The 55,834-nt window shown below is 62.9% G+C and carries 54 protein-coding genes, 1 tRNA gene and 1 pseudogene (2 of these 56 running past the window's edge); 38 read left to right on the top strand and 18 right to left on the bottom strand.

The window, feature by feature from the left end:
* A protein-coding gene (locus tag NKJ15_RS10990) for an ATP-binding protein (RefSeq protein ID WP_352683909.1) crosses the window boundary here: on the top strand, window positions 1-533 show its end. Its footprint begins 877 nt before the window's first position; only the last 533 of its 1,410 coding nucleotides appear in the window; the start codon falls outside the window, past its left edge; the stop codon is at window positions 531-533.
* A 237-nt stretch (window positions 534-770) separates the two neighbouring features.
* Here the strand turns inward: NKJ15_RS10990 and choV are convergent, their stop codons facing one another.
* The 3 genes from choV to NKJ15_RS10975 all read right to left on the bottom strand — a co-directional run bounded on the left by choV (window position 771) and on the right by NKJ15_RS10975 (window position 3,857).
* The gene (choV, locus tag NKJ15_RS10985; RefSeq protein ID WP_352815255.1) at window positions 771-1,952 is read right to left on the bottom strand and encodes a choline ABC transporter ATP-binding protein; all 1,182 of its coding nucleotides are present in this window, start codon (window positions 1,950-1,952) and stop codon (window positions 771-773) included.
* A complete protein-coding gene (gene choW / locus NKJ15_RS10980) occupies window positions 1,949-2,803 on the bottom strand; it encodes a choline ABC transporter permease subunit (protein ID WP_254819158.1) in 855 nt (284 codons plus the stop codon). Before choW ends, choV begins: the two co-directional genes overlap by 4 nt.
* A gap of 118 nt (window positions 2,804-2,921) precedes the next feature.
* Entirely contained in the window at window positions 2,922-3,857 is a 936-nt protein-coding gene (locus tag NKJ15_RS10975) for a choline ABC transporter substrate-binding protein (RefSeq protein WP_292660734.1), read from the bottom strand.
* A 237-nt stretch (window positions 3,858-4,094) separates the two neighbouring features.
* Here NKJ15_RS10975 and NKJ15_RS10970 point away from each other — a divergent pair, with 237 nt between their 5' ends.
* The 8 genes from NKJ15_RS10970 to NKJ15_RS10935 all read left to right on the top strand — a co-directional run bounded on the left by NKJ15_RS10970 (window position 4,095) and on the right by NKJ15_RS10935 (window position 14,258).
* Complete coding sequence (locus tag NKJ15_RS10970) at window positions 4,095-4,706, top strand: thymidine kinase (protein ID WP_352815253.1); 612 nt, start codon at window positions 4,095-4,097, stop codon at window positions 4,704-4,706.
* 127 nt (window positions 4,707-4,833) lie between these two features.
* A complete protein-coding gene (locus tag NKJ15_RS10965; RefSeq protein ID WP_352815251.1) occupies window positions 4,834-5,214 on the top strand; it encodes a c-type cytochrome in 381 nt (126 codons plus the stop codon).
* A gap of 215 nt (window positions 5,215-5,429) precedes the next feature.
* Window positions 5,430-6,518, top strand: coding sequence for a hypothetical protein (locus NKJ15_RS10960; protein ID WP_352450536.1), 1,089 nt, complete (start codon window positions 5,430-5,432; stop codon window positions 6,516-6,518).
* Between the two features lie 35 nt (window positions 6,519-6,553).
* The gene (locus NKJ15_RS10955; RefSeq protein WP_352469715.1) at window positions 6,554-7,699 is read left to right on the top strand and encodes a hypothetical protein; all 1,146 of its coding nucleotides are present in this window, start codon (window positions 6,554-6,556) and stop codon (window positions 7,697-7,699) included.
* A gap of 24 nt (window positions 7,700-7,723) precedes the next feature.
* On the top strand, window positions 7,724-9,634 hold the full coding sequence (locus tag NKJ15_RS10950; RefSeq protein WP_352815248.1) for an AAA family ATPase: 1,911 nt from the start codon (window positions 7,724-7,726) through the stop codon (window positions 9,632-9,634).
* A 198-nt stretch (window positions 9,635-9,832) separates the two neighbouring features.
* Window positions 9,833-11,131, top strand: a complete 1,299-nt coding sequence (locus tag NKJ15_RS10945; RefSeq protein WP_352815246.1) for a DUF6638 family protein — start codon at window positions 9,833-9,835, stop codon at window positions 11,129-11,131.
* A 15-nt stretch (window positions 11,132-11,146) separates the two neighbouring features.
* Entirely contained in the window at window positions 11,147-12,271 is a 1,125-nt protein-coding gene (locus NKJ15_RS10940) for a DUF2333 family protein (protein ID WP_023679513.1), read from the top strand.
* A gap of 307 nt (window positions 12,272-12,578) precedes the next feature.
* Window positions 12,579-14,258, top strand: coding sequence for a formate--tetrahydrofolate ligase (locus tag NKJ15_RS10935; RefSeq protein WP_352815244.1), 1,680 nt, complete (start codon window positions 12,579-12,581; stop codon window positions 14,256-14,258).
* A gap of 78 nt (window positions 14,259-14,336) precedes the next feature.
* On the opposite strand, the gene NKJ15_RS10930 is transcribed toward NKJ15_RS10935, so the two are convergent.
* Window positions 14,337-14,984, bottom strand: coding sequence for a cysteine hydrolase family protein (locus tag NKJ15_RS10930; RefSeq protein WP_352540986.1), 648 nt, complete (start codon window positions 14,982-14,984; stop codon window positions 14,337-14,339).
* Between the two features lie 128 nt (window positions 14,985-15,112).
* Between NKJ15_RS10930 and NKJ15_RS10925 the strand changes: the two genes are divergently transcribed.
* The 3 genes from NKJ15_RS10925 (at window position 15,113) to NKJ15_RS10915 (ending at window position 17,273) form a co-directional block, all read left to right on the top strand.
* Complete coding sequence (locus NKJ15_RS10925; protein ID WP_352815242.1) at window positions 15,113-16,102, top strand: helix-turn-helix domain-containing protein; 990 nt, start codon at window positions 15,113-15,115, stop codon at window positions 16,100-16,102.
* A 185-nt stretch (window positions 16,103-16,287) separates the two neighbouring features.
* Window positions 16,288-16,767: a type II RES/Xre toxin-antitoxin system antitoxin gene (gene parS / locus NKJ15_RS10920; protein WP_352683966.1), complete on the top strand. Its 480-nt coding sequence runs from the start codon at window positions 16,288-16,290 to the stop codon at window positions 16,765-16,767.
* A complete protein-coding gene (locus NKJ15_RS10915) occupies window positions 16,764-17,273 on the top strand; it encodes an RES family NAD+ phosphorylase (protein WP_352683895.1) in 510 nt (169 codons plus the stop codon). Before parS ends, NKJ15_RS10915 begins: the two co-directional genes overlap by 4 nt.
* 58 nt (window positions 17,274-17,331) lie before the next feature.
* On the opposite strand, the gene NKJ15_RS10910 is transcribed toward NKJ15_RS10915, so the two are convergent.
* Window positions 17,332-17,889: a sugar O-acetyltransferase gene (locus NKJ15_RS10910; protein WP_352450544.1), complete on the bottom strand. Its 558-nt coding sequence runs from the start codon at window positions 17,887-17,889 to the stop codon at window positions 17,332-17,334.
* A gap of 148 nt (window positions 17,890-18,037) precedes the next feature.
* On the opposite strand from NKJ15_RS10910, the gene NKJ15_RS10905 reads away from it, so the two are divergent.
* From NKJ15_RS10905 to NKJ15_RS10885, 5 genes are all read left to right on the top strand, one after another.
* The gene (locus NKJ15_RS10905; protein ID WP_352450545.1) at window positions 18,038-18,499 is read left to right on the top strand and encodes a DUF4126 domain-containing protein; all 462 of its coding nucleotides are present in this window, start codon (window positions 18,038-18,040) and stop codon (window positions 18,497-18,499) included.
* A complete protein-coding gene (locus tag NKJ15_RS10900; protein ID WP_352815239.1) occupies window positions 18,496-19,872 on the top strand; it encodes an FAD-containing oxidoreductase in 1,377 nt (458 codons plus the stop codon). The genes NKJ15_RS10905 and NKJ15_RS10900 overlap by 4 nt, the downstream gene beginning before the upstream one ends.
* Before the next feature lie 101 nt (window positions 19,873-19,973).
* Complete coding sequence (locus tag NKJ15_RS10895) at window positions 19,974-21,023, top strand: M14 family metallopeptidase (protein WP_352815237.1); 1,050 nt, start codon at window positions 19,974-19,976, stop codon at window positions 21,021-21,023.
* Window positions 21,024-21,459: 436 nt separating this feature from the next.
* Window positions 21,460-23,649 (top strand): anthranilate synthase, encoded by a 2,190-nt coding sequence (locus tag NKJ15_RS10890; protein ID WP_352540981.1) that lies wholly within the window; start codon window positions 21,460-21,462, stop codon window positions 23,647-23,649.
* A gap of 32 nt (window positions 23,650-23,681) precedes the next feature.
* On the top strand, window positions 23,682-24,611 hold the full coding sequence (locus NKJ15_RS10885) for a cation diffusion facilitator family transporter (RefSeq protein WP_502906655.1): 930 nt from the start codon (window positions 23,682-23,684) through the stop codon (window positions 24,609-24,611).
* Window positions 24,612-24,697: 86 nt separating this feature from the next.
* On the opposite strand, the gene NKJ15_RS10880 is transcribed toward NKJ15_RS10885, so the two are convergent.
* Entirely contained in the window at window positions 24,698-25,786 is a 1,089-nt protein-coding gene (locus NKJ15_RS10880; RefSeq protein ID WP_352815235.1) for a hypothetical protein, read from the bottom strand.
* 100 nt (window positions 25,787-25,886) lie between these two features.
* Between NKJ15_RS10880 and NKJ15_RS10875 the strand changes: the two genes are divergently transcribed.
* From NKJ15_RS10875 to NKJ15_RS10845, 7 genes are all read left to right on the top strand, one after another.
* Window positions 25,887-26,339, top strand: coding sequence for a DsrE family protein (locus NKJ15_RS10875; protein WP_352450551.1), 453 nt, complete (start codon window positions 25,887-25,889; stop codon window positions 26,337-26,339).
* 171 nt (window positions 26,340-26,510) lie between these two features.
* On the top strand, window positions 26,511-27,308 hold the full coding sequence (locus NKJ15_RS10870) for an SDR family NAD(P)-dependent oxidoreductase (protein ID WP_352478045.1): 798 nt from the start codon (window positions 26,511-26,513) through the stop codon (window positions 27,306-27,308).
* Window positions 27,309-27,357: 49 nt separating this feature from the next.
* A complete protein-coding gene (locus NKJ15_RS10865; RefSeq protein WP_352683881.1) occupies window positions 27,358-27,663 on the top strand; it encodes a putative quinol monooxygenase in 306 nt (101 codons plus the stop codon).
* A 128-nt stretch (window positions 27,664-27,791) separates the two neighbouring features.
* Entirely contained in the window at window positions 27,792-28,880 is a 1,089-nt protein-coding gene (locus NKJ15_RS10860) for an AbrB family transcriptional regulator (protein WP_352815233.1), read from the top strand.
* A 182-nt stretch (window positions 28,881-29,062) separates the two neighbouring features.
* Window positions 29,063-29,677, top strand: coding sequence for a TonB-dependent receptor plug domain-containing protein (locus NKJ15_RS10855; protein WP_352815231.1), 615 nt, complete (start codon window positions 29,063-29,065; stop codon window positions 29,675-29,677).
* Complete coding sequence (locus tag NKJ15_RS10850; RefSeq protein WP_352815229.1) at window positions 29,674-31,149, top strand: TonB-dependent receptor domain-containing protein; 1,476 nt, start codon at window positions 29,674-29,676, stop codon at window positions 31,147-31,149. The genes NKJ15_RS10855 and NKJ15_RS10850 overlap by 4 nt, the downstream gene beginning before the upstream one ends.
* Window positions 31,149-32,363, top strand: a complete 1,215-nt coding sequence (locus NKJ15_RS10845) for an MFS transporter (protein WP_352815227.1) — start codon at window positions 31,149-31,151, stop codon at window positions 32,361-32,363. Before NKJ15_RS10850 ends, NKJ15_RS10845 begins: the two co-directional genes overlap by 1 nt.
* Before the next feature lie 257 nt (window positions 32,364-32,620).
* On the opposite strand, the gene NKJ15_RS10840 is transcribed toward NKJ15_RS10845, so the two are convergent.
* Window positions 32,621-33,697, bottom strand: a complete 1,077-nt coding sequence (locus tag NKJ15_RS10840; RefSeq protein WP_352815225.1) for a siderophore-interacting protein — start codon at window positions 33,695-33,697, stop codon at window positions 32,621-32,623.
* A gap of 203 nt (window positions 33,698-33,900) precedes the next feature.
* Window positions 33,901-33,986: transfer RNA gene (locus NKJ15_RS10835), tRNA-OTHER, on the bottom strand.
* Between the two features lie 79 nt (window positions 33,987-34,065).
* On the opposite strand from NKJ15_RS10835, the pseudogene NKJ15_RS10830 reads away from it, so the two are divergent.
* Window positions 34,066-34,183, top strand: a pseudogene (locus tag NKJ15_RS10830) (IS5/IS1182 family transposase); the annotation flags it as partial.
* 33 nt (window positions 34,184-34,216) lie between these two features.
* Here the strand turns inward: NKJ15_RS10830 and NKJ15_RS10825 are convergent.
* Both NKJ15_RS10825 and NKJ15_RS10820 read right to left on the bottom strand, forming a co-directional pair.
* Window positions 34,217-34,993, bottom strand: a complete 777-nt coding sequence (locus NKJ15_RS10825; protein ID WP_352620494.1) for an esterase family protein — start codon at window positions 34,991-34,993, stop codon at window positions 34,217-34,219.
* 4 nt (window positions 34,994-34,997) lie between these two features.
* Window positions 34,998-36,164 carry an ATP-grasp domain-containing protein gene (locus tag NKJ15_RS10820; protein WP_352540972.1) on the bottom strand — a complete coding sequence of 389 codons (1,167 nt, stop codon included), beginning with the start codon at window positions 36,162-36,164 and terminating at the stop codon, window positions 34,998-35,000.
* A 677-nt stretch (window positions 36,165-36,841) separates the two neighbouring features.
* Here NKJ15_RS10820 and leuA point away from each other — a divergent pair.
* From leuA to NKJ15_RS10800, 4 genes are all read left to right on the top strand, one after another.
* On the top strand, window positions 36,842-38,578 hold the full coding sequence (leuA, locus tag NKJ15_RS10815; protein WP_352815222.1) for a 2-isopropylmalate synthase: 1,737 nt from the start codon (window positions 36,842-36,844) through the stop codon (window positions 38,576-38,578).
* Between the two features lie 142 nt (window positions 38,579-38,720).
* A complete protein-coding gene (locus tag NKJ15_RS10810) occupies window positions 38,721-40,508 on the top strand; it encodes a tetratricopeptide repeat protein (protein WP_352815220.1) in 1,788 nt (595 codons plus the stop codon).
* Window positions 40,509-40,735: 227 nt separating this feature from the next.
* Window positions 40,736-41,539 (top strand): alpha/beta fold hydrolase, encoded by an 804-nt coding sequence (locus NKJ15_RS10805; protein ID WP_352815218.1) that lies wholly within the window; start codon window positions 40,736-40,738, stop codon window positions 41,537-41,539.
* A 134-nt stretch (window positions 41,540-41,673) separates the two neighbouring features.
* The gene (locus NKJ15_RS10800) at window positions 41,674-42,291 is read left to right on the top strand and encodes a hypothetical protein (protein ID WP_352772490.1); all 618 of its coding nucleotides are present in this window, start codon (window positions 41,674-41,676) and stop codon (window positions 42,289-42,291) included.
* Between the two features lie 75 nt (window positions 42,292-42,366).
* Here NKJ15_RS10800 and NKJ15_RS10795 read toward each other — a convergent pair whose 3' ends face one another.
* Complete coding sequence (locus tag NKJ15_RS10795; protein ID WP_352815282.1) at window positions 42,367-43,299, bottom strand: metallophosphoesterase family protein; 933 nt, start codon at window positions 43,297-43,299, stop codon at window positions 42,367-42,369.
* Between the two features lie 53 nt (window positions 43,300-43,352).
* On the opposite strand from NKJ15_RS10795, the gene NKJ15_RS10790 reads away from it, so the two are divergent.
* Window positions 43,353-43,850 (top strand): NUDIX domain-containing protein, encoded by a 498-nt coding sequence (locus NKJ15_RS10790; RefSeq protein ID WP_352815216.1) that lies wholly within the window; start codon window positions 43,353-43,355, stop codon window positions 43,848-43,850.
* 306 nt (window positions 43,851-44,156) lie between these two features.
* Here NKJ15_RS10790 and NKJ15_RS10785 read toward each other — a convergent pair whose 3' ends face one another.
* Both NKJ15_RS10785 and NKJ15_RS10780 read right to left on the bottom strand, forming a co-directional pair.
* Window positions 44,157-44,306 carry a hypothetical protein gene (locus NKJ15_RS10785; RefSeq protein WP_352469691.1) on the bottom strand — a complete coding sequence of 50 codons (150 nt, stop codon included), beginning with the start codon at window positions 44,304-44,306 and terminating at the stop codon, window positions 44,157-44,159.
* Window positions 44,307-44,425: 119 nt separating this feature from the next.
* A complete protein-coding gene (locus NKJ15_RS10780) occupies window positions 44,426-45,415 on the bottom strand; it encodes a glutathione S-transferase family protein (RefSeq protein WP_352815214.1) in 990 nt (329 codons plus the stop codon).
* Between the two features lie 281 nt (window positions 45,416-45,696).
* Between NKJ15_RS10780 and NKJ15_RS10775 the strand changes: the two genes are divergently transcribed.
* The 4 genes from NKJ15_RS10775 to NKJ15_RS10760 all read left to right on the top strand — a co-directional run bounded on the left by NKJ15_RS10775 (window position 45,697) and on the right by NKJ15_RS10760 (window position 48,366).
* The gene (locus NKJ15_RS10775) at window positions 45,697-46,251 is read left to right on the top strand and encodes a GNAT family N-acetyltransferase (RefSeq protein ID WP_352815212.1); all 555 of its coding nucleotides are present in this window, start codon (window positions 45,697-45,699) and stop codon (window positions 46,249-46,251) included.
* Between the two features lie 63 nt (window positions 46,252-46,314).
* Window positions 46,315-47,076, top strand: a complete 762-nt coding sequence (locus tag NKJ15_RS10770; RefSeq protein WP_352815210.1) for a 3-hydroxyacyl-CoA dehydrogenase — start codon at window positions 46,315-46,317, stop codon at window positions 47,074-47,076.
* Window positions 47,077-47,092: 16 nt separating this feature from the next.
* Window positions 47,093-47,854, top strand: coding sequence for a HugZ family pyridoxamine 5'-phosphate oxidase (locus tag NKJ15_RS10765; protein WP_352815208.1), 762 nt, complete (start codon window positions 47,093-47,095; stop codon window positions 47,852-47,854).
* Window positions 47,855-48,027: 173 nt separating this feature from the next.
* Window positions 48,028-48,366 (top strand): ArsR/SmtB family transcription factor, encoded by a 339-nt coding sequence (locus tag NKJ15_RS10760; protein WP_023679553.1) that lies wholly within the window; start codon window positions 48,028-48,030, stop codon window positions 48,364-48,366.
* Between the two features lie 72 nt (window positions 48,367-48,438).
* On the opposite strand, the gene NKJ15_RS10755 is transcribed toward NKJ15_RS10760, so the two are convergent.
* Entirely contained in the window at window positions 48,439-49,443 is a 1,005-nt protein-coding gene (locus NKJ15_RS10755; RefSeq protein ID WP_352815206.1) for a L,D-transpeptidase, read from the bottom strand.
* A gap of 312 nt (window positions 49,444-49,755) precedes the next feature.
* Here NKJ15_RS10755 and NKJ15_RS10750 point away from each other — a divergent pair, with 312 nt between their 5' ends.
* Complete coding sequence (locus NKJ15_RS10750; protein WP_352502237.1) at window positions 49,756-50,553, top strand: TrmH family RNA methyltransferase; 798 nt, start codon at window positions 49,756-49,758, stop codon at window positions 50,551-50,553.
* Window positions 50,554-50,590: 37 nt separating this feature from the next.
* Here NKJ15_RS10750 and NKJ15_RS10745 read toward each other — a convergent pair whose 3' ends face one another.
* Together NKJ15_RS10745 and NKJ15_RS10740 are read right to left on the bottom strand one after the other, a co-directional pair.
* A complete protein-coding gene (locus NKJ15_RS10745) occupies window positions 50,591-51,754 on the bottom strand; it encodes a coiled-coil domain-containing protein (protein WP_352469685.1) in 1,164 nt (387 codons plus the stop codon).
* Window positions 51,755-51,901: 147 nt separating this feature from the next.
* A complete protein-coding gene (locus NKJ15_RS10740) occupies window positions 51,902-52,483 on the bottom strand; it encodes a DUF1134 domain-containing protein (protein ID WP_023679557.1) in 582 nt (193 codons plus the stop codon).
* Between the two features lie 340 nt (window positions 52,484-52,823).
* On the opposite strand from NKJ15_RS10740, the gene chpT reads away from it, so the two are divergent.
* Both chpT and NKJ15_RS10730 read left to right on the top strand, forming a co-directional pair.
* Window positions 52,824-53,453, top strand: a complete 630-nt coding sequence (chpT, locus tag NKJ15_RS10735; protein WP_352452917.1) for a histidine phosphotransferase ChpT — start codon at window positions 52,824-52,826, stop codon at window positions 53,451-53,453.
* Window positions 53,454-53,693: 240 nt separating this feature from the next.
* Complete coding sequence (locus NKJ15_RS10730; RefSeq protein WP_352452918.1) at window positions 53,694-54,062, top strand: response regulator; 369 nt, start codon at window positions 53,694-53,696, stop codon at window positions 54,060-54,062.
* A 105-nt stretch (window positions 54,063-54,167) separates the two neighbouring features.
* On the opposite strand, the gene ctrA is transcribed toward NKJ15_RS10730, so the two are convergent.
* The gene (gene ctrA, locus NKJ15_RS10725; protein WP_006203583.1) at window positions 54,168-54,863 is read right to left on the bottom strand and encodes a response regulator transcription factor CtrA; all 696 of its coding nucleotides are present in this window, start codon (window positions 54,861-54,863) and stop codon (window positions 54,168-54,170) included.
* Window positions 54,864-55,313: 450 nt separating this feature from the next.
* Between ctrA and NKJ15_RS10720 the strand changes: the two genes are divergently transcribed.
* Entirely contained in the window at window positions 55,314-55,691 is a 378-nt protein-coding gene (locus NKJ15_RS10720; protein WP_023719275.1) for a flagellar export protein FliJ, read from the top strand.
* 62 nt (window positions 55,692-55,753) lie between these two features.
* On the opposite strand, the gene NKJ15_RS10715 is transcribed toward NKJ15_RS10720, so the two are convergent.
* Window positions 55,754-55,834 carry the end of a winged helix-turn-helix transcriptional regulator gene (locus NKJ15_RS10715; protein ID WP_352469683.1) on the bottom strand. 315 nt of this gene lie beyond the right edge of the window, so only the last 81 of its 396 coding nucleotides appear in the window; the start codon falls outside the window, past its right edge — the gene reads right to left on this strand; it ends in the stop codon at window positions 55,754-55,756.

Genomic DNA, 55,834 nt, shown 5'->3' with positions numbered 1-55,834 from the left:
CCGTGCGCGCCGCACTGGCGCACGACCTCGCCGACATCGAAGGCATTGCCAGCTCGGTTATCGACTTCGCCACTTTCGAGGTGACCGAGGAGAAGAGCGAGAGGATCGATTTCTGGTCGCTGGTAGAATCGATCGCCGACGGCTTCGACGAGGTCTCCTTCGACAATGAGGACGCGCGCTCGCGCGGCCTGATCTGCGTCGCGCAGCCGGTCGCGCTACGGCGCTGTGTCACCAACCTCGTCCAGAACGCGGTGAACTATGGCAAGAGGGCGCATCTCAGCCTGCGTCAATCAGGCAAGACAATCACGCTGGCGATCCATGACGAGGGTCCGGGCATCCCGCAAGCCGAGCTCGACGCCGTGTTCGGCTCGTTCGTGCGCCTGGAACAGTCGCGCAACCGTCAGACCGGCGGCCTCGGCCTCGGCTTGACCATCGCCCGCAACATCGCCCGTAGCGCCGGCGGCGAAGTCAGCCTGTCCAACCATCCCGATGGCGGCCTGATGACGGAGCTGCGCCTGCCGCTGGCGGTTTAGCTTGCGTATCGGGCTAAGCCGGCGTTCCTTCGCGCCCCCCTCTGTTCTGCTGGACACCTCCTCCACAGGTGGGGAGATTGGCCGTCATCGCCGATTTCGCCAATTACAAACGTTGGGATGTGAGAGCCGTCCGCGAAGCCGCCGATCTCCCCCCAAGTGGGAGAGATGTCCGACAGGACAGAGGGGGGCGCGACAGAACTCGGCGTTTGGTCTTGGTTCTCTCCCCAAGGAGAAAAACTATCTTCGCAGCACCGCGCTCAACACATCCCTGACGCCGATGGCGCCGACGAAGCGCGACTGCTCGTCGAATAGCGCGACGGGTGCGGTCTGCGAGCGATGCATGGCCAGCATCACGGTCTTCAGCGAGGTGCCGGGATTGGCCCAGAATACCTGAGCCGTCTCCTCCGGCTGGGCTTCGACATCGGCGCAGGACACCCAGACCGCCGGCTTGCCGTCGCGCTCGGCGGCCGCCACGAGCCCATGCTCGTCGATCTTGAAACGCGTCGTCCTGCGCCGGTCGAGCCACACCCAGCCGTTCTCGCCATGTTCGAGGTCGCGGCGGTCGCGCATGACGTTCCACGCGGTCAGCACCGAGAGCGGGTTCACATTGGCGATGAAGTCGCGGACATAGTCGTTGGCGGGCCGCAGCACGATGTCTTCCGGCGCGCCTGTTTGCACGATGCGCCCGCCTTCCATGATGGTGATATGGGTGCCGATCTTCAGCGCCTCCTCGAGGTCGTGGCTGACGAAGATGATGGTCTTCTTCAGCTCGGCCTGGAGCTGCAGCAGCTCGTCCTGCAGCTTGGTCCGGATCAGCGGATCGAGCGCCGAGAACGGCTCGTCCATGAGCAGGATCGGCGCCTCGGTGGCAAAGGCGCGCGCCAGGCCGACGCGCTGCTGCATGCCGCCGGAAAGCTCATGCGCGTATTTCTTCGACCACTGGTCGAGATGAACCAGCTTCAGTTGCTTGTTCACCCGCTCCTTGCGCTCGGCTTCGGGTACGCCGGCGAGCTCGAGGCCAAGGCCGACATTCTCCTCCACCGTGCGCCACGGCAGCAGCCCGAACTGCTGGAACACCATCGCCACCTGCTTTTGCCGCAGCCGCCGAAGCGTCGCCTCGTCGCAGGTGACGACGTCGACCGTACCGTCGCCGTCCTTGACCAGCACCTGGCCGCGCGAGACGACGTTCAGCCGGTTGACGGCTCTGAGCAGCGTCGATTTGCCGGAGCCGGAAAGCCCCATCAGCACCGAGATCTCACCCTCATGCACGGTGAGGCTGGCGCCGGCGCAGCCCAGCACGTTGCCGGTCTGTTCGAGGATCTCGGCGCGGGTGGCGCCGCTGTCGATCAGCGCCAGCGAGCCTGCCTGGTCGGCGCCGAAGACGATGTCGACATTCCTGAAATCGACGGCGACGGTCATTTCTTGCCTCCCACGCCGATGCGCGTCATCCGGTCGAGCACGATGGCGAGCACGACGATGGCGAGCCCTGCCTCAAGCCCGAGGTCGATCCTGCGCGAACCGAGCGCCCGGTTGATTTCCGTACCGAGGCCGCCAGCGCCGATCAGGGCGGCGAACACCACCATCGACAGCGACAGCATGATCGACTGGGTCAGCCCAGCCATGATGGTCGGCAGCGCTGAAGGCAGCTCGACCTTCCACAGCAGCTGGCGCTTGGTGGCGCCGAATGCCTCGCCCGCCTCGACGATCGATTTCGGCACCGAGGTGACGCCGAGATGGGTGAGCCGAACCGAGGTCGGGATGACGAAGATGATGGTGACGATCAGGCCGGGCGCGTTGCCGAGGCCGAACAGGGTCAGCACCGGGATCAGGTAGACGAAGGTCGGCAATGTCTGCATCAGGTCGAGCACCGGCAGCATGACGCGATACACCTTCGGCTTGTGCGCGGCCCAGATGCCGAGCGGCACGCCGATGGCCATCGACACGGCGGCGGCGGCGACCACCAGCACCAGCGTCTCCACCGTCTGCTTCCACAGGTTCTGGTTGAGGATGAACAGCAATCCGATGAATACCGCCAAAGCCAGGCCTTTCGAGCGCTGCAGGAAATAGGCGAGCAGAGCGATCAGCGCGATCAGCAGAACCGGCGGCAGCAACAGCAGCCCGTCGACGATGCCGTCGAGCAGGAAGTTGAGGCTGTTGGAAAAGGCCCTGAAGATGGTGTCGAAATTGTCGGTGAGAAAGCCGAAAAACGCCTTCCCCCATGCCCCGATGGGAATCTTGTAACTGACCAGGAATTTGGAGATCGGATCCATCTAGCCCCTCTTCTGCCGGCGCCGTCCTTCGCCGGACGGTCATCTTGTCACAGGATATGAAAAAGGGCAGCCATTTCTACCGTGGCTGCCCTTTGTCTCGTCATGCCAGATGGTCGGGTCAGCTTCCGAGCGCCGTTTTCACCGCAGCCGCCGCATCGCCGCCGTCGAAGGTGGTGACGCCGGCGATCCAGGGAGCGACCGCGTCCGGGTGCTTCTTCAGCCAGTCGGTCGCGACCGTATTGGCATCGCCGCCCTTCAGGATCGCGTCCATCATCTCGCCTTCCATGTCGAGGTTGAACTTCAGATTGGCGATGAACTTGCCGGCGTTCGGGCATTCGCTCATGTAGCCCTTGCGTACGTTGGTATGCACGGTGGCAGCACCAAAGCCGCTATCTCCCATCCCCTCGAGATAGGTGATCTTCATGGCGCCCATCACCGGATGCGGCGTCCAGCCGAGGAAGGCGATCCATTCATTGTTCTTCATCGACTGCTCGGCCTGGGTGAGCATGCCGGCCTCGGAAGATTCGACCAGTTCGAAGCCTTCAAGATTGGTCTTCGGATCCTTGATCATGTCGAGGATGATGCGGTTGCCGTCATTGCCGGCCTCGATGCCGTAGATCTTGCCGTCGAACTTGTCCTTGAACTTGCCGAGATCGGTCAGCGTCTTGACACCGGCATCGGCGACATAGGTCGGAACGACGATGCCGTAGCCGGCACCGCTGAGATTTTCGCTGACGGTCTCGACCGAGCCTTCGGCGGCATAGTCCTTGATGTCGTTGGTCATCGACGGCATCCAGTTTCCGAGGAACACGTCGAGGTCTTTGTTCTTCAGCGACGCATAGGTCACCGGCACCGAAAGCTGGATCACCTGCGGCTCGTAGCCGAGCGCCGTGAGCAGCACCGAAGCGACGCCGGTGGTCGCCTGGATGTCGGTCCAGCCGACATCGGACAGCCGCACCGTCTTGCAGCTTTCCGGATCGCCGGCGAAGGCCCCAGTCGTGGATAGAAAAGCCGCCAGGCCGAGGCCGGCGACGAATGAACTCATACGCGACATGAAAATTCTCCCATTTCAGTTCTCGGTGAAGCGACGCGACGGTTTTATCTCCGCCTTTGTTCCGTCAGCCAAACATCATTCTGCTGCGGTTTCAAGCACTAAGGCAATCACGAACAACGGCGCAGGCTGGCCGATCAGCGACACGCCCGCCGCTTTCCGGATGGAAGTCGTCTTTTCCCGGTGGAATGTAGGCGCTCCCCCTCCCCGCTTTGTTGCAACTCGGCTTAAAAGGACGGCATGGCCAAGCTGTACTTCCATTATGCGACGATGAATGCCGGCAAGACGACGATGCTGTTGCAGGCCTCGTACAATTACCGCGAGCGCGGCATGACGACGATGCTGTTCATCGCCGGCCACTACCGCAAGGGCGATACCGGGCTGATCTCGGCGCGCATCGGCCTGGAGACGGAAGCCGAGATGTTCCGCGACGGCGACGACCTGTTCGCCCGGGTCGCCGAGCATCACGACCACGCCACGGTCCATTGCGTCTTCATCGATGAGGCGCAGTTCCTCGAAGAGGAGCAAGTCTGGCAACTCGCCCGCATCGCCGACCGGCTGAACATCCCGGTCATGTGCTACGGCCTGCGCACCGATTTCCAGGGCAAGCTGTTTTCCGGATCGCGCACCCTGCTGGCAATCGCCGACGACCTGCGCGAGGTGCGCACCATCTGCCGTTGCGGCCGCAAGGCGACGATGGTGGTGCGCCTCGGCGCCGACGGCAAGGTGGCGAAACAGGGCGAACAGGTGGCGATCGGCAAGGATGTCTATGTCTCGCTCTGCCGCCGCCATTGGGAAGAGGAAATGGGCCGCGCCGTGCCCGACGATTTCATCGGCTTCACCAGAACCTGACCAGCGCTATTGCCTTCATCCGACCTCCCGGCCGACATTCGTTCGCCAATCGCGCCATCGTGCGGCGCTTGTTTAAGGCCTGCTTGCTATTTCAGAACCTCACAGCCAGAGCCGTCGGGGAGTTCCCATGCTTCGAGCCATCTCATCTGCAACTGCTTTCCTCATCGCCGGCGCTCTTGACGCGCATGCCGACGGCGATGCCGCTCTCGGCAAGAAAGTCTTCAACAGATGCATGGCCTGTCATGAGGCCACGAGCGACCACGACAAGGTCGGCCCGCATCTGCTGGGTGTCGTCGGCCGCACCGCCGGCACCGCGGACAGTTATCTCAGCCGCTACTCGCAGGGGATGAAGGCCGCCGGCCTGGTCTGGGACGAAGCAAACCTCGCCGAATACCTGCGCGCGCCGCGGCAGAAGGTCCCCGGCAACAAAATGGCCTTCTCCGGCCTGACCAGCGACGACGACATCGCCAATGTCATCGCCTACCTCAAGGCCGATCCCAAGCCCTGAGCGTCGCTCCCGACCTAAAGTCCAGCCGCGGTTGAAGCGGTGTCTGATTGGACGGCAGTTACACCGTAATCATTGCCTGACTATCCTGCGGTCGGCCTCCTGAAATTCTTTTGTTTTCCTGTAATCCCATGTCTTCCGTCTTTCATTCGCCAAACCCGGCACATATATTCGCGGCGGTTTGCGAAACGAAACCGATGCCGAAGCGGGAGGCCCCAATGGCGACATTGCAGAATTTCGACGCCGAGATTGCCAAGACCAAGCAGGTCGTTGAGGACATGCGCACCAAGATCGAGCAGTCCGGTACTGTGCTCGACACGCTCGCCACCGCCGACAAGAAGATCGGCGACGCCAATTTCGACATCGAGAATGCCCGCATCGAGGACGTGCTGAAGCAGCAGAAGGTGATGGAAGGCAATATCGCCGACCTGATTATCGGCCTCGAGGACGCCACCAACGTCTTCGGCGCCGAATTCGAGAGCATGAAGAACTACACCGGCTGGGAAAATTTCGTCGGTGTCTTCTCCAGCCAGCGCAAGCAGCGCCTGCGCACCGACCGCGTCCGCAACATGTCGCTGGCCGGCAATCTGCAGGAGCTGCTGGCGAAATCCGACACCATCGTCGGCATCCTCAAGGCGCAGAAGCAGGTTCTCGACACGCGCTACAAGACCTCCGAGGCCAGCCTGTCGCAGGTGATCGAGCGCCGCAAGACCACCATGTCCAATCTCGAGACCGTGCAGAAGCGCATCGAAGAACTCAACCCGATGCTGCTCGACATCGAGAACAAGATCGCCGCCTCGACCAGCCAGAAGGAGCGCACCCAGCTGGAAGGCGAACGCTCGAAACTAGCCACGGAATACAACGAGAAGCAGGCCAAGGAGCAGGAATTGCTGGCCGAAAGCCAGACGCTGGAGCGCTACACCTCGATGTTCCAGACCTTCGTCGATTCCCTCAACAACCAAATCGCGGCGCAATCGACTCTGATCAACAAGCTGACCATCGATACCGAGCAGCGCATCGTTCTCTACAAGGCGCTGGAAGATTCGCTGAAGACCGCCGCCCAACAGGATGTCGCCCACAAGATCAACACGCTGGGCAGCCAGGTCGACAACACCGCCGAAGAGACCATGGCCGGCATTGGTGCCGCCTCGCAAAAGCACATCGGCGATCTGCTTGAAATGCACGAGAAAAACATGGTCGCCACCGCCGACATCCAGCGCCGCAAGAAGCTCGCCGACGATGCCTTCGCCCGCCGCTTCGACGATGTGATGAAGAAGCACAATTCGGCAAATTACGTGCAGTCGTAATTGCTGCACGTGCACTGCTCCCAAGGGCTGGCAGCATGACCCCCGAAAACGAAGCTGCGGCGCGTTATTTCTCGGCGATCGCGGCGGCACTTGGCGGCCTCGAAGTGTTCATGCGCGACGATCGCTCGCCGCTCTACCGGCACGGCATCGTCGCCAAGGTCGTCGCCGAATATATTGCGCGGCTCGACAAGTCGTTCTCGTGCTGGCGCAACCGGCTGGGCTTCACCGAGACGTTCCGCATCTCGCGCGCCGAAAGCGGTTTCCCGGTCTTCCAGAACCTGCTCGAACTGGAAAACGACCGGCTCCAGGCCGATGCGCGACTCGCCGTCATCCCTTCGGCCAGCGAACTGCGCGAGGAAATGGCCGACTTCATCCTGCGCCACAAGGAATTTCCCGAAGCGCTGCAGAAGTCGATGGCCGAGCGGCTTTACCTCGAGGACGTCAAGAGCGAGACCACCTTCGGCCCGTTCACGCTGGCCCAGACGGTCAAGGTGTCGGTCAATCCGAAGACGCTGCGGCCCTATTATCTGGTCCACTGGGCGTGCTTCGACGGCAGCGCCAACCTGCCGCTTGTCTATATGGTGACGGTTGAGGATTCCTCGGACGACATGATCCGGCAGCTTGTCGACTCCAGCGGCAAACTTAATGAGAGGGTCGACATTCCGCTGCCGGTCGACGGCTTGCTCAATCCCGAGCTTGCCCACCGTTTCGACGATTTCACCGAGAAGAATTCCGCCTACGCGCTGTCGCCGGCGACCATCGCGGTCAACCTCGACAAGGATTTCGAGCCGCTGCATCCCAAGCAACTGCGTCGCGTCGTGCTCGGCCCGTTCTATTCTGCAGGGATTACCGACAACAATTCGACGGTGAGCGAAGTGCTGGCCAAGGTGCGCAAGCCGGAAAACGCCTGGCTGCTGACCTGGACCATCCAGGAGGTCTTTTCCAAGGCCGAAAAGCCAGGCCGCAAGGGGCTGTTTTCGAGCGAAAAGACGACGCAGGAATTCTTCATCAATACCGACGATCTCGAGGCCGCGCGGCAAGGCGTGTCGAGCTATGAGAACCATGCGCTGATTCCGCACGAGGCCTATCAGGCGCTCTATGCCGCCGGCGAGGCGCAGAAGATCTTTTCGGGCTACAAGGTCCACATCCTGTCCAAAGGGCAGGTCATCAGCGACGTCTGATCGTCAAATCGCGGAGCATCCTCCATGGACACCGGCCTGACCACCATCCCGGAAGCGGCAATTGAAAAGCACCGTGCCACTGCGCAAAGTTTCATCACTCGCATCGTCGTGCTGGAGGACCCATCGCGCGAGTCCGGCACCGCGCTTGCCGGCACCAACCGCCGCTTCGTCTCTACCGTCTCGGTCGGCTCGGTGCGCCGCACGCGCGAGGTCGAGCTCTCCAAAACCGTCGCCGCCGTCCATTCCGACGACCAGTTGCTGACCATCCCGCAGCACACGCTGTTGTTTCGCGCCCGGCGCGGCACAGCGATAGCGCTGGCCATATCGGATGTCTTCGCCGAGGGCTCGGACCTCGAAAGTCTGCAGGCGAAAAACGCCCGCTCGCCGCTCGAAGGCGATGAAGCTGCCACCTTCAAGAAGCTGCTGTCGGCCTCTGCCTACATCTCCGCCTTCAGCCTTGCCTCCTATTTGTTCCAGCTGATCGACAGCGACGGCGAGGCGCCGAACGACACGCCCGAGCCGGACTTTCTGTTCGACACGCCCCAGGATGCGGTGAAGTCGATCGTGGCCGGGCTCGACAGGGCGATAGCAGGTTCGAAGGACGATGCCGACCTGATGACCCGCGCCCGCGCCTTTGCCCGCGTCGCCATCGACGGGCTGCTGGCGCGAAAGGGCCGCTTCGACGGCATCGGTCCGTTCGAGAACGCGCATATCCGCATCGACGTCGACGATTTTACCCTTGACGGCTTCGACGTCGCGCCGGGTAAGCGGGCAAAGCCGCTGGTGATGACCTTCAAAAAACCGGAAGAGGTCGTCGGCAACCACATCGCCAAATACCAGTCAGTCAAGCTTGCCAAGATGCTGATGGCCTACGACTTCGAGCGCGAGCTGAACCCGTTCGTCGAGCTCGGCGGCTTCCTGTTCACCTTTATCGGCGATGGCGCTCCCGGCACCGGCAAGACAACCTTGATCCAGATGATCGCCGGTCTTCTTAATGGTTATTGCCAGGTCGCCGGCTATCCCTTCGCCTACGAGAATTTCGGCGTCGACCAGATCTCCTCCTACCAGGGCAAGTCGGGCCAGTACTGCCGCCAGTTCATCAACAATGTGCTGAACCCGCGCGTCATCGGCTTTGGCACCATCGACGATATCGACCAGGTGGCGGCACGCCGGTCCGACGACCGCGCCTCGGCCGGCCAGCAGGAAATCACCGGCGTCCTGATGGACGCCTTTGGAGGTGCGGCGACCGTGGTGCGCGGCAACTGCTCGTTCGGCATGTTCTCCAACTATCCCGAAAACGTCGACGACGCGCTACGCCAGCGCGCCGGCGCGCGCTGGCTGGTCGATGGCCCGCAGAGCCGCGACGACTACATCGACATCTTCGTTCTGCTCGCCGGCAAGAACCACAAGATCCCGCTCGGCGACCACAAGCTCTATGCGGCGCAAGAGATCCAGCGCGCGGTGATGGAGGCCTATGAGGAACATGAAAAGCCGCAGGAAGACGGGCTGATGAAGGTCTATGAGCGCTACATGAAGGAAAACGGCGCGCCGAAGACGATGGCTGACATCGGCACCTATCTGCACTTGATCAAGGATGCCGAGCCGCGCTTTACCGGCCGCGCCATCAAGAACGTTACCGATGCCATCAAGATGCGCGCCATGGACATCGAATTGCCGGACGAGTGGTTCGAAAAGCCGGAAGCCTTCATGCACAAGGGTTACGACGACAAGAAAGCGATGATCGAGGAGCTGCGCGGGCCATTCTCGATGGACATGGTCATGCAGGAGATCAACCGCTATGCGGATTCCGAATTCCGCTATTCCGACAAGTCCGATGATGCGGCGGTGACCAAGATGATCCGCGACACCCGTCTGCGGGAGCGTGCCGTCCGCGAGATCGAGGGGTTGAAGAAAAAGGGGCTGTGGAATGCGTGAGATGCGCCGACGCCACCTTCTCCCCTTGTGGGAGAAGGTGGCGTCGAAGGCGACGGATGAGGGGTATTCGTCAAGCTGGAACACCCCTCATCCGACCGAGCTTCGCTCGGCCACCTTCTCCCACAAGGGGAGAAGGAGCGTTCGCGCCCCTCATCCGCCCTTCGGGCACCGTCTCCCCGTGAACGCGGAGAAGGAATAATGGCCAAGAAACCCGATCTGTTGCGCGACAACGAGCTGATCTACGGCCGGCTGCTGACGATCGACGAGCCGCACCTGATCCAGCGCTACAACAAGGCGATGGTCGCGTTCGGCTTGAAGCCGACCAAGCTGAAAAGCTTCGAGATCGACCGCACTGGCTTCTCGCCGCAGGTCGCCGAGGAATGCGGCGACTACAGCTACCTCGATCCGAACGAGGTCAACCGCCGCTTCATTATCCTGACGCCGTCGCAGATCGACCTGCCGGTGGTGCACACGGCGTTCTCCAACACCTCGCTGCTGATGTACGAGTTCATGTCCAAGAACCAGCGCGCCATCGATGCGCTGACGATCAAGGACGTCATCTACGGCGAGATCGAGGATTCGGTCCCCAAGGTCGACGACATCGAGGACCTGCTGTCGATCAATCAGGTCGAGTTCAAGGTGTTGTCGGCCGAGGATGTGCTCGGCAAGGCCGCCGAACTCGGCAAGCTGGTCGACCGGCTGAAGCAGGAGCCGGATGCCTGGCGCGACAACGCCATGCTGGCCCACATGGTCGAGCTGGCGAAGATCTGCGGCGACATCCGCGAGAATGCGCTGGTGCCGGACCAGGTGATCTTCCGTCACAATGCCTATTGGACCAGCCATTTCGGCGGGCTCTATGTGTTCGTCGATCCCGACGTGACGACGGTGATCAGCGACCCGGCAGCGCCCGGTTTCCGCCGCTCGCGGCCGTGGCAGGTGAGTTACCTTTCGATCCACGATGCCGACAAGGTGTTCAAGTTCCTCGCCTCGACCGGCCGCATCGAGCTGCCGCGCGCCTCATGGATCGAAACCTCCGGTTATCTCGAGCATCGCGCCGAAATGGTGGTGCGCGCGCTGATCCGCGACGCCGATCCCGACCGCAATCTGACCGACGTCGACAAGGTCTGGCTGCAGACCTGGATCCACGGCCATACCGATCTGATCACCAGGGACGGCAATTTTCCCTTCCTCAACGCCGCCAAGCGCGAGATCGCCCAGCTCGGCCATCTCAAGATCGAGGACGTGTTCCCGCAGCAGCGCTTCCTGGTCATCCGCGCCAAGCCGGACCATCCCGACGCCTGGCTGACCAACCAGCTGATCTCGGACTTCGTGCCGCAGGACTTCGTTTCGCGTTACGTCTTCAACAAGCCGGGCTTCTACAGGGACTATGACGGCTTCAGCGACGCCTGGCGATCGCATGTTGTGGACGTTCTGAAAACCACATATCTCAAGGACAAGGTGGCGTTTCGCACACGCCTCTACGGCTTGACTGACTGAGGGGGTGACATCGCCATGCTTGATCCGATCGTGAATTTCTTCACCCGGATTTTCCAGTGGATTGGCCGCGGCATCGGCCTGCTCATCGGCGCGATCCTGTGGCCGTTCCTGTGGGCGGGGCGCTGGTACACGCAACGCGGCTGGATCCTGAAGGCGGTGCTCGGCCTGGCTGTGCTCGTGCTGATCGGCCTCTATGTCAACTTCTTCTACGCCACCCAGTGGTGGAACAATTTCGACCCGAATTACGTCGACAAATACACGTTCGAAAAACGCAACAGCTCCGCCGGTGAACAGGTTTCCGCCGGCGCCGGCACCGACACGGCCAAGACCTGCGGAAATTCAGCCATTGCCCAGGTCGCTGCCGATCTGACCGACTTCAACGTCAACCAGAATGCCTGGGTGTCGTCGATGATCCTCTACAAGCTCGGCCTGTTCGGCATCGACTGGGACCACACGCCGTTCATGGACAACAAGGCTTCGTTCCAGCGCGGCATCAACCAGGCGGTGCGGCGTACTGCGACCGAGCTTGCCGATAATCTCGGCCGCGTCCGCACCACCTCGCAGATCGACGCCGACCTGCAGGATGCCCGCGGCAATCTGCAGTTCGACGAGGAAACCTGGTATTTCGGCTTGAACCCGTTCGGCCCCAAGACGCCGACGCCGAGCTACTATCGCGACGCGGTGCGCAAGCTGCGTTCCTTCAACGCCCGCCTCGCAGCCTGCCAGGCGACGTTCGATGCCCGCGCCGACAATCTCAAGCAGTATATCGACCGCATTTCGTCCGATATCGGTTCGACCTCGGCGATCCTCAAGGAGCGTGCCGAAAACCACAATAATGGCTGGTTCGACACACGCGCCGACGACCGCTTCTGGTTCGCCTATGGCCAGCTCTATGCCTATTACGGGCTGATGAAGGGCGCACAGGCCGACTTCGAGGACGTCATCAAGGAAAAGCACCTGCAGAACCTGTGGGATACGATGGACGCGCAGTTCGTCTCGGCACTGCGCATCCAGCCCTTCATCATCGCCAATGGCCGCGAGGACGGCTGGCTGTTGCCGACACATCTGACGACGATGGGTTTTTACATACTCAGGGTGCGCTCGAACATGGTCGAGATCAGCAACGTGCTGACGCAGTAGCGGATCGTCCCGCACAGCCGGCGCTGGTGAATTTGCGCCGTTGCTTCTGTCGCTTTTCGCGTATTACGCGGCTGTTTTGAGACGGCGGAACCGCGCCTGCTCTGGCTTCTATACGGCGCGGCAACCGGCGCGAAAAGAACCTGTAGCAGGGCAGCCGGCCGCAGAGGCATTTTCTTCGCAGGAAACATAGTTGCATGAAAGTTGACGCCGCGGCAGCGACAGGGGTAGAACATGCCCGCGCCTGCAATGCCGGGCTATTCTTGCGACCACACTAGTCAAATCCGTCCAATTCAGAGGGAAGTCGTCCATGGCCGAAGTGAAGTCCGACATCGAGATCGCGCGCGGCGCCAGGAAGAAGCAGATCCAGGAGATCGGCCAGAAGATCGGCATTCCGAGCGAACATCTTCTGCCCTACGGCCACGACAAGGCGAAGATCTCGGCCGAGTTCATCAAGTCGGTGAAGGGCAACAAGGATGGCAAGCTGATCCTCGTCACCGCCATCAACCCGACACCGGCCGGCGAAGGCAAGACGACGACGACGGTGGGCTTGGGCGATGGCCTCAACCGCCTCGGCAAGAAGGCCATCGTCTGCATCCGCGAGGCTTCGCTCGGACCGAATTTCGGCGTCAAGGGCGGTGCCGCCGGCGGTGGCTACGCGCAGGTCGTGCCGATGGAGGACATGAACCTCCACTTCACCGGCGATTTCCATGCCATCACCACCGCGCATAATCTGCTGTCGGCGCTGATCGACAACCACATCTATTGGGGCAACGAGCTCGGCATCGATACCCGCCGCGTCGTCTGGCGCCGCGTCATGGACATGAACGACCGGTCGCTGCGCGAGATCATCTGTTCGCTCGGCGGCGTCGCCAACGGTTTCCCGCGCGAGGCCGGTTTTGACATCACAGTCGCCTCGGAAGTCATGGCCATCCTGTGCCTGTCAACCGACCTGAAGGACCTGGAAAGGCGCCTCGGCGACATCATCGTCGCCTATCGCCGCGACAAGTCGGCCGTCTATGCGCGCGACCTCAAGGCCGACGGCGCCATGGCCGTACTCTTGAAGGATGCCATGCAGCCCAATCTCGTGCAGACGCTGGAGAACAACCCGGCCTTCGTGCATGGCGGCCCCTTCGCCAACATCGCGCATGGCTGCAACTCCGTCGTTGCCACGACGACGGCGCTGAAGCTTGCCGACTACGTCGTCACCGAAGCCGGTTTCGGCGCCGATCTCGGTGCCGAAAAGTTCTTCGACATCAAATGCCGCAAGGCCGGCCTGAGGCCCGCCGCGGCGGTCATCGTCGCCACGGTTCGCGCCATGAAGATGAATGGCGGCGTCAAGAAGGAGGACCTCGGCAAGGAGAACGTCGAGGCGGTCAAGAAGGGATGTGCGAATCTCGGCCGCCACATCGAGAACATCCGCCAGTTCGGTGTGCCGGCTGTGGTCGCCATCAACCATTTCTACTCCGACACAGAGGCCGAGATCCAGGCGATGAAGGACTACGTCGCCTCGATGGGCGAAGAGGCGATCCTGTGCAAGCACTGGGCCCAGGGATCGGCCGGTATCGAGGAACTGGCCAAAAGAGTCGTGGCGTTGGCCGAATCCGGCGCGTCGCAATTTGCCCCGCTGTATCCCGACGCCATGCCGCTGTTCGAGAAGATCAACACCATCGTCCAGCGCATCTATCGCGGTTCGGAAGCGATCGCCGACAAATCGGTGCGCGACCAGCTCCACGCCTGGGAGCACGCCGGCTACGGTCATTTGCCGGTCTGCATGGCCAAGACGCAATATTCCTTCTCCACCGATCCGAATCTGCGCGGCGCGCCGACCGGCCACACCGTACCGGTGCGCGAGGTCAGACTGTCTGCCGGCGCCGGCTTCGTCGTCATCATCTGCGGCGAGGTGATGACCATGCCCGGCCTGCCCAAAGCGCCATCCTCGGAAAAGATTTTCCTGAACGAAATGGGCCAGATCGAAGGCCTGTTTTAGGGATAATCAACGCTTGAACGGCAAAGGGCGCCGCAACGCTGCGGCGCCCTTTTTGGCGTCTTCGCGACGATCTCGTCCCTACGCCGCGCTTCGCGCCAGCGCGCGCTGGTTGGAGGCATAGGGTGTGTCGTGCTGGGGTACCACGCCGGTCTTCAGACAATCGATCCACTCGGCGGTTTTGAGAACGGCCGCGAAGCGCGACTGCAATACGATCGTCACGACGCGATGGATTTCCTCCCCCGAAGCGTAACCGGCGCTGTTGGCGTACGGCAACGACCCCGTTGCGTCCGACAGGAACTCGACCTCGAAGCCCATATGCACGGCGTGGATGACCGTCGACAGATCGCAATTGTGAGTCATGTAGCCGATGACCGTGATCGTATCGATAGAGTTGGCGCGCAGCCACTCCTCGAGGTCCGTGCCGGTGAAGGCGCTGGGCAAGTTCTTTTCGATGTAGTGGTCGCGGTCTCGCCTGGCGATTTCCGGGTGCAACTCGGCGCCATGGCTGCCCTTGGCGAAGACCGGTGAGGTTTCCGGCGCCAACTGTTTGATGACCACCACCTTGACACCTGCCTCGGTGGCCGCGTCCATCGCTCGCGCGACATTGACGACGCTGTCGCGGAAGGGCGGATGCTGGATGGCGAGGTTGCCGCCATCATAGTCGTTTTGAACATCGATGACGATGAGGGCGCGGCGCGGAGCTTTGCCTTTGGCTGGTTGCGACATGGGGTTTTCCTTTCCCGTTGGACATTGATGGGTGGACGATAAGCTCGGCACCGGATTGCAAAAAGTGTCCCGATTGACATTATTCGAAAGAATTGGGACAATCGGCCTCACCCGTTGCTGGAGCTCCCATGACCGATCCTGCCGTTGCCGCCATCGCCTTCGATGGCATCAGCCCGTTTCATCTCTCCGTGCCGTGTCTCGTGTTCGGCGCGGATCGCACGGAGCTCGGCCTGCCGCGCTTCGACTTCCGGGTCTGCGCGATTGAGGACGGGCCGATCCGCACCGATGCCGGGCTGACCATCAGCGTCCCGCACGGGCTTTCCGCGCTCAATGACGCCGACATCGTCATCGTGCCAAGCTGGAAGGATCTCGGGAGCTCGCCTCCAGCCGCATTGATCGACGCGTTGCTTGGCGCGCACGAGCGCGGCGCGCTGATCGTCGGACTGTGCTTGGGAACGTTCGCTGTTGCGGCGACCGGACTGCTTTCGGGGCGGCGAGCGGCGACGCACTGGGCCTACGCGGATCAGCTGCAGGAACTCTATCCCGACATTCTCGTCGAACCGGAAGTGCTCTACATCGACAATGGCGATGTCGTGACATCCGCCGGCGTCGCCGCCGGGCTCGACTGCTGCCTGCACGTCGTACGGGCTCGTTACGGCGCCGAGGCGGCACTTCGCCTTGCCCGGCAGATCGTGCTTTCTCCGCATAGGCAGGGCGGGCAGGCGCAATTCATCGAACGTCCCATCGCCAGGACCGGCAATGCGGACCGCTTTACCCAGGCTCTCGAAACGGTGCGCAAAACCCTGGGTGATCCGCACAGTCTGGACAGCGTTGCCGGTCTCGCTGGCCTCACCCGCCGGACGTTCACGCGCCGTTTCCAGAAAACGATCGGCACAAGTTTCGGCGACTGGCTGACCGACCAGCGCGTCCAGCTGGCGCAGCGGCTGCTGGAAGCAACGGAAAAATCGATGGACACGGTTGCCTTCGAGGCCGGCTTCGGCAGCGCTACCTCGCTGCGCCAGCACTTCGCAGCGCGCCTCAGAACCTCGCCGGCGCAGTACCGGCGCGAATTCTCGAGGAGTGCTCAGGAGGAGCGCGTGGCGCACATGCCGAGGTGAAATTCGGCTCGCGCTCGATTCCAGGGCAATCGCTTCAGGCCGACGTTGGACTGCCATCTGGCCCGAGTCGGCTATCTTTTCTCTCGAAGCGATTGCCCTGCTCTCGATCCTGTCGTGCTTGAAAGGCTCTGCGTCATCTGTCATATATTAAAGCGACAGATGACGCGAAGAGGCTCGCCGTGGTGATGGCATTGGAAAAGGCTGCGCCAGCAGCAAAAAACAATGAACTTCAGAAGGTGGCGAAATTGCTAGGCGGCAGCCGCATTCTGGCAAGGCGCCTCAGCAGCGCTTTGGATGCCCACGAGTTGCTTCTGCACGGCCTGCCGGCTTCAGCGCTGGACCATCTTATCGGGCAACTCGTCTTCATCCAGAAGACCGATTCGCTGGAGAAGGCCGTCGGCATGAGCCTGCGCACCTACCAGCGCCGCAAGGATGCTCCGTCCAAGCCGCTCAGTCGGGACCAGAGCGGACGAACCTGGAAGTTCGCGGAGATCCTGTCGAAAGCGACCGACGTGTTCGGTTCGCAGGCGGAGGCAGAGCAATGGCTGGAGCGGTCGGCGATTGGGCTCGACCAGCGTCGTCCAATCGACCTTCTGGCGACGCCGGCGGGGATCGAGCTTGTAGAAGACTATCTGGAACGGCTTGAATATGGCGTTTATGCATGACGCCGCTGCCGGCGGCGCTTGGTGGCTCCGACCTCATCGGATGGCGCCTCGATCAAGTCGCGTTTGCGTCTACATGGGATAGTGGCGAGGGCGCATACAGGGTGGGCGGACGCTGGAACAGCAAGGGCGTGCGCGCCGTCTACTGCTCGATCGATCCGTCGACTGCGATCCTCGAGGTTGCGGTTCATAAGGGCTTCAGGGCGCTCGACACGATAGCGCATGTCATGACGGCAGCGATCGTCAGCGATGTCGCGGATGTGCATATCGTCGACCCCGCCGCCGTGCCCAACCCCAACTGGTTGCGCCCGGGCATTCCGAGCTCCGGGCAACAGGCGTTTGGCGACGATCTTCTGCAACTGCACCGGTTCGTGGTGATTCCGAGCGCCGTATCGCAGCGTAGCTGGAACCTGATCTTCGACGCGAGCCTCGCCAGAGGGGCATACGCCATGAAGACCCAGGAGGCGTTTGCGCTCGACACACGGTTGCATCCACCTCCGGCCAAGTGACATAGCCGCCCCCATGTCCATCAGAACGAGGACGTGACCGGCAACAGAAGCACGGTGCTCAGTTGTTGCTGATTACCCGTGCCGGATTGCCGACCACCGTGGTGTTCGCCGCGACGTCGCGCGTCACCACAGCACCGGCGCCGACGATGGCGCCATCGCCGATCCTGACTCCGCCGAGGATGACGGCACTGCCGCCGATCCAGGCATTGTCGCCGATCTCGACCGGCTTGGCGATCTCCAGCCCTGCCCGTCGCCCGGCAGCCTCCTTGTGGTGCTCGGCGCAATAGATCTGCACATTCGGGCCGAGCAGCGTTCCCTTACCGATGCGCACTGGCGCCGTGTCGAGAATGATGCAGCCGGCATTGAGAAAAACGCGGTCGCCGAGAAAGATGTTGAAGCCATAAGCGCAGTGGAACTGCGCCTCGATCCGGGCGCCCTCGCCCGCAGCGCCGAGCAGCGTCCGCAATCCAGGCCCGATGTCGCGACGCTGCCGGGGCGGCAGGCTGTTGTGCTCGAACACCGCGTCTCGCGCCGTGATGCGCAACGCCTCCAGTTCCGGATCGAGGCAGCAATACCACTCGCCCGCCGCCATTTTCATGCGTTCGCTTTCGGCCATGGCCGCAACTCCAGTCTCAATCTTTGCCAAAGCACAAGTGCTGCAAATGCGGAAGCGCCGGCGGCGACACCACCTCTGGTCAAATACCGGACCTATGGTAGCTTGCTCTCTCGGACCTGTCCCAAGCCGGCCATCGAGGGGATCAATCATGCTGTACATTTTTGCACTCCTGATTGGCATCGTTGCCGGGCTTCGCGCGATGACCGCGCCCGCCGCCGTCGCCTGGGGCGCCTGGCTTGGCTGGTTGCCGGTCGCGGACACCTGGGCCAGCTTCATGGGCCACTGGATCGCCGTCGGCATCTTCACCATCCTGGCCATCGCCGAACTGGTCACCGACCAGCTGCCCTCGGCGCCGAGCCGCAAGGTGCCGCAGCAATTCGGCACGCGTATCGTCTTGGGCGCTTTCACCGGCGCGGTGATCGGCGCCACCGGCGGCGCCACCATCGGCGGCCTGATCGCCGGCGCCATCGGCGCGGTGATCGGCACGCTGGGCGGCGCCGAGGCGCGTAAACGCCTGGCCGCCGCCTTCGGCAAGGACCCGCCGGCCGCCTTCATCGAGGACGCGGTGGCGATCGTCGGCGGGCTTCTGATCGCGGCGGCGGCGGCATGACGGCAAAGACATTCGACGCCATCATCGTCGGTGCCGGGCAGGCCGGCCCACCGCTCGCCGGCCGGCTGAATGCGGCCGGCATGAGCGTGGCGCTGATCGAGCGAAAGCTGGTCGGCGGCACTTGCGTCAACACCGGCTGCACGCCGACCAAAACGATGGTGGCAAGCGCCTATGCCGCGCATCTCGCCCGCTCGGCCGCGGATTACGGGGTGACGCTGTCCGGTCCCGTCGGCGTAAACTACAAGGCGATCAAGGCGCGCAAGGACAAGGTCTCCAACGGCGCCCGCGGCAATCTCGAAGACTGGATTGCCGGCATGGACAAATGCACGCTCTATCGCGGCCATGCGCGCTTCGTAAGCGCCAACACGGTGCGCGTCGGCGACGATCTGCTGAGCGCCGAAAAGATATTCCTCAACACCGGCGGGCGCGCCTCGGTGCCCGACCTGCCCGGCATCGACGGCATCTCTTACCTGACCAATTCCTCGATGATGGATCTCGACGTGCTGCCGCGCCATCTCATCGTCGTCGGCGGCAGCTATGTCTCGCTCGAATTCGCGCAGATGTTCCGCCGCTTCGGTTCCGAAGTCACGGTCATCGAAAAAAGCCCGCGTCTGATCGGTCGCGAGGACGAGGATGTCTCGGACGCCATTTTGTCGATCCTCGAAAACGAAGCCATTGCCGTCCATCTCGGCGCCGACGACATCCGCTTCGCCAGGCGAGGCAATGAAATCGCCGTGACCTTCTCGCCAGGCAAGGCGGCTGCGGTCGGCTCGCATGTGCTGCTGGCGCTCGGCCGCACGCCAAACACCGACGATCTCGGCCTCGACAAAGCCGGCGTCGAGGTCGACAAACGCGGCTTCATCGTCGTCGACGACCAGTTGCGCACCAGCGTGCCCGGCATCTGGGCGATGGGCGACTGCAACGGCAAGGGCGCCTTCACCCACACCTCGTACAACGATTACGAGATCGTCGCCGCCAACCTGCTCGACAACGATCCGCGCAAGGTCAGCGACCGCATCGAGGCCTATGCGCTCTATATCGACCCACCACTCGGCCGCTGCGGCATGACCGAAGCCGCGGTAAGGAAATCCGGCCGCCGCGCCCTGGTCGGCCAGCGGCCAATGACCCGCGTCAGCCGTGCAGTCGAAAAAGGCGAGACGCAAGGCTTCATGAAGATCCTGGTCGATGCCGACACCAGGGAGATCCTCGGCTGTTCGGTGCTCGGCCCGGGCGGCGACGAGGCGGTGCACTGCGTACTCGACCTGATGTATGCCAAGGCGCCGGTCAGCACGCTGGCGCGCGCCGTGCACATCCACCCGAACGTCTCGGAGCTTCTGCCGACCATCGCCCAGGAACTCAAGCCGCTGGTGTGACGGCCGGGTAGAATCTTGCGCCCATAGCGGCAGCGACTGGACCAATCGACAGCCCAGCGGCAAAAGGGCATGTGTTCCGCCTCTTCTTCCGGAGGCATCCCATGCAGAAGTCCATCGAACGCGTCGCCGGCGACAGCGAAGGCGCTTCCTACGAATTCCCCATCTTCCGCTTCGCCGGAACGGACAAGACGGCGCCTTCCGCCTATCTGCAGGCGGCACTTCATGCCGGCGAATTGCCGGGCGTCGTCGCCATCGACGCGCTGATGCCGATGCTCAGCAAGGCGGAAGCCGAAGGCCGCATCACCGGCAACATGACCATCGTGCCCTGGGCCAATCCGATCGGCCGCGCGCAATATCTCTACGGCGACCATCAGGGCCGCTTTCATCTGGGCACGCGCACCAATTTCAACCGTGGCTTTCCGCGGCTCGCCGCGCCCGACCTCACGCTGCTGCCGGCGCACGGCACGGTCGACCAGCGGCTGAAGACGCGGCTGCTGCAGCTCTCCATTGGCCACGACATCGTGCTCGACCTGCATTGCGACGATGAAGGCCTCGCCTATCTCTACGTCCACACCAGCCTGTGGCCGGCCATGGCGGATTGTGCAGCGGCCATGGGCGTCGATGCGGTGATGCTGTGGGACGAAGACCCCGACGGCACCTTCGAAGGCGCTTCGATCATGCCGTACCAGAATGTCCCGGCCGACGTGGCGCGCCTCCACCGGCGCGTCGCCACCACCGTCGAATATCGCGGCATACTCGATGTCGACGGCGCCCTCGCCGGCGCCGATGCCGAAGGGCTCTATCGGCTGCTGGTGGCGCGCGGCGTAATCCAGGACCAGGCGCTGCGCGCGCCTGGCAGCTTCGTTGGGCTCGTCGCGCCGCTCGAAAACATCGAGATGATGCCGGCGCCCCGCTCGGGCGCGATCCTCTACGACGTGAAGCCGGGCGACCGCGTCACCAAGGGTGCGCGCCTTGCCACCATCGTCCACGCGCCCGGCGATCCCGACGGCCGCACGGAAGTGTTGGCGCCGCAGGCGGGCCTCATCCTGACGCGGCGTTCCCGCCGCATCATCCGCGCCGGCGAAGACCTCTTGAAGCTGGTCGGCGACGGGACGAGCGCCGATGCAAGGTCGGGAACGCTGGAGGACTGACGCACCCCGCCAGGCTACCCCGAAATCGCCTGTCGCGCCTTGGCCTCCAGCCATTCGGCCATCTGCCGGTACGGCACCGGACCATGGCTCACGCGGGCGACGCCGAGTTCGGCAAGCCTCTGGAGCGGCGGCACATGCACCAGGGCAACGCAGAGTCTAGGCAGGACTGCCGGCCTTGGCCATGTGCTGGGTTGCGAAAGCGGCAGCCACCCCACAGACTTTCAAACCTGTTGCGCATACCGCTTTTCGCGGCTATGGATTTCGCCATGAACATGCGCTCGATCAAGACCATTTGGTGGTGGGCTCGCTGACAGCGGCCTGTTCGAACGCGTTCGCGTGACAATAGAGGGTGGCCGCAGCGGAATGTCCGGGCGGCCATTTGTTTTTTCAAGCCATTCCCGGGTCCGTTGCCCCAAAGACGCTGATGGAGACGGCAATGACGACGAAAATTCTGGAGAATGGCGCCGAGCGCTTCGTCACGGCGGGTGGCGTGGCGATTACCCGCCAGCGCCATGACCGGCCTTACGAGGGGGCGATCGACGGCTATGTCGATGGCCTGAATTCGCGCCGCGGCGCCGTGTTTTCCTCGAATTACGAATATCCCGGCCGCTATACGCGCTGGGACACCGCCATCATCGATCCGCCGCTGGTGATCTCGGCACACGGCCGCGCCATGCGCATCGAGGCCTTGAACAGCCGTGGCCAGGTGCTTTTGCCGGTGATCGGCAAGGCGCTTGCCGGTCTTGACGACGTAACGATCGCGGAGACAACGCAGAAACTCATCCGCCTCGAGGTCGCCAAGCCCGGCCGTGTCTTCACCGAGGAGGAACGCAGCCGCGTACCCTCCGTCTTCACCGTGCTGCGCGCCATCACGGCTTTGTTCAAGACCGAGGAAGACGCCAATCTCGGCCTCTATGGCGCCTTCGGCTATGACCTCGCCTTCCAGTTCGATCCGGTCGACTACAAGCTCGAGCGCAAGCCAAGCCAGCGCGATCTCGTGCTGTTCCTGCCCGACGAGATCCTCGTCGTCGACCACTATTCGACCAAGGCCTGGACCGACCGCTACGACTATTCCGGCGATGGCTTCTCGACCGAAGGCCTGCCGCGCGACGAAATCGTCGAGCCGTTCAGGACCGCTGACCGCATCCCGCCGCGCGGCGACCACGAGCCCGGCGAATATGCCAAGCTGGTACGCAAGGCGATGAAGAGCTTCGAGCGCGGCGACCTGTTCGAAGTGGTGCCGGGGCAGATGTTCTACGAACGCTGCGAAACCCAGCCCTCCGAGATTTCCCGCAAGCTGAAGAGCATCAACCCTTCGCCCTATTCCTTCTTCATCAATCTCGGCGAGGGCGAATATCTGATCGGCGCCTCGCCGGAAATGTTCGTGCGCGTCAACGGCCGCCGCGTCGAGACCTGCCCGATCTCCGGTACCATCAAGCGCGGCGACGACGCCATCTCCGACAGCGAGCAGATCCTGAAGCTGCTCAATTCGAAGAAGGACGAATCCGAACTCACCATGTGCTCGGACGTCGACCGCAACGACAAGTCGAGGGTCTGCGAGCCGGGCTCGGTGCGCGTCATCGGCCGCCGCCAGATCGAAATGTACTCCCGCCTGATCCACACCGTCGACCACATCGAGGGGCGGCTGCGCGAAGGCATGGACGCCTTCGACGCCTTTCTGTCGCATGCCTGGGCGGTCACCGTCACCGGCGCGCCGAAATTATGGGCCATGCGCTTCATCGAGCAGAACGAGAAGAGCCCGCGCGCCTGGTATGGCGGGGCGATCGGCATGGTCAATTTCAACGGTGACATGAACACCGGCCTGACGCTTCGCACCATTCGCATCAAGGACGGCATCGCCGAGGTGCGCGCCGGCGCCACGCTGCTCTTCGACAGCATTCCCGAGGAAGAAGAAGCCGAAACCGAACTGAAGGCATCCGCCATGCTCTCCGCCATCCGCGACGCCAAATCAGGCAATGCCGCCAGCACCGAACGCAGCACCGCGCGTGTCGGCGACGGCGTCAACATCCTGCTGGTCGACCACGAGGACTCCTTCGTCCATACGCTCGCCAACTATTTCCGCCAGACCGGCGCCAACGTCTCGACGGTGCGCACGCCGGTGCCGGACGAGATCTTCGACCGGCTGAAGCCAAACCTGGTCGTGCTGTCGCCCGGCCCCGGCACACCGAAGGACTTCGACTGCGCCGCCACCATCAAGCGGGCCCGTGCGCGCGACCTGCCGATCTTCGGCGTCTGCCTCGGGCTGCAGGCGCTGGCCGAGGCTTATGGCGGCGAGCTGCGCCAATTGCACATCCCGATGCACGGCAAGCCGTCGCGCATCCGGGTGTCGAAGCCGGGCATCATCTTCTCCGGCCTGCCCAAGGAGGTGACGGTCGGCCGCTATCATTCGATCTTTGCAGATCCGGTGCGGCTGCCCGATGGTTTTGTCGTCACCGCCGAGACCGAGGACGGCATCATCATGGCCTTCGAGCACCGCAAGGAGCCGATCGCCGCAGTGCAGTTCCACCCGGAGTCGATCATGACGCTCGGCCACAATGCCGGCATGCGCATCATCGAGAACATCGTCGCGCACCTGCCGCGCAAGGCCAAGGAAAAGGCCGCTTAATTCGAGGGCTCTGTGTTGGGATCTTTTCCCCAGTGACCGCGGCAGAAATCAAAGCCGCCGCCAGGCAGAAGGTCGCCAGCCTCGCCTTCTGGTCGATCGTCGTCGCCTGCGTCGTGCTCGGCCTGAAGCTGGTGGCCTGGTACGTCACCGGTTCGGTCGCGCTTTATTCGGACGCGCTGGAATCGATCGTCAACGTCATTGCCTCTGCCGCCGCCTATTGGGCGATCCAGGTCAGCTACAAGCCAGCCGACCAGGACCATCCGTTCGGCCACCACAAGGCCGAGTATTTCTCGGCCGTCCTCGAAGGCGTGCTGATCGTGCTTGCCGCCTTGCTGATCCTCAACGAGGTCTGGTGGTCCTGGCTGCATCCCGCCCTGCTGGAAAAGCCATGGACCGGCCTTGCCGTCAATGGCGTCGCAACGGTCATCAACGCCGTCTGGGCCATGACGCTGATCCGCACCGGCCGAAGCGAAAAATCGCCGGCTCTCGTTGCCGACGGCAGGCACATCATGACCGACGTGGCGACCTCGGTCGGTGTGTTCATCGGCCTGGTCGGCGCCGTGCTGACCGGCTGGCAGGTTCTCGATCCGGCTCTTGCGGTAATCGTGGCGCTGAACATCCTGTGGCAGGGCTGGCACGTCATCGGCTCGTCGATGAACGGGCTGATGGACCGCGCCGTCGACACCCAGGAACATATCCGCATACGCGACATCATCTCGGCCAATTGCAAGGGCGCGCTCGAGGTCCACGACCTGAAGACGCGCATCGCCGGCCGCGCCACCTTCATCGAGTTCCACCTGGTCGTCGACGCCGACATGTCGGTCGGCGCCAGCCACGTCATCTGCGACCGCATCGAGGACGCGCTGCAGGCCGAAATCCCTTCCGTGCGGGTCATCATCCATGTCGAACCCGACGACGAAGCGAAACTGCCCAAAGGTACGACCGCCGTGCCGTTCGCGTGAGGCGATAGCGGGACGCCGCCATCCCAAACCTTGAGGTCGGCGGGACAGCACCCCCTCTGTCCCGCCGGCATCGCGTCTCTGAACTGCTACAGCCCGCAGGCAGCCTGCGGCATCGGCTCCAGCCGGTAGACCTTGTCGTCGGAGCTGGTGTCGCCTTCCGCCGCTTTCGAGCACAGATCGATGATCGGCAGGCCGCTGTTCGGGTTGGCCAGCATCATCGTGCCGTTGGCGCCGCGGCGAAGGAAGACCTCCCTTTGCGCGATGTCACAGGACGCAGCACCCGTCTTCGCGCTCGCCGCGCAGCGCCACTGGTCGCCCTCGCCCTGACAGTTATAGACCTGCGTGACCTTGGCCGATTTCTGCCGCGTGGTAACAGAAACGGCGATATCCGCGCCGCTTGGCCAATTGGCCGGATCGCCCTCCTTGGCGAAAGACGCCAGCTCGACCGGTCCGCGGAAAACCCTGATCGACTGGGTCAGCTGGTCGGGATGCGAGCCGAGATGCCCGGCGTCGTAGTCGCGTCCGTAGCAGAAGGGCTGGTCCGGCTTCAGCCGCTCGCGCAATGGCGGGCCAAGTGCCGGGTCGATCGGGTCGATGCGCGCGAACTCCGCCTTGCAGGTCGCGGCCGGCATCGGATCGAGCCTGAAGCCGTTGTCGTCCTTGCCCAGCGCCTGCCTTTCGTACTCCGCCTTGCCGAGCTCGTCTTCCGATCCAGCGTCGAGATAGAGGTCGGGCTGCACGTCCGAGACGATCAGCCGGCCTTTGTCGTCGACCTTCAGCGAAGCCATGGTGCGGTCGCAGTCCATGCCGCAACGGATCGGGCCGGTCTTGCCGTCCTCCGACTCATGACTGCACCAGCCGCCAAGCCATTCAGGCGCCTTGGCGCCGCGCACCGTCGTCGCCATGAAGCCATTGTAGGAGGAATCGACGCCGGTGCTTGGCTCCTCGTTCGGCCGGCTGACCGGATCGCGGCCGTAATAGAAGAAGATGCGCGTCACCTTCTGCTGCGGATGCGATTTGAGATGCGCGGTGTCATAGACGCGGCCGAAGCAGGCGTCCTTGCCGTCGGGGCTGAGCTCGGTGAGTTTGAGCGTGTCATCGGCGAAAGCAGAGCCGGCGACGGCGGTGAGCAAGGCAACCCCAACTCCGGCGCCCATCACGGTCCTTGATATCATGCTGGCTCCCCCTGCCCCGACAAGACGTGGCTTCAATTTATGCTAGGATCGAGGCCGAGGCCATGCAATTTGCGCCGGCCGGATAAATGGAGATAAAGCCATGCGACGCCGCGATATTTTCCGCGTCGGTCTTGCCGGGGCCGCCGGGCTTTTCGGGCTGCGCCCCACCAAGGCGGCAGCCATTGAAGTCAAGGCCGTCGAAGAGGAAAGGCAAAAGGTCGCCTATCACCTCAGCGATCTCGACAAGGTCAATTTCGTGCTCGGCAACATCAAGAACCACTTCGAAGGCACCGACGGCAAGGTCGACATCGCGCTTGTCGTGCACGGCCCAGCACTTGCCGCCTTCAAGTCGAAGGGCATATCGGCCGCCATTTCCGGGCGGTTCGCCGGCCTTGTCCAGGATGGGCTCAGCCCGCACGCCTGCGCCAACACCATGCACGGCATGGATATCGGCCTGGCCGACCTGCTCGACGGCTTCCATGCAGCCGACAGGGGCGGCGTCGTCAAGCTCGCCGAATTGCAACGCCAGGGCTACGCCTATCTCAGGCCATAGGGCAATTCCAGGAAAAGCGTGAAACGGTTTTCCGTCCGGAATTGCGTCAAGACAAAGAGGGAGCGGTTCGCCGTTTCCGTGAAACGGTGAACCGCTCTAGACTTTTACGGACTTGAACGCGAGGACTGCGAAGGCTTACGAAGAGCAGGCAGAGTCCCCGGAGGAATAGACGTGCCAGCCACCACCACCCTTGTCAGCCCCTCTCTGGTCATCCCCGACCTTGCCGGAAAGGCGGTCCTGGTCACCGGCGCCTCGACCGGCATCGGCGCGGCGCTTGCACTTGCCTATGCCGCGCAGAAATGCCGCGTCGCGCTGCATTACAATTCGAGCCGCGCGGCTGCCGAAAACCTGGCCGCGACCATTCGCAACGGCGGCGGCGACGTGTTCCTCGCCCAGGGCGATTTCTCGATCCCCGCCGATGTCGAGCGCGTCGTCGAGGACAGTGCGCAACATTTCGGCCGGCTCGACGGCCTCGTCAACAATGCCGGCGGCATGCTCGGCCGCGTGCCCTATGCCGAGCAGACCGAGGCGCATTACGACGCGGTGATGGACCTCAACGCGCGTTCCGTGCTGACAGCTTCGCGCAAGGCAATCCCATGGCTGAAGCGGCAGGGCGGCTTCATCGTCAACACCTCCTCGATCGCCGCGCGCAACGGCGCCGGTGGCGGCGCCGGCCTTTACGGCTCGGCCAAGGCCTTCGTCTCCAACGTCACGCGCGGCATGGCCAAGGAGCTGATCGGGTTCAACATCCGCGTCAACGCGGTGGCGCCCGGCACGATCGCGACACCTTTCCACGAGCGCTACTCGACCGACGACCAGATGAAAGGCATGATCGCCACCATCCCGCAGGGCCGCGCCGGCACCGCGGAGGACTGTGTCGGCGCCTATCTGTTCCTCTCCTCCGATCTGTTGAGCGGCTACATCATCGGCCAGGTGATCGAGGTCAATGGCGGGCAGTTGATGCCGTAGACGGCGAACTGCATACTCCCGGTTGCGTCATCTCAACGGAGCAAAGCGAATGTACGGACTGATCGGCAAGATGCGGGCGATGCGCGGCCAGCGTGACGCAATGATGGATATCCTGCTCGCCAGCACCGGTGCCATGCCCGGCTGCCTGAACTACATCATCGCCACCGACCCGGCCGATGCCGACGCGATCTGGGTGACCGAAGTGTGGACCGACGCCGAAAGCCACAAGGCTTCGCTGCAGCTGCCCGAAGTCCAGGCGGCAATCGCCAAGGCACGGCCGATCATCGCCGGCTTCGAGTTCCAGGTGGAGACGCATCCTGTTGGCGGGTTCGGCTTACCGGCGAAGGCGGGATAGAGGGAGAGGCCGGTAGGCCAGAGGGGCGCGCGAAGGATCGCTGCGGATGGTTGGTGCCATTACCACCCAAGCCCTTTTCCGCGCAAAAAGGGTTCGCATTTTTTCGCGACCGGTCTAAGAGCCCATCTATGGATTCCTCCCCGAACCCGCCGGCCATCGAGCACCTGGCGCGGATCCACAAGGCCTGGCAGTGGCCCGTCCTGGTGGTGGTCTCGGTGCTGTTTGCCGGCGCGCTGGAGCTCGCCGCCCTGCCCGCCGCGCTCTTGATCGGACCGATGCTGGCGGCCATAGCTGCCGGCACCAACGGCGCCACGGTGCGTGTGCCGCGGGTTCTGTTCGGCTCAGCCCAGGCGGTCGTCGGCTGCCTGGTCGCCAGTTCCATCTCGGCCGATATCTTTCCCGTCTTCTACAGGGAATGGCCGCTGTTCCTTGGCGTCGTGACGGCGACGGTCGCGGCATCCAGCCTGCTCGGCTGGCTGATCAGCCGCTGGCGCATCCTGCCCGGCACCACCGCGGTCTGGGGCTCGTCGCCGGGCGCCGCCACCGCCATGGTGCTTATGGCCGGTGCCTTCGGCGCCGACCAGCGCCTCGTCGCCTTTATGCTATATCTGCGCGTCATCTGCGTCTCGATGACGGCAGCCCTGGTGGCCAAGCTCTGGGTCGACACCTCGGGCATCGAGGTGCCGGGCATCGTCTGGTTTCCACCGATAGACCCGCAAGGCTTGGCCGCAACATTCGGCGTGGCGCTGGTTGGCGGCCTCGCCGGAAAGCTTTTCCGGCTGCCGTCGCCGTTATTCCTCGGCACCTTCATTTTCGGCACCGTGATCCATCTCGGGCTCGGCGTGACCATGCAGTTGCCGCCCTGGCTGCTCGCCTTGAGCTATACGATGATCGGCTGGAGCATCGGCCTGAATTTCACCAGGGCCATTCTGCGCCACGCGGCCCGCGCGCTGCCGCAGATCGTCGGCTCGATCATTGCCCTGATCGTCTTTTGCGGCGGCCTCGCCTTCCTGATCAGCCGCCTGCTCGGCATCGATCCGCTGACCGCCTATCTGGCAACCAGCCCCGGCGGCATGGACAGCGTCGCCATCATCGCCGCCGCCGCACAGCATGTCGACATCTCCTTCGTCATGGCGCTGCAATCGGCACGCTTCCTGATCGTGCTTCTGGTCGGCCCAAGCGTGGCGCGGCTGGTGGCGAGAAGCCTCAAACCATAGCAGCTCGCTTCTCCCTGATTGGCAGCTGGTTTTCCTGAAACCGGTCGCACTTTGCTGTCGCCGACCGTATCGGGCCAGCACCCGCACGAGCTCAAAAAATAACTTGACTCAAATACTCAGATTTGAGAGCCCCTTCCGTCAATGTACGGAAGAGTGGAGACGAGTTGATGCGGAAACGGACGATGACATGGCTCCTGGGGTTATCACTGCCGGGCAGCGTTGCCCTGCTCGGCCTGTCCGGGCCGGCTCACGCCCAGGACCAGGGCGGCGTCACGGTTCTCAACAAGATCGAGGTCGATGCCGAGAGCGACGAGATCCTCGTGCAGGACGGCTATGTCGCCAAGAAGGACCGCATCGGCACCAAGACCGACACGCCGATGGTCAAGATTCCGCAAGCCGTTTCGGTTGTGACGCAAAAGCAGATCGAGGACCAGAAGCCACGCACGCTGAACGAATCGCTCGGCTATGTCGCAAGCGCCAATCCCAACAGCTTCGGCTTCGACACCCGCTACGACGCCTTCTTCCTGCGCGGCTTCCAGGCCTTTTACAACGGCATGTTCCGCGACGGGCTGCGCCAGTACAACGGCCCCTCGGCCTGGTTCAAGACCGAGCCCTACGGCATCGAGGGCGTCACCATCCTGAAGGGTCCGGCCTCCTCGCTTTACGGCATCAGCGGTCCGGGCGGCATCGTCAATCTGGTCACCAAGCGCCCCAAGGAAGAACAGTTCCGCGAAATCGAAATGCTGCTAGGCGAACACAATCGCTTCCAGGCCGCACTCGACGCTCCGGCCCGGTGAACGACGACGGCAGCATTCTCTACCGCTTCACCAGCCTCGGCCGCACCAGCGACACCGACCTGCCCGGTTATCCCGACGACAAGATCTATCTGGCGCCGGCCGTCACCTTCAAGCCGGACGAGGATACCAGGCTGACCATCCTCGGCGAATATTCGAAATCCGTCACCGGCGGCACCGCTGCCTTCTACAATTCAGGCGGCGCTCTGACGAACCTCTACGAGGGCGATCCCGCCTGGAACGACTTCGACCAGACCCAGGGCCGCATCGGCTACGAGTTCGAGCACCGTTTCAACGACGTGCTGACGGTCCGGCAGAACCTTCGCTACAGCGCCGTCGACAGCGACATCGAATATAGCGGTCATTACCCGGACGGCGTGGATCTGAAACGCTATTGGGGTCACTACACCGAGACCATGAAGAACTTCGTCGTCGACAACATGGCGCAGTTCGAATTCGATACCGGCCAGGCCAGGCACACGGCGGTAGCCGGCATCGACTACGCCTGGTCGAATTATGACGCCGGCAGCGGTATCTCCTACGTTTCCGTCGGTGACATCAAGGCCGCTCCGGTTCCTTACTCTGGCGGGCAGGAGATGAACCAGCTCGGCGCTTATCTGCATGACCAGATGGAGTGGAACGATTTCACCCTGTTCGCCAGCGGTCGCTACGACTGGGCCGACACCACCTCGACCGCCGCCGACTTCACCAGGTCCAAGCAGGACGACAGTGCCCCTTCCGGCCGGCTCGGCCTGTCCTACCAGACCGAATGGGGCATCACGCCCTATGTCAACTATTCGACGTCGTTCTCGCCCAATATCGGCTTCGTCTATGACGATGTCAGCAGTCCGATCGGTCGCGTCGCCCGTCCGACCATCGCGACGCAAAAGGAAATCGGCGTCAAATACGAGTTTGCCGATTACAACGCCGCCGTCAGCGCCGCTCTGTTCGACATCGACCAGAAGGATGGCGTCGTCTTCGACGCCTCGACCGGGATCAACAAGCAGCGCCAGCTCGACCTGAACTCGCGCGGCGTCGAACTGGAAGCCAGCGCCTCGCTCGACAACGGCCTCAGCATACTCGCCTCCTACACCTATCTGCGCGTGAAAATCGAACGCGGCGCCACGGGAACCGCAGGCAAGGAACTGTCGGCGACGCCAAATCACATCCTGTCGCTCTGGGGGCAGTACCAGTTCGAGGACGGCACGCTGCAGGGGCTCGGGCTGGGCAGCGGCGTTCGCGTTGCCGGCTCGAGCTATGGCGACGACATCAACACCTTCAAGAACGACGCGCGCGCCTTCGTCGACGCCTCGCTCTCCTACGATTTCGGCTACCGCAACCCCAAGCTCGAGGGCGTGAAGCTGAAGGTCAACGCCAAGAACCTGTTCGACACTCAAAAACCCATCTGCTCGGCCGGCTATTGCTACCGCGACGAGGGCCGCTCGCTGTTCGCCAGCCTGCGCTACCGCTTCTGATGTCGATCGCCGTTTCCAGCCGGGCATCGACGCCTGTCGCGATCGTCCTGGCGATCGGCGGGCTCTACGTCGCGCAGAGTGTGATCGGCGGCATCACCTGGGCGGGGCTGCCGGCGGTGATGCGCGACCAGGGCCTGCCGCTCGACCGGATCGGCCTGGTTTCGCTGATCGCGCTGCCATGGGCGCTCAAGTTTCTATGGGCGCCGGCCGTCGAGCGCTATCGGCTGCCGCCGGTCGGCAAGAACCGCACCGGCACGATCGTCGCCGCCGGTGGACTTGCGTCCATCGCCGGGCTGTGGGCCGTCGGCGCGCTCGGCCCGGAGGCCTGGTGGCCGGTCCTGGCTTGCCTGACCATCGTCGCCTTCGCCGCCTCGACGGTCGACATTGCCTGCGATGGTTTCGCCGTGCAGAGCCTGGCCAGGGAAAACCACGGTTGGGGCAATGCCGCGCAGGTCGGCGGCGCCTATCTCGGCTCGGCCATCGGCGCCGGCCTGTTTCTGCTTCTGGTCGACGCTTATGGCTGGCGCATCGCCGTTTGGGCGATGGCCTTGCTGCTCCTGCCGCTCGGCCTCCCCTTCCTGCTCGGCGCGGCCGGCCGCGCGCGCGAGGAGACGCGCGAGCATGTTCCCAGCCTCCTCGACGCGTTGAAGCGTCCCGAAATTCGGCGCGGCCTGGCAGCGTCGGCCATCTATGTCCTGGCCCAGAAGGCGGCACTCGCCATGCTCGGACCATTCCTGATCGACGCCGGGCTCGACCTCTCGATGGTCGGACTTGTCAACGGCGTCGGCAGCATGTTCGTCGGCCTGGCTGCCGCACTCGCCGGCGGCGCTCTCGTCAAATGGTTCGGCCCGCGCAACGTGCTCGTCCTGGCGCTTTTCCTGCAGGCCGGATCGCTGTTCTTCTTTTCGGTCTTCGATTTTCTTGGTGGCTTCTCGACCACCGCTTTGATGGCCATCGCGGTGCTCAGCTCGTCCGGCTTCATGGCTCTCGGTTTCGTCGCGCTTTACGCGCAGTTCATGCGCTGGTCAGATCCAAGACAGGCGGGCGTCGACTTCACGCTGTTCCAGTGCATGGACGCACTGATGAGCATGGCCGGCGGGATCGCGGCCGGCTACGCCGCGCAGTATTTCGGCTATGGCGCGTTCTTCGCAGGCGCCGGCCTCGTCGCGATGCTGGCGGCCCCGGCGATCGCCTTCGTATCCGACCGCCGCTGACCCCGCCCGCCCTTGTGCAGCAGGGGAATCGCATATGGAAGTTTGGGGTATTTGCCAGGCCGCGTACCCCCACCCCTAACCCCTCCCCACAAGGGGGAGGGGGACGATGCCGCTGCTGTTTCGGCTAGAATCGTCGAAGTTTGCCGCTGAGTGGCTCTGCCGCAAAAGTTCCCCTCCCCCTTGTGGGGAGGGGTTAGGGGTGGGGGTCTTCTTCGCAAGAATCCGTATGCGATCCTCTGCCCCCGAGGGGCGGCGCGCTATTCTTCGCCGCCGTCCGCCGCTTGCGTCCCGTGGCGCCAGTAGGCGGTGACCAGATGCCGGTCGCGCGGCACGCCCCATTCCTTGCGGACGATCCTGCGGATCTCGCGGAAATCGCCGAACTCGCATCCGGCCCAGACATAGAGATTGTCGATAAGGGCGGTGCGGTTCCGCTGCTGCAGCACCCCCGGTAACAGCCTGGCTGTACCGGCCTCGCGCCCATGCCGATAGAGCCAGGTGACGGCAACGGCCTCGCCCGCGGCCAGCGGCATCCGATCGTCGGGACCATCGACCTCGATGAACGCTTCGGCGCGGGTTGACGGCGAAAGCTGCTCCAGGATCCTGCCGATCGCCGGAAGCGCGGTGTCGTCGCCGAGCAGCAGCAGGTTTTGCGCCTCGGGCACGCCGCCTCCGCCCGGTCCGATCATGCCGATGATCTCGCCGGCAACTGCCTTTTCGGCGAAAGCGGCCGCCGGCGTCTCCATACCGGGGTGGAGGACGAAATCGAGATCCAGCCAGCCGCTTGCGGCGTCCAGTGCCCGGATCGTGTAGACCCGCACGACCAGCGCGTCCTTGCCCGACGGCCAGACCATCAGGCCGTCGGCGCCCATCGACGGCCACACCGGCAGCCTGCCGCGCGGCGGCAGCAGCAGCCGCACATGCAGGCCGCCACGGCCAAAGCGGCCGAGATCGTTGCCGGTGAAGCGGACGCGCTGCATATGCGGAGAAATCCGCGTCGAGGACAGCACCGTGATCTCGCGGAAGAACACCGGCGTGCCGGCATCGCTGCCGTCGCCCTGCCAGGCGATGCCCCTGGTCGTGCCGAGATGTTGCGAAAAATGGCCGGCGACCGCCATCTTCATGTAGGACAGGCAGGTTTCATCCTCGGCCGCGACGCGGATCAGCACGTTGTCGTCACCGAGCGTCGCCTTCAACGAGCCGTAGTGCGTGCGAAATTCCCAATGATCGGCAAAGCCGGTATCGATCTCGGATTCGCCGTGCTCGGCGCGCAGCCTGTCCATCACCGACCGGATGGCGGCACCGCTGATCCGGGTTTGCGCACTCAATTGCTCCATCGCTCAGCCTTTCGATGCCGTTGAATTCGAGATCGCCATACGGCGTCCTCGCCACGCCGGAATGCCACAGCCGGCCTGGCGTTTCCACTGAAAGATGATAAGTGTAGTCATGTTTTTAAATCAGGCTGAAGGGAAGTCCATTTGCAGGCCGCATCACCTAGATATCGACATGCAATAGGTCGTGAACTCGTAAAACGGGGCGTCGCCAGCGGCAGGGATCGAACCCGCACCTGAACCAAGAGGCTCAGGATCACTGTGGTGATACGTTTACCAATTCCGTCACGCTGGCACCCTGCCTCGTAGCGCAAATTTGCGCGGATTGCCATTCGAGGCTTCTCTTGTGGCGTCCGAGCCGATTCAGCGTCGGCATGAGCCGATACGACCTGCCCGACTTCGAGTGGCGTGATCGAGCCGCTCCTGCCCAACAAGCCGCCAGGCGTGCCGCGTGTGGATGATCGCCGCGTGCTGAACGACATCTTCTCAAGGCGACTGTGGCTGCGCTTATGAGTCTACGGTAATCTAATCCAGCCGGTGCATCAGATCGTCGTCCAGCCAGCGGGCGAAGAAATAGACCAGTTGCTTGTGCCACCACGGCCAGTCATGGGCGACATCGCCGCCCCAATAATCGACCCAGGCCGGAATCGACTTGTCACGCAGGATCTGTTCCAGCGCCTGCGTATCGGCCAGCATCCGTTCCTCCCAGGCACCCTGCCCGCAGCAGAAGATCAGCCGCAGCGCCTTCAGCCTGACAAGCAGCCCCGGATCGACGATACCCGGCAGGTAGTCGAGCGGCGAGTTGAAGAAAATTTGTCCGTCGAGCGCGCTGCCGAAGAAATCGTGGGTGGAGTAAACCCCCGACAGCGCGATGACGCCGCTGGCCAGTTCCGGAAAGCGGAAGACGAAATTCGACGAATGGTAGCCGCCCATCGAGCAGCCGCAAAACAGCGGCTTCAGCGTACGCCCGCCATTGGCCTCGGCTGCGACAGACAGGAGTTCCGGCAGCGCCTCCTCGCGCACATAGCGGAAATACGCTTCATGCCGGGCGATGCGATGGGCCGGCTCGGCATGGCGGTCGAAGAAGGATTCCGCATCGATGCCGTCCAGCGTGAACAACTGGATGCGACCGGTGTCGACGAACTCGGCGAGAGCCGAGACGGCGCCGGAATCCTCGAACTGGTAGAACCGCCCTTGCGAAGTCGGGAACACAACCACGGGTCGGCCGGCATGGCCGTAGCGCTTGTATTCCATGTCGCGGCCGAGGTTGCGGCCAAAACCCTTGTGGTAGGAAACGTCCATCGCCTCACGCCTTTTCCGCATGGATGTAGTCGACCGCCCGGCGCAGCGCCTTCGGGTCGGTGGAGCGCAGCTGATAGGCGTAGTTTCCCATGGCGCGGCTGAAAACCTCCTCGATGGCGTGATGATGGACGATCATGTCGCCATGGGCGGCCAGCACGTCGGCGTGGCTGTGCACATAGTTGAGGTGCCGCTTGCGGCTGGCATAGGCGGTGAAATACTTGCCCCTGTAAGGGCCGCCGGCGGCGTCCTTGACCACCATGTCGGCCCATGCGGCATAGACATCGATATCGAAGGTGTAATTGATGGCATCGGTCATCCAGGCGCCAGGCGGCCGCATGTTGACCTCCAGCGCGATGACCCTGTCGTCCCTGGTTTCGAACAGCTCGATGTGGAAGAAGCGCTCGCGCACGTCGAACGCCTTGAGGATTTTCCTGCCGGCCTCCTCGACCGCCCGGCTGATCTCGGGAAAACAGACATAGCTCATATGGCGGTCGCGGTTGACCACCTCCATGACGCTCTGGTCGTAGCGGTGGCTGGCGGCCAGCACCACCTCGCCGTCGCGGTTGACCAGCCCGTCATAGGTCACCACCAGCCCTTCGATGAATTGCTCCATGACGAAGCTGACGCCTTCCGGCTTGTCCCTGAAGAAGCTGTCGAGTTCGCCGGCGTTGGAGATTTTGAAAGTGTTCGAGGCGCCAGAGCCCGAATCCGGCTTCACCACCACGGGATAGCCGACACGGCGGATGAAGGTCATGGCGCCGGCGCGGTCGGAGCACTTGCGTTGCGGGATGGTTTCGACGCCGCTCTTGCGGAAGAACGCCCGCATGCGGCTCTTGCGTTTCAAATTCTTCACAAAGTCGAGCTTGGTGCCGAAGATGTTGAAGTCGGTGCGGATATTGGCTTCCAGCTCCAGCCAATGCTCGTTGAGCGATTCGAACCGGTCCACGCGGCCCCATTTGTGGATGAAATGGCCGATCGCCCGGAACACCGGCTCGTACTCCTCCATGTCGTCGATGCGGTAATATTCCGAAAGGGCTGCCTTCAATTTGCCGTCCAGCGCATCGAACGGCGCGTCGCCAATGCCGAGCACGGTGGCGCCGGCCTTCTTCAGTCGGTCGCAGAAATCGGCGCCATTGGCTGGAAAATGCGGCGAGAAGAACACGAAGTTCATGGACGATCCCTCCCGGCGGCAAGCCATCGCACCCCGCCGACAATCGACTCTGGCGCATTTGCCGGGCTCGGGGAAGAGCAACTGGATCAGGTGAGCGGCTGGGCCCGCGAAAGGTGACGCCAAAACCGTGAAATAAAAAACCCGCCACGACAGCGGGTCCTCGGCGCCAATCAGCACCATACCCAAATTAGTAGCATAGCTGCCGGCACAAAGCAAGAACAAAGTTGCTGTAATCAGGAAAAATCGCTTGATGTCGGCGCCGCGCCTTCATTGCAGCTTGGGTTCCTCTCCCCCGTTTCGCGACGGCGAGGAACCCAGGTCTTGCGAGGCTGGAATAAGCAGCTTCACCCATCTCCCATGCCCCACTTGCCTCGCTTTGCCCGCTCCTGTATGAAATCCGCCATGAGCCCGCGCGCCACCTCTTTTGCGCCCCGTCCGACCGGCATTGCCGGCCAGACCGTTCGCGCGCTTGCCTCCACCCTGCTGCTTCTCGGCCTTATCGGCGATCGCCGGGTTCGCTGAAGGAGCGCCCGGCGGTCGAATTCGCCGCTCACGCGCACGCTCCTTGGCCAGTCACAAATTGGCACGTCACATCAAGCGAACGAAATTCTGGTAAAGGCGCCGCTCGCCACCAATCCGCCTGAAGCTGGATCCGCGAGCCGCCGGGAGAAAAGACGATGAACGCACGAGAAGATATCCGTCTGAATGTAGAGGAAACCGCCAAGCCCGCGAGGGGCATGCCGGATGCTGCCCGCAAGTACCAGCCCTATCCGACCGTCGGTCTTGCCGATCGCACCTGGCCCTCGAAAGTGATCGATAAGGCGCCGATCTGGTGCTCGGTCGACCTGCGCGACGGCAACCAGGCGCTGATCGATCCGATGGGCCAGGAACGCAAGGCGCGCATGTTCGCCCTGCTGCTCGACATGGGCTTCAAGGAGATCGAGATCGGCTTTCCGTCGGCCTCGCAGACCGACTTCGATTTCGCCCGCTGGTGCATCGAACAAGGCAACGTGCCCGCCGACGTCTCCCTGCAGGTGCTGGTGCAGTGCCGGCCGGAACTGATCACCCGCACTTTCGAGGCGCTGAAGGGCGCCACCAACCCGATCGTCCATTTCTATAACTCGACCAGCGAATTGCAGCGCCGCGTCGTCTTCGAGAAGGACGTCGCCGGCATCAAGCGCATCGCCACCGATGCGGCCAAGATGATCACCGACATGGCGGCCAAGGCCGGCGGCGGCTACCGTTTCGAATATTCGCCGGAGAGCTTTACCGGCACCGAGCTCGAAGTGGCGCTGGAGATCTGCAACGCGGTCACCGAGATCGTCAAGCCGACGGCGGAGAACAAGCTGATCATCAACCTGCCCTCCACGGTCGAGATGTCGACGCCTAACATCTACGCCGACCGCATCGAATGGATGTGCCGCAACCTCGACGATCGCGAGAACCTGTTGATCTCGCTGCATCCGCACAATGACCGCGGCACCGGCATCGCCACCACCGAACTCGGCCTGATGGCGGGCGCCGACCGCGTCGAAGGCACCCTGTTCGGCAATGGCGAGCGCACGGGCAATGTCGACATCGTCACGCTGGCGCTCAACATGTACACGCAAGGCGTCGATCCCGGGCTCGACTGCTCCGACATCAACCGCATGAAGGACGTCTACGAATACTCCAACCAGCTGAAGATCCCCGAGCGCCATCCCTATGTCGGCGAGCTCGTCTACACCGCCTTTTCCGGCTCGCACCAGGACGCTATCAACAAGGGCATGAAGGCGCTGCGCAAGGCCAACACGCCGCACTGGGAGGTGCCCTATCTGCCGATCGACCCGGCCGATGTCGGCCGCAGCTACGAAGCCATCATCCGCATCAACTCGCAGTCCGGTAAGGGCGGCATCGCCTATGTGCTGCATGCGGATTACGGCCTCAACCTGCCGCGCAACCTGCAGATCGAGTTCAGCCAGGCTATCCAGGCGATCACCGACTCCGAAGGCAAGGAGGTGCCGGCCAGGCGCATCTACGAGCGCTTTCTCGACACCTATGTCGACCAGCCCGGCGCGCGGCTGAAGTTCCTCGACCACCACACCTACCCCGACACCGAGGTCAAGGGCCGGCGCGTGGTTGAAGCGGTGATCCTCGACAGGGGCAAGGAGGTGACCATATCAGGCACCGGCACCGGCCCGATCGACGGCTTCGTCGATGCGCTGTCGCGCCATGTCGGGGTGCCGATGTCGGTGCTCGATTATTCCGAGCATTCCATGCAGCGCGGCTCGAATGCCTCGGCCATTTCCTATGTCGAGATGGAACATCCGGGCGGCAAGCTGTTCGGCGCCGGCATCAACACCAACATCGTCGCCGCGTCGCTCGAAGCCGTGGTTTCGGCCGCCAACCGCATCGTCGGCCGAAAGGGCGGCTAGCCGGGACTGCCAGGCCCGCGCATCAGCCCACCGGAAATTTTATCCGGTGGGTACGCTATCGCACCATAAGCACATGCTTGTAAGGCGCCGCCAGCGCGATATGATTGTACCTCAACCTGTGCCGAATTCGAAGGATCGACACTTGCAGCATACCACGCCTGCCGCCCCCGCAGTGCGCGAAACGCTGGAGCGATTGCTTGCCAGCGAAACGTTCGGACGATCCGAGCGCGCGCGCAAGCTGCTCCGATACCTGGTCGAGCGCGAGCAGGCAGGCGAAGCCGACAGGCTCAAGGGCTTCTCCATCGCGATGGACGTGTTCGGCAAGGACGGCGATTTCGATCCGTCGACCGATGCGGTGGTGCGGGTGCAGGCCGGCAGGCTGCGCGAGCTTCTGCAGCAGTATTTCGCCAATGAGGGCGTTGCCGAACCGGTCCGCATCGCCATTCCGCGCGGCGGCTATGTTCCGTCCTACGAACTCAACGCCATTCGCTTGCCGGCGGAGACTGAGGCAGAGAGCAAGCCGCAGCCGGCGACAGAGGAGGCGACAAACGCCCCGCCCGGATCGCTGGAGGACGCCCGCAACCGGGCACATCCGGCCGCATTGCTGAGCGTTCCAGCCGTCGCTCCTGCTGCTCCTTCGCTGCAACGCCATTTGCAGTTCTTCTGGCTGGCGATCGCGCTGGTCATCCTAATGTTGGGTGTGCTGATCCTTCGCCAGGGCAGCGTGGTATTGCTGACCGGCGGCGACACGGCGGTCGAGACCGCGGTGGCGACCGGCAGCATTGCGGCGCCTCCGGTTGAAAACCTCCCCCAGGTCTACATCGCCATCAAGGCCGACAGCGACCTGGCTCGCCGTGTCGCCGCATCGCTGCGCGCCGGCCTCAGCGGCTTCGATACCATCAATTTCATCGGCCGTGATGCCGACAGCCCGCCCGATCCAGTAACCGACGCCGCCAGCTTCGTATTCGATGTCCTGCCCGGGCCGCGTAGCGGCGACATCATGCTCGAGCTGCAAAGCGTGGCGACCGGCCGCGTGCTGCTCTCACGCAACCTGACCGCCGGCGACAGCGCGAACACCGCCATCGAGGACCAGATCTCCGGCATTTTGACCTCGGCTCTTCCCGCCTCGGGCACGATCTACAACTACATCGAGCAGAGCGGCATCCAGACCGGGCTGACGGCGTGTCTGGTGCTCAACGGCAAATATTATCTCGACCAGAACGCCCAGACGCACGGAGCCGCTTACCGCTGCCTCGAAGATCTTGCCAACCGGGAGGCGAAGTCGTCGCTCGTCTATTCGGAACTCGCGTCCTTGCATCTCGAAGCGGTCACCGACCACTATCCCTACCCCGCCGACGCGACGATCGACAAAGCGATGACGTTTGCCCATCGCGCCATCCAGATGGGCCCGACCAGCCCCTACGCGCACCGCGCCCTTGGTTACCTCAATTCGCGCATGGGCGATTCCGCGGAATCGATCCGCTGGATGCGCAAGGCCTATGAGCTCAATCCCTACGATCTCGCAATGGCCGCCGCCTACGGCTACGGGCTGGTTTTCGCCGGCAAGTACAGCGAGGGCGCCCCGATCCTTGCTCACGCGGTGGACATCGCCAGCGCCCATCCGACATGGTGGGATTACGGGCTGTTCGCCGGAGAGTTCATGATGGGCGACATGAACAGGGCCACGCTTGCCAGCGACGGCTTGCGAACGACTGAAATGAAATCGCATTATCTGGCGGCGCGGCTGATCGGCGCCAAGGCTGCCGGCCGCGAGAAGCTGGCGAGCAGGCTGCTGCAGGAACTGACCACCAAATTTCCGAAATTCGCAGCCGATCCGCGCACAACCTTCGTCGAGCGAAGATATCCCGCCGATCTGACCAACCGGCTGGTGGAGGCCCTGCGTGCCGCCGGGCTTGGCGGCGCCAGCTGACGTCTCCCGGCGCGTGCACGACGTCAGGTGATCGCGAAGATTTTACTGGCCATCCGGACGGCCAAAGCGCAATTCAGACACAATTTGAACCGGCCAATCTGATGCCCCATAGGTCTGATCCCGCATAGGCTGATCTCCACATAAGTCTGACCCCCGCAAAAGACTGATCCCCGCATAAGACCGCCCCGGCATCCTGATTGATTCCGGCACCAAGCCATAAAGTTTGCATGATCCCTTCCCTTTACGCCGCCGAACGGGGCACCGGCCCGACAACGATTGCCTTCCTGCATGGTTTCGGTGGCTGCCACGACGACTGGCGCGATGTGGCCGAGTCTCTGGCGCCCGGCGCGCGGACCCTGGCCTATGATCTGCCGGGACATGGGCTGTCGCTCGATTTTCCGGGCGGCGGTCCGGCCAGGATTGCAGCCAGTGCCGTCCTTGCGGATCTTTCCGCTCGCGGGATAAAGCGGGCCCATCTCGTCGGTCATTCGATGGGCGGCGCGGTGGCCGCCCTGATGGCATTGAGCGAGCCCGAAAGAATGGCGTCGCTGACGCTGCTGGCGCCGGGCGGTTTCGGTCCTGAGATCAATGGTCCGCTGCTGCGTCGCTACGCCGCCGCTGCCGGCATGGATGAAATCCGCGCCTGTCTTGCCGCCATGTCGGGACCGCAAAGCCGGCTGCCGCAGCATAGGGTCGAACTCGTCAGCGAGATGCGCCAGCGGCCCGGCCAGTTGCGTACACTTGTCGAGCTCGCAGCCGCCATGACCAGGGATGATCGGCAAGGCGTCATCCCGAACGAGCGGCTTGAAACGCTGAATATGCCAATCATGGTGGTTTGGGGAACCGACGACGCGATGCTGCCCGTCAGCCAGGCGGACAGCGTGCCGAAGCATTTTCATCTGCACCACGTGCTGGAAGCCGGCCATATGCTGGTCCAGGAAGCGCCCGGCCTGGTCGTCGAGGCCGTCCGTCGCAATATGCGGCGCCGCAGCAGGCGACTTCGTCCAGGATTCGCCGCTGCGGCGAGCTGATCGGTCTTGGCGCAGGCACGGCGGCGGCGCTTGTGCTCATCCAGCGAACCCCTTGCCGGCCCATCGATCTCGCAAGTGCATTTTGCCGGCGGCTGTGTTAATTCGGTGTTAACCAAACCCGCGAGGCAACGCCGATGAAGGACGCAGGCGAGAACATCACCCAGATCGATCAGTCGCGAAAACTGTCCGATGCCATTCGCGACGTCAAAAACGCCTTCGCCGACCGCGACGACGTCGTCGTCGACATGCGCGAAGCGCATCGCATGCGGCTCGATCTGCTTGCCGCCGAACTCGCGTCGGTCTTCGCCGACGTGCCCACCGACATGGACAGTTTCGACTTCGCCGTCTCGTCCGGCCTGCAGCCACGGCTGTGGATCGACGCCGTCAGCCATGTCGCCATGGGACGCGACCGTCGCACCTACCGCTTTCTCAAGGACACGCGCATTGGCCGCGTCGTCCTCGCCGAATCGACCGACATGAAGGTCGTTGCCGACCAGGTGACGCGCTATGTCGCCGAGCGCGTTGTCGAACGCCAGAGAATGATGGAAGGCGGCATCGAGCAAGCCGTCGCCGGCCTGAAACGCGCCCTGGTGGCGGAGGCCGAGCCGCCGCTGCAGATCGCTGCGCGCAGCAACGGCTGGTCGGCGTTCTTTTCCGGCCTCGGCCTGATCGCCGCCGGCGCCCTGGTCGGCCTGGCGATTTCGCTCGTACTGTTCTGGGACCGCATCGTCGCGATGAAAATCAGCTTTTAAAGCATTTGCAGCCAAGTGATGTCACTTGGCGTCGCAGAGTGCGGCTGACGACCGGCGAGACGCTCCCATCTGAGTTCACCGCGCCCCGGCAAGCGTGGCCTCGGCCCCCACGCCAAGCTCCATTGTCTGCAGGTCGCTGGGCGGCAATGCCGGCCCGGTCAGGCCGCGGCGCGTCAGCCTAATCCGCCAATTGTCCATTTCACCGTCGATGTCGAGCAGATTGTATTGCGCCGGCGCATGCGAACTGCCGGGGGCCTGCCCCGCCGCGGCGACCCCGACCACCGGAATTTTGATCTTGCGGGCGCCGATGAAGAACAGCGACGGCACATGCGAATGGCCGTGCAGCACAAGCTCGGCACCATGCCGGTGAAGAACCTTGTGGAAGCGCGAGATGCCGAACAGCCGCTTGTTCTGCGAAACCGCGCCGCGCACCGGCGGGTGGTGGATCATGATCACCCGGAACAGGCCGCTCTTGCCCGTGGCGTCGAGGATGCCGCGCAGCCGTTCCGCCTGGCCCTCCAGAAAGAAGCCGTTGGCCATGAATGGAGCCGTGGCGCGCGCCGTCGTGACGCCGACCAGCGCAACATTGCCGCGTACGCGCAAATAGGGAAAGGTGTTGCGGTCGACCGGCGTATTGACGCCGTCGCCGGTCATCCACGCCGCCCAGGACCGGCAGGTCTTGTCGAAGGCGCCCGGCACATAGGCATCATGGTTTCCCGGCACGACCGACACGTCATTGGGCGAGCCCAGCGTCTCCAGCCAGTGCTTGGCCATCTCGAGCTCACCGTCGAGCGCCAGATTGACCAGGTCGCCGGTGATGGCGAGATGGTCCGGCCCGCTGGCCTTCATGTCGGCGACGATGGTGTCGATGACTGCATCATGCATGTAGCGGCGGCGGTTGCGCTGCCAATTGACGTAACCGACCACGCGCTTGGAGGCGAGATCGCGATAGGTTACATCGGGAAGCGGCCCCAGATGGACATCGGAAATATGCGCGAGCCTGAACATCTTTTCTTCATAGGCGAGCCGCGCGCCGCTTTCCACTCACGGTTTCGCGGACGATGACGCCGGATCCGGAGCAAGCCCTGCGCCAGACCGGCTGGCCAGGCTTCAGGGCGAGGCTGTTTCACCTGTATTTCGTACTGCGGCGGCCGATGACGCTCGGCGTGCGCGGCTTGATCCACGACCGCCCCTCCAATTCCGTCTTCCTCATCCGCCACACCTATGTCCCGGGCTGGCACCTTCCGGGCGGTGGCGTCGAGTTGGGCGAGACGATGATCGAGGCGCTGACGCGCGAACTGTTCGAGGAAGGCAACATCGCGCTGACCGGACCGCCGGTGCTGAAGTCGCTGCATTTCAACCGCCGCGCCAGCCGCCGCGACCATGTCGGCCTCTATCTGGTCGAGGAGTTCGACCAGCCAAGCCCTAAGCTGCCCGACCGCGAGATCGCCGAAGCCGGCTTCTTCCCGCTCGACCGCTTGCCCCAGGGCACGACACCGGCGACGCTGCGGCGGATTGCCGAAGTTTTTGGGGGGAATTCGGCATCGCCTTACTGGTAGATCATCTCTTCAACAGCTTTGGCTGCGTCGGTATAGACCGGCAGCATTCATTGTTCTCAGAGAGATAAATGCTGAGCGATGAGGAGAAAAAATGCAACACAGCCAAAACGATAGATTTAGAATCGCGCTCTATGTATCACTTTACACGGGAATTAATGTGATAACATTTTCCGTTATAGCGTTAATTTTGACAATAGTTCTTGGGATAGATCCATACATGTTAGCAAAAGTTGGAAGATTCATCCAATTCACAATACAATTAGTTGCGGCATTCGTGACATATTTCGTTTTTATAAAGCGACATGCTCAGCTTTTTACTCGCACTGAATTCTGGAAAATGGTCGGCTTCTCAACCCTGATAGAAATGATTTTGGGAATGGCTGTGCTTCTGCCGTCGGGATTGTTACGCGCAATCCCGCCCCAGATGTCGGTCGTGATCGTCATGATCAGCGGCATCGTTGCGTTCCTTGCAACGTCGCTCGGCTACTCCAATCGATTTGGAAATACCATATTGAAAGCTGAACTCGTTAGAAGGGCAAAGATGGACTCCGAGACCTTCCGCTAGATCGCTGATTTCACGCCGCATTCCTGAACCTGTCCCGGTCATGCGGCGCGCCGTAGTCCAGCTCCGGCCCGACCGGCACGATGCGCGTCGGGTTGATGGTCTCGTGGCTGCCGTAATAATGCGCCTTGATGTGGTGCAAACTCACCGTGCCGGCGACGCCCGGCACCTGGTAGAGATCGCGCAGGTAATTCGACAGGTTCGGATAGTCGGCTATGCGGCGCAGATTGCACTTGAAATGGCCGACATAGACCGGGTCGAAGCGGACCAGTGTCGTGAACAGCCGCCAGTCCGCCTCGGTGATGCGGCTGCCGACGAGATAGCGCTGCCTTGACAGACGGTCCTCCAGCATGTCGAGCGCCGAGAACAATTCGCCGAATGCCTCCTCGTAGGCTGCCTGCGTGGTGGCGAAGCCGGCACGGTAGACGCCGTTGTTGACCGCGGGATAGACCAGCGCATTGATCGCATCGATCTCGCCGCACAACGGTTGCGGATAAAAATCGAGCCTGGCATCGCCCCATTCGTCGAAGGCGGAATTGAGCATGCGGATGATCTCGGAGGATTCGTTGGAAACGATGGTCTGCTCGCGTTTGTCCCACAGCACCGGAACGGTGACTCGGCCCGAATAGCCGGGATCGGCCCTGGTGTAGATCTGGTGCAGGAAATCGAGGCCGTACAGCGTATCGCCGGTGGCGCCGTCCTCGGCCAGGAACGTCCAGCCGTCGGCGCCCATGAAATGATGGACGACCGAGACGGAAATCACGTCCTCGAGTTTTTTGAGCACGCGAAAGATCAGCGTCCGATGCGCCCACGGGCAGGCGAGCGAGACATAGAGGTGATAGCGGCCGGGCTCGGCCTTGAAGCCGCGTTTTCGCCCTTCGGCCGGCGTGCCGTCGCGGGTCACCCAGTCGCGCCACTGCGACTGCGCCCGCACGAACCTGCCGCCGCTCTCCCCGGTATCGTGCCAGCGGTCCTGCCATTGGCCTTCGACTAGCAATCCCATGCAATATCCTTTCTCGCTCCTGCTCGATGTAGGGCACCAAGCGGCGCCGCGGAAATCCCCGATGCTGAACAGATCGTCAACGGCTGCGTCGTCGAGTGCGCGTCGGCTGCGCGGGCCGATTGCGGCGGCTGAAAATTGGTGCTAGCGGACATCCGCATGTTCGACTTTGCCGTGATCCGGTTCGACCGACGACGAAAGAGCGCCCGCGCTTGATGAAGCGCTGACTGGCGAACGCTGCCGCTTGCAGCAAACCTTTCCTCGCATACCGGAACGCAAAGACCATGAGCCTTGCCGACTTGAAATACCTGGCCGACGTGAAATACCTGCCGGAAACTCCGGCGCACGATCCTGAAATCGAAGCCATCAATGACGAGGCCTTCGGGCCAGGTCGTTTCGTGCTCGCCGCCTACAAGATCCGCCAAGGTGGCCCGCATGAACGGGCTTTGTCCTTCGTGGCCGTCGATGGCACAATCGTCGTCGCCTCGGTACGGATGACGCGCATCGCCGCCGGCGCTGGCCGCGCGCTGATGCTCGGGCCGCTCGCTGTGCGGCCGGCCTTCAAGAATTTCGGCATCGGCCGCCGGCTGGTGGCAATCGCGCTGGAAGCCGCCGCCAAGGCCGGCGCGCCGGCGGTGATGCTGGTCGGCGACGAACCCTACTACGGCCCGCTCGGCTTCAGGAGGCTGCCGCGCGGGCAGATCTCGATGCCGCGTCCGGTCGACCCCGACCGGCTTTTGGCGCACGAGATCGTGCCGGGCGCGTTGGCGAGGCTGGCGGGCGAGGTTTGCCACGCCGACCAGGCAAGGATTGCCGCGCATATCGCCGCGATGGCATGACCGTGCCGGTGCTGTCGCACGGTGGCTTGGCGGCATAGTCTGGGCACGGAGGAGGACGTCGAGATGAACCCGAACGGCCAGATTGCGATCGTCACCGGTGGCGGCTCCGGCCTTGGCGAGGCGACGGCGCGCGCTCTTGCCGCCGGCGGCGCCAGGGTTGCCGTCCTCGATCTCGGTATCGAGCGTGCGGCCAAGGTGGCGGCCGACATCGGCGGCATCGCCGTCCGATGCGATGTGAGCGACGCCGAGAGCGGTGCCGCCGCAGTCGCGGAAGCGGCAGAGACGCTCGGCGCACCGCGCATCCTGGTCAATTGCGCCGGCATCGTTGTCGGCATGAAGACGATCGGCAAGGACGGACCGCATCCGCTCGATCAATACCGCAAGGTGATCGAGGTCAATCTGATCGGCACCTTCAACATGATCCGCCTGGTCGCCGACCGCGCCGCCAGGCTCGAGCCGCTGCAGGGCGGCGAGCGCGGCGTCATCGTCAACACCGCGTCGGTCGCAGCCTATGACGGCCAGATCGGCCAGGCCGCCTATTCCGCGTCCAAGGCCGGTGTCGTCAGCATGACGCTGCCGGTGGCGCGCGATCTCGCCCGCTCCGGCATTCGCGTCTGCACCATCGCACCCGGCATCTTCAGGACGCCGATGATGGCCGGCATGCCGCAGGAGGTGCAGGATTCGCTCGGCGCCGCTGTGCCCTTCCCTTCCCGTTTGGGCGAGCCTTCGGAATACGCGGCACTTGCCTTGCACATCATCGAGAACCAGATGCTCAACGGCGAGACAATTCGCCTCGACGGCGCCATCCGCATGGCGCCGAAATAAATGCGACGGTGATGCCTTGGACGAACCCAGGAAAGACGTGATCCGCGCGACCGATACCGAGGCGATCAGGCTGGCAAAGACGCTGATCCGCAGCGCCCATTTCGGCGCGTTGGCTGTGCTCGAACCAGGAACCGGTTCGCCGCTGGCCAGCCGGGTCGGCGTCGCCACAGACATCGACGGCACGCCATTGATCCTGGTATCGATGCTGTCCGCCCATACCGGCGCCATCCTTGCCGACCCGCGCTGCTCGTTGCTCGTCGGCGAACCCGGCAGGGGCGATCCGCTGGCGCATCCGCGATTGACGCTCGTCTGCCGCGCCGTGCCGCTCGAACGCGGATCGAACGAACACGCCCGCGCCGAGCGGCGCTACCTCAACCGCAACCCTAAGGCAAAACTCTATGCCGGGCTCGGCGACTTCTCGATCTTCCGGCTCGAACCGGAGCGCGCCAGCCTGAACGGAGGCTTCGGCAAGGCCTATCTGCTCGACCGCACCGATCTGGTCGCGACGGGAGCGATCGTCGAAGAGCTTGCCGCCGGCGAGCAATCGGCGCTCGACCACATGAACGCCGACCATCTCGATGCGATTGCCCTCTACGCAAGTCATTTCGGCGGGGCGGAGAGTGACGGCTGGATCGTCACCGGGTTCGACGCCGACGGGATGGATCTCGTATCGGGCGACAATGTCTGTCGGGTTTTCTTCCCCGAGCCGCTGAGAGCGGCGCGCGACCTCAGGCCTGTCCTGGTTGACATGGCCAGGGCTGCCCGATCGGCAAATTAATCACAGCCGCACAGTTAATCGGCTTGCGTGGAAAGCAAGCCTTGAGATTTGAGCGAAATGTTCTACCTTTGCGAGTGACGCTGAATCGCTGGCGTGCATCTATAGGGAAAGTCTATGGAATCCGACGCTATTGCCCCCATAGCGGCGGATGAGCAAGAAGGCATGGGGGATCTATGGTCTCGAACAAACTAGTCGCCAACGCCGGAACCGCGGCTGCGTTTCTGACGCTGATGGGCAACGAAAAACGTTTGTTGATCATGAGCTATCTGGCCGAGGGCGAGATGTCGGTCGGCGCCATAGCCGAGAAGGTATCGCTCAGCCAATCCGCCCTGTCACAGCATCTGGCCAAGCTCAGGGCTTCCGACCTTGTCGAGACCCGCCGCGACCGGCAAATGATCTATTATTCCTGCAAGTCCGCGGCGGTGCGCGAATTGCTGCACATGCTGGACGGCATTTTCGGCGAAGGTGAACTGTCGCAGATGGCTCACCGGCTGCGTCGCGCCGGGACCTGAGCGGCCGAGGCGGAGAATGCCCCGCCAAGTCCGCCTTGCTGCCAAGTCCGCCCTCCTGCCAAGTCAGCCTTGCTACTGAACGCGCTCGTCGGCGGCCTGCGCAATCTCGTCCTTGAACTCGACCTTCGTGCCCGCCTGCACCATGGAGGCAAGGTCTTCGGCATCCCAATTGGTCAACCGGATGCAGCCATGCGAAAAGGTCGTGCCGATCTTGCCTGGTTCGGGCGTGCCGTGGATGCCGTAGCTTTCGATGGAGAGGTCGATCCAGACCGATCCCACGGGATTGTTCGGCCCGGCAGCGATGGTGAAGGGCCGCTTGGTCTTGACCCCCTTGAAAGCGAAGTCCGGATCGTAATGATAGGTAGGGTTGTGCACCACGCGCCTGACCTCCGCCATGCCGCTTGGCGCCGGCTTCTCCTCGCTCCCAATCGAGGCCGGGTAGACCGCCAGCCATTTGCCGGCACGGTCGAGCACACGCACCAGGCGAGCGCCCTTGTCGACCTCGACGGTGGCGACGCCGGCGGGAGGGTCGCCTCTGCCGACATCAGGCACCACCAAGGTCCTGCCTGGTTTCCTGAGGCTGGTGCCCGGATTGAGCATTCGCAGCAATTGGTCGCTGACGTGGAAGCGCTCGGCCAACCTCTCCACCGCATTGCGGTAGCCGAGCCGCCGCAAGCGGGCCATCCTCTCCAAGCGAGCCGGAATACGCCTGGTGAAAGGTCCGCGCACATCCTTGCGCATCACCTCATAGGTCACCAGCACCGGCTTGGCGGAGGTTGCGATGAGTTTGCTCCAGGTTTGTGGACTGAGCTTGCCCTCGGGCGGAAGTCCGTTTGCCGCCTGAAACGCGGCGACGGCCTTGGCGAAGTTCTGGGAAAGGCGCCCGTCGATCAGGCCCGGCGAGAAGCGGGCGCGATCCAGAAGGATCTGCGCCTTCAGCAGCATCGGATCGACACCCTTCGGTTCGCCGATAGTGAATTGGGCCTGATTGACGGTGGCTGGATCGAGCTTGGCCGCGCTGGCCACGCCGCATGCAAGGGCAAGCGTGGCGGTAAAGACGAGGAGGAGCCTGATCATCGATGTCCTCCCAGGACCGCAGCAGGAGCCCGCCTCTATGACGCGGCATGGCCCCGTGGGGTTCCTTCGCCCCATCGAAATTCTGCATTGAAGCGGCTTGGCCGAAGTGCCGTGCCGCGGGAATCAATATCTCCATGCCGCCAGGAGGCCAGGCAAGGCGTCTCGGCCCGGCGCCTTGTGATTGGATTTGACCGTTAGAACGGCGTGCATCCATTTGGACGCTGAGATACGGTCAGAGCTTCGGATCCGGCATCATGCCTTCCGAAGCCGAATCCCGATTCGCGGCCGACGCCAAGATCCGCCGAGGAAGCCATGAATCCGATCCGCATAGACGACCCGCAGGATCCTCGCGTCGCCGCCTATCTCGACATCCGGGAACGCGATCTTGCCGGCCGGCAGGGCCGTTTCGTCGCCGAAGGCAAGGTGGTGCTCGACACGCTGCTTGCCGCCCGTCGCTTCGAGGCAGAATCGGTGCTGGTGCTCGAGAACCGGCTGGCCGGCCTCGATGACGTCCTGCGCAAGGCGCCTGCCGGGCTTCCGATCTATGTCGCATCCGGCGAAGTCATGGACAGGATTGCCGGATTCCACATGCATCGCGGCATATTGGCGATCGGCCGCAAGGGCGCGGCCGTCTCCGCTGAAGCTTTGCTCGGCGCACTGCCCGCCCGCGCGCTGATCGTGGTGCTGGTCGGCATCGCCAATCATGACAATATGGGATCGATCTTCCGCAATGCCGCCGCCTTTGGCGCGGATGCCGCGCTTCTCGATCCGACCTGCTGCGATCCGCTGTACCGCAAGGCAATCCGCGTCTCGGTGGGCGCGGCCTTGAAAGTCCCCTTCGCCTGCTTTGCCGATACCGCGGGCTGCACCGCAATGCTCGACCGGCAAGGCTTCAGCCAATTCGCCTTGTCGCCGCGCGGGCAGATCGACATTCGCGATGCCAAGAGAAACGAGCGGCTGGCGCTCTATCTCGGCACCGAGGGCGAAGGCCTGCCGGAAAGCCTGCTTGCCCGCCTGCAGACGCTGCGGATCGGTATGGCGCAGGGCTTCGACAGCCTGAACGTCGCCGCCGCATCAGCCATCGCGCTGCATCATTTTTCCGGAGCCTAATTTAGAGCCGGGGCGTCCCGCTCGCGCTTGTGGAATCTTAGTCGGTCGAAGCGGCCTTCTGCAGCGCCCGCACCCGATCGGCAAGGCTGCGTCCGCCGCTCCCCGGCCGCGTATCCTCAGGCGCTGCAAGCGCCCGGGCGATCGGCGAATCCGGCCCGTCGAGCTTTGCCGTCAAGGCCACGACTTGCGCCGCCAGATCGTTCATCTCTTCGCGCAATGCCGCGCTGGCGCTGCCGGTATCGTCTCCGGTCCGCGATTTCGACGTTTCGACGGCAGCAAGATCTGTCTTCAGCCGCCTGTTCTCGCGTGCCAGCGACGTCAGCCTGGCCTCCAGCCGCTCGCGGTCGGCGTCGAGCTTGGCGGTTGTCTGTTCGATGTCGCCGTTGGCGGCCACATTGACCTGACTGCCTGGCACGCCGGCAAGACCCACCGCAGGCGCCCTTTCAGCGCCTTTCGGCTTTTCGCGAAGGCGCACCAGTTCCTTCTCGCGGCGCTCGAGCCTGTCCTCGCGATCGGCCAGCGAGGCGAGCAGGCGTTCGACCTTCTTTTCCAGGTCGCCGGTTCTTTTCTTCTCGGCCTTCAGCGCGTCCCGCAAAACCTTGCTTTCGGCTGCCAGTTCCTGGCTGCGCCTGTCCGCCTCCTTGCGCTGGCCGCGCAGCAGCGAAATGTCGCTTGCCAACTTCTGCAGCTCGGATTCGCGCGCCACCAGCTCGATCTGCCTGCTGCTGGACGAAAAACTGGCGTCGTCATACATGTGCTCCAGTTTCCGCAGTTCGAGCCCGCGCTTTTCGAGGGCGCGCTCGGTCTCCGCAAGCCGTTCCGACAGCTGCTGCAGTTGCTCATCGCGCTTGCGAAGCTCCTCGCCGCTGGCTGTAAGATCGGCGACGACCCGGTTCTTGTCCTGTCGCTCGGCCGCCAATTCCTTCAGGGCTTCGCGGTCGCGGCCGATCTCGACCAGCTGTTCGGCGGCTTTCTCGCGCAATGACTTGACGGTCATTTCAAGCCGGCGCACCGAAACCGCGAACTCGGCGCGAATGCGATCCTTGTCCGCCTGGATCTCGGCCAGCGTCAACGGCATCGAGCCCTCGACGCGCTTGCGCGTCAGCGCCACCGCCCGCCGCCACACGGCCGGAGCAATCATCAGCGCCAGAAAGCCGGCGCAGAGAAAGCCGAGAACAAAGAACAGGATCGACTGGACCAAGATGACTATCCGTTGTGCATGGCAACCGCCAAAGGTCGACTTTGCCATCTTCGCATGACGGAAATCCGGCGCCACGGCAAGAGTATGCTGCGGCAAAGCTCAGACCGTGGGATCACAGCTCCAATCGCAGTGGCGCCATTATGCAGGTCAGAACGGATTCCAGGTCGCGCGCTGGGTGAGCTTGAGGTAGCCGAGATTGACGCCGAGACGAGCGCCGACGCCGGTACGGATCGGCACGAGCAGCACATTGTTGTTCTTCAGCACGTTGAAGCCGACGCCGGCGACGACATAGGCGGAGCCGGCGACGCCGCCAAAACGATTATAGAGGCTGCTCACATCGTCGAGATTGTAGACCAGCATCATGACGCGCGAGCCCTCGCCGCCGAAATCCCAGCCGAGCGAAGGGCCTTGCCAGAACACTTTGTGGTCGCCGGCATTCTTGGTGTAGAGCGTGCCTTCGCCATAGGTCAGGCCACCGATCAGCGCCCCGGACCCCTCTTCGCCGAGCAGATAGCCGTTCGGCAGGCCATAGGTGGCGAAAATCTTCTCGACGACGGTGGCGAGCCCGCCCGACGTCGCGCCGAAGAATTTATGACCGGAATCGACGATCTCCTGCGCGGTGTATTCCTGCGCCCGCGCGGCCGATGCCGAAAAGGCGACAAGGCCGATGAGCGCGATCGTCATTGAGATGACACGGAAAAAAGTCCGGTCGTAGAATCGGGAAACCATGCTTCCAATCTCCGTCAGGGAGCACTTTCGCCGACGCCTCGCACCCGTACGGCTCTTTGGCGGCCGTTAAGGATGACTGTTAGGGGCAAACTATGCCGTAATCCTTTTTCAACCATTAAACTCCCACATGAAGATGGCGGTTCGAAGGCTGTTTTCACATCGCCCGCGCAGCACCCTGCTGCGTGAACACGCCATTTTCGACAATCATGATTTCGGATTTGTTGCTGCACGCACAAGCGCTGTGTATTCAGAATGCTTGGGAGAGAGCGTGATTCGTGTGGACAGGCGTGATCATGATCGCCCGGTCATTGTGTTGTGAAATTTGCAGGGATTTTTGCCGATGGCCGAGCTTTTCACCCTTTCCGCACCCGATCTGGCAGCGCTGCTGTGCAGCCGGGTCTGCCACGACATCATTTCGCCGGTCGGCGCCATAAACAACGGGCTTGAGCTGCTCGACGAAGGCGGCGCCGACGAAGACGCCATGAAGCTGATCCGCCAAAGCGCCAAAAACGCCTCCGCCCGCCTGCAATTCGCCCGCATCGCCTTCGGCGCCGCCGGTTCCGCCGGCATGCTGATCGACACCGGGGACGCCGAGGCCGTGGCCATCGCCTTCCTGAAGAACGAGAAGCCGGAACTGATCTGGAACGGAACCCGCGCACTGTTGCCCAAGAACAAGGTCAAGCTGCTGCTCAATCTCATCCTCGTCGCTAACGCCGCCATTCCGCGCGGCGGCAGGCTGGTGGTCACGCTGGAGAACCTCGAGACCGAGCCGCGCTTTGCGCTCGCGGCGAGCGGCCCGATGCTCCGCGTGCCGCCCAAATTCCTGGAATTGCATTCCGGCCACAGGCCGGAAGAGCCGATCGACGCGCATTCGGTGCAGCCCTATTACACGCTGCTCCTGGCCCGCGAAGCCAACATGACGATTTCGATCCATGCGACCGCCGACGAGATCGTCCTTTCGGCAGCCTAAAGTTCTCCTAAAGAGTGGGGAAAGTATTTTTCTCAAGTCATATTTGCGGCGTTGTTCCTAACATCTGTGGGGCGGGCTTGCGGATTGATTGCGTGAAGCATTGCGAAAGAAGATTTCGCTTAAAACACCTTCAGGAAAATTTTACCTAACGGCTTTTCGGCTTCTTTACCAGATCGGCCTATGTTCCCCGGCAGATGCCACGACGCTGCCGGTTCGCCGCATGGCAAAGAGGGTCCCGGAATGAAACGCTGCATGTTCGTCGACAATTCGAGCGTCATCAGGAAGGTCGCAAGGCGTATCCTGGGCGGTTCCGGCATGATGGTGATCGAAGCCGCCAGCGGCCACGAGGCGATCGAGATGTGCGCGGCCGACATGCCTGATATCATCGTCGTCGACGGCGCCTTGCCGGACATGCAGGCGCAGGACCTCATCCGCCGCCTGCGCGCCATGGAAAGCCCGGTATTGCCGCAGGTTTTGATTTCGCTGGTCGAGGTCGATGTCGGGGCGATCATGCGGGCAAAACGAGCCGGCGCCCAGGGCTACCTGCTGAAGCCGTTCAACCGGCCGCAACTGCTCGAGTGCTTCCGCGCCTTGAAGATTGCCGCCTGATCAGAGTTGTTCCATTCCGACGAAAATCGGATCGGCTCTATCTTGTTGTTTTGCCGGGTTCTTTTCCGAAAAAATCGGCGCCCACCTTGGGATCACGCCCCTAGTTCAGGCGCTGACGCGGATATCTTCGGGCTCACGCAGCACATAGCCGCGGCCCCAGACGGTCTCGATGTAATTCTGCCCGCCAGACGCGGCGTCAAGCTTCTTGCGCAGCTTGCAGATGAAGACGTCGATGATCTTCAGCTCCGGCTCATCCATGCCGCCATAGAGATGGTTGAGGAACATTTCCTTGGTCAGCGTGGTGCCCTTGCGCAGCGAGAGCAGTTCCAGCATCTGATATTCCTTGCCGGTCAGATGCACGCGCTGGCCACCGACCTCAACGGTCTTGGCATCGAGATTGACCACCAGGTCGCCGGTGGTGATGACCGACTGGGCGTGGCCCTTGGAACGCCGCACGATGGCATGGATGCGGGCGACCAGTTCGTCCTTGTGAAAGGGCTTGGTCATGTAATCGTCGGCGCCGAAGCCGAGGCCGCGCACCTTGTCCTCGATGCCGGCCATGCCGGAGAGGATGAGGATCGGCGTCTTCACCTTGGACAGGCGAAGTGTTCTCAAAACTTCATAGCCCGACATGTCGGGGAGATTGAGGTCGAGGAGAATGATGTCGTAATCGTAAAGCTTGCCTAGATCGACGCCCTCTTCGCCAAGGTCGGTCGTATAGACATTGAAACTTTCCGATTTCAGCATCAGCTCGATGCTTTGTGCGGTTGCACTGTCGTCTTCTATCAGCAGAACGCGCATTTCATTCCCCTTTTCTGCTGCCGGACCATTTCACGACCCGTCCAGGACCGGAGCAGTGATTGCCTGAGCAGAGGCTGCCATCGAATGGTTAATAAAACCTAATTCCCCGTCCATGACGGTATCAGATTTTTTAACCCCTTTCTACACCTTGTTGAATCCAATAACGAATCACAGACCCAAACCGTTAACGCAGCACATTAATAAGCCAGACTAAGTGACTCTTCGGACTCGTTGGCCGGGTTTCCCGACGAGAAGCAGAATTTTTACCCGCCCTTAAGTCCTGAGCCGTATGATTAACAATGCCCGTAAACGAATGGTTACCGCCGGCAAAAAACTTTAGGAGTTTGTTTCCCATAGTTCGGGGAAAGCCGGTGGAAACGGGTCAAGCCTGGGCCTTGCCGGGTGAATTGGACGATATGTGCAGGTGTGCGTTTCCGGGAGTACCGAATCATGAAGTCACGTGAAAACCTCGTTCGGCTGAAGCAATTTCAGGTGAGCGAGAAGCGGCGGCAGCTGCTGCAGCTCGACATGATGATCGCCGAATTCGAGCGCATGGCCGTCGAGCTGGAACTTCAGATTGCTGCCGAAGAGAAGAAGGCCGGCATCACCGACATCAATCACTTTGCTTATCCGACCTTCGCCAAGGCGGCACGTCTGCGCCGCGACAACCTTAGAAATTCGCAAAGCGACCTCGCCCAGCAGCGAAATGTCGCCGAATCATTGCTGAGCGAAGCCGAAGCGGAGCTTTCCAAGGCCGAGATGCTGGAATCGCGCGACACCAAGGCGCGCGACACAGAAGCCGGCGGCCGCAGCGCCATGATCGGGTGAAAACAAGACTTTAACGCGCGTCGCGCTTGCGCGCTATTGCTGCGCACCGAACTGTGCCCGCCTCAGGCATCCAGATCTTCTTGCTGTTCCGCCGCCCGTGCGCGCGCATTTTTGATGTCGGGCACATGCTGCTCCGACCAGGC

Source organism: Mesorhizobium sp. M0207 (assembly GCF_040321995.1).
Taxonomy (GTDB): domain Bacteria; phylum Pseudomonadota; class Alphaproteobacteria; order Rhizobiales; family Rhizobiaceae; genus Mesorhizobium.
This window is presented reverse-complemented; position numbering and strand designations above follow the sequence as displayed.

Bases quoted from the DNA above. Each gene is read 5' to 3' on its own strand.
- choV (WP_352815255.1), bottom strand. From the start codon at position 1,952: ATGACCGTCGCCGTCGATTTCAGGAATGTCGACATCGTCTTCGGCGCC.
- choW (WP_254819158.1), bottom strand. From the start codon at position 2,803: ATGGATCCGATCTCCAAATTCCTGGTCAGTTACAAGATTCCCATCGGG.
- NKJ15_RS10975 (WP_292660734.1), bottom strand. From the start codon at position 3,857: ATGTCGCGTATGAGTTCATTCGTCGCCGGCCTCGGCCTGGCGGCTTTT.
- NKJ15_RS10970 (WP_352815253.1), top strand. From the start codon at position 4,095: ATGGCCAAGCTGTACTTCCATTATGCGACGATGAATGCCGGCAAGACG.
- NKJ15_RS10965 (WP_352815251.1), top strand. From the start codon at position 4,834: ATGCTTCGAGCCATCTCATCTGCAACTGCTTTCCTCATCGCCGGCGCT.
- NKJ15_RS10960 (WP_352450536.1), top strand. From the start codon at position 5,430: ATGGCGACATTGCAGAATTTCGACGCCGAGATTGCCAAGACCAAGCAG.
- NKJ15_RS10955 (WP_352469715.1), top strand. From the start codon at position 6,554: ATGACCCCCGAAAACGAAGCTGCGGCGCGTTATTTCTCGGCGATCGCG.
- NKJ15_RS10950 (WP_352815248.1), top strand. From the start codon at position 7,724: ATGGACACCGGCCTGACCACCATCCCGGAAGCGGCAATTGAAAAGCAC.
- NKJ15_RS10945 (WP_352815246.1), top strand. From the start codon at position 9,833: ATGGCCAAGAAACCCGATCTGTTGCGCGACAACGAGCTGATCTACGGC.
- NKJ15_RS10940 (WP_023679513.1), top strand. From the start codon at position 11,147: ATGCTTGATCCGATCGTGAATTTCTTCACCCGGATTTTCCAGTGGATT.
- NKJ15_RS10935 (WP_352815244.1), top strand. From the start codon at position 12,579: ATGGCCGAAGTGAAGTCCGACATCGAGATCGCGCGCGGCGCCAGGAAG.
- NKJ15_RS10930 (WP_352540986.1), bottom strand. From the start codon at position 14,984: ATGTCGCAACCAGCCAAAGGCAAAGCTCCGCGCCGCGCCCTCATCGTC.
- NKJ15_RS10925 (WP_352815242.1), top strand. From the start codon at position 15,113: ATGACCGATCCTGCCGTTGCCGCCATCGCCTTCGATGGCATCAGCCCG.
- parS (WP_352683966.1), top strand. From the start codon at position 16,288: ATGGCATTGGAAAAGGCTGCGCCAGCAGCAAAAAACAATGAACTTCAG.
- NKJ15_RS10915 (WP_352683895.1), top strand. From the start codon at position 16,764: ATGACGCCGCTGCCGGCGGCGCTTGGTGGCTCCGACCTCATCGGATGG.
- NKJ15_RS10910 (WP_352450544.1), bottom strand. From the start codon at position 17,889: ATGGCCGAAAGCGAACGCATGAAAATGGCGGCGGGCGAGTGGTATTGC.
- NKJ15_RS10905 (WP_352450545.1), top strand. From the start codon at position 18,038: ATGCTGTACATTTTTGCACTCCTGATTGGCATCGTTGCCGGGCTTCGC.
- NKJ15_RS10900 (WP_352815239.1), top strand. From the start codon at position 18,496: ATGACGGCAAAGACATTCGACGCCATCATCGTCGGTGCCGGGCAGGCC.
- NKJ15_RS10895 (WP_352815237.1), top strand. From the start codon at position 19,974: ATGCAGAAGTCCATCGAACGCGTCGCCGGCGACAGCGAAGGCGCTTCC.
- NKJ15_RS10890 (WP_352540981.1), top strand. From the start codon at position 21,460: ATGACGACGAAAATTCTGGAGAATGGCGCCGAGCGCTTCGTCACGGCG.
- NKJ15_RS10880 (WP_352815235.1), bottom strand. From the start codon at position 25,786: ATGATATCAAGGACCGTGATGGGCGCCGGAGTTGGGGTTGCCTTGCTC.
- NKJ15_RS10875 (WP_352450551.1), top strand. From the start codon at position 25,887: ATGCGACGCCGCGATATTTTCCGCGTCGGTCTTGCCGGGGCCGCCGGG.
- NKJ15_RS10865 (WP_352683881.1), top strand. From the start codon at position 27,358: ATGTACGGACTGATCGGCAAGATGCGGGCGATGCGCGGCCAGCGTGAC.
- NKJ15_RS10860 (WP_352815233.1), top strand. From the start codon at position 27,792: ATGGATTCCTCCCCGAACCCGCCGGCCATCGAGCACCTGGCGCGGATC.
- NKJ15_RS10855 (WP_352815231.1), top strand. From the start codon at position 29,063: ATGACATGGCTCCTGGGGTTATCACTGCCGGGCAGCGTTGCCCTGCTC.
- NKJ15_RS10845 (WP_352815227.1), top strand. From the start codon at position 31,149: ATGTCGATCGCCGTTTCCAGCCGGGCATCGACGCCTGTCGCGATCGTC.
- NKJ15_RS10840 (WP_352815225.1), bottom strand. From the start codon at position 33,697: ATGGAGCAATTGAGTGCGCAAACCCGGATCAGCGGTGCCGCCATCCGG.
- NKJ15_RS10825 (WP_352620494.1), bottom strand. From the start codon at position 34,993: ATGGACGTTTCCTACCACAAGGGTTTTGGCCGCAACCTCGGCCGCGAC.
- NKJ15_RS10820 (WP_352540972.1), bottom strand. From the start codon at position 36,164: ATGAACTTCGTGTTCTTCTCGCCGCATTTTCCAGCCAATGGCGCCGAT.
- leuA (WP_352815222.1), top strand. From the start codon at position 36,842: ATGAACGCACGAGAAGATATCCGTCTGAATGTAGAGGAAACCGCCAAG.
- NKJ15_RS10805 (WP_352815218.1), top strand. From the start codon at position 40,736: ATGATCCCTTCCCTTTACGCCGCCGAACGGGGCACCGGCCCGACAACG.
- NKJ15_RS10800 (WP_352772490.1), top strand. From the start codon at position 41,674: ATGAAGGACGCAGGCGAGAACATCACCCAGATCGATCAGTCGCGAAAA.
- NKJ15_RS10795 (WP_352815282.1), bottom strand. From the start codon at position 43,299: ATGTTCAGGCTCGCGCATATTTCCGATGTCCATCTGGGGCCGCTTCCC.
- NKJ15_RS10790 (WP_352815216.1), top strand. From the start codon at position 43,353: ATGACGCCGGATCCGGAGCAAGCCCTGCGCCAGACCGGCTGGCCAGGC.
- NKJ15_RS10785 (WP_352469691.1), bottom strand. From the start codon at position 44,306: ATGCCGCTGATCATGACGATCACGACCGACATCTGGGGCGGGATTGCG.
- NKJ15_RS10780 (WP_352815214.1), bottom strand. From the start codon at position 45,415: ATGGGATTGCTAGTCGAAGGCCAATGGCAGGACCGCTGGCACGATACC.
- NKJ15_RS10775 (WP_352815212.1), top strand. From the start codon at position 45,697: ATGAGCCTTGCCGACTTGAAATACCTGGCCGACGTGAAATACCTGCCG.
- NKJ15_RS10770 (WP_352815210.1), top strand. From the start codon at position 46,315: ATGAACCCGAACGGCCAGATTGCGATCGTCACCGGTGGCGGCTCCGGC.
- NKJ15_RS10760 (WP_023679553.1), top strand. From the start codon at position 48,028: ATGGTCTCGAACAAACTAGTCGCCAACGCCGGAACCGCGGCTGCGTTT.
- NKJ15_RS10755 (WP_352815206.1), bottom strand. From the start codon at position 49,443: ATGATCAGGCTCCTCCTCGTCTTTACCGCCACGCTTGCCCTTGCATGC.
- NKJ15_RS10750 (WP_352502237.1), top strand. From the start codon at position 49,756: ATGAATCCGATCCGCATAGACGACCCGCAGGATCCTCGCGTCGCCGCC.
- NKJ15_RS10740 (WP_023679557.1), bottom strand. From the start codon at position 52,483: ATGGTTTCCCGATTCTACGACCGGACTTTTTTCCGTGTCATCTCAATG.
- chpT (WP_352452917.1), top strand. From the start codon at position 52,824: ATGGCCGAGCTTTTCACCCTTTCCGCACCCGATCTGGCAGCGCTGCTG.
- NKJ15_RS10730 (WP_352452918.1), top strand. From the start codon at position 53,694: ATGAAACGCTGCATGTTCGTCGACAATTCGAGCGTCATCAGGAAGGTC.
- ctrA (WP_006203583.1), bottom strand. From the start codon at position 54,863: ATGCGCGTTCTGCTGATAGAAGACGACAGTGCAACCGCACAAAGCATC.
- NKJ15_RS10720 (WP_023719275.1), top strand. From the start codon at position 55,314: ATGAAGTCACGTGAAAACCTCGTTCGGCTGAAGCAATTTCAGGTGAGC.